Here is a 57,671-nt window from a genome sequence, read left to right as displayed (position 1 = left end):
GCCAGTGGCGCAATCGTCGTCATGCTCAGGAGCCTGAAGACGCACGGTATGGCGCAAGCTGTAGGCGAACTCACCGAACAGGGAGCGCCGGCATTTGAAGCCGCCATTCCCATCCTGTCGCAACTGCTGAAGGCCCAGACGGCAGAACGCGAGGTCAGGTCGACAGCCTATCAGCTCAAGATAGCTCGCTTTCCAGCCTATCGTGATCTCAACGGCTTTGACTTCGCCAGCAGCGAGGTAAACGAGGCACTGGTGCGGCAACTTCATCGTTGCGAGTTCGTCGACGAAGCCAACAACATCGTGCTCGTCGGCGGCCCTGGAACAGGCAAACCCATATTGCGACCGCTCTCGGCGTGCAGGCCATCGAGCATCATCACAAACGGGTTCGCTTCTTCTCGACTGTCGAGTTGGTCAATGCGCTGGAACAGGAGAAGGCACAGGGAAGGTCCGGCCAGATCGCCAATCGCCTCGTGCATTCTGATCTCGTCGTCCTGGACGAACTTGGCTATCTGCCGTTCAGTGCATCAGGTGGAGCATTGCTCTTCTGCTGAGCAAGCTATACGAACGCACAAGCGTCATTATCACCACCAACCTCAGCTTCAGCGAATGGGCCAGCGTCTTCGGGGATGCCAAGACGACAACCGCGCTACTCGACCGGCTGACCCATCATTGCCACATCCTGGAAACCGGAAACGATAGCTTCCGATTCAAAAACAGCTCCGCACACAAGCCCAAAAAAGCGAAGGAGAAAGCCAGAACCTTGACCGTAAACCCCGAACCGAAACATACATGACAGGCGGGTCACTTCTCGGTGGAAATGCCGGGTCACTTCTCAGTGGCAATCAACAACCGGTCAGAGCGGCGTGAAGTGACTGTATTTTGTTATGAGGAGTCGGGCTGCTGGTAAGGTTGATCATGTCGCCCGCCGTCTCGACCAGACGCCGGCGCGACCACGGGCTAGCGGCTTCGCACCAAGTCTTGCTCACAGTGACCTCCTGTAAATTGCTCGGTTGCCGGACCTCTCCTTATTTGGCGCCAACCAGCAGATCGAACAGCGGCGCCAACGTGGGGCGCTTCTCAAGGTCGCTTATGAACTCGCCGATCAACCCGAGCTGCTTCTCGGGGAACGACAACATCGACATTTCGGCGCAAGCCTTAAGTTTCAGCATGCCGTCCGTCAGCGAAGCCGGGTTTTCGGGATGGCCGAATGGCTTGTCAATGCGTATGGAATATTGTGCTCCAGACTTAAGTTGAACTTTCACCGCAGTGGGCGAATTCCCGTATCTGCCATGAGTGACATTGATTTCTGGATCAACTTCGACCTTGGTTGCCGCCAGCACTCGGCGCACGGCGGGATCGTCCAGCGCATCGGCTCGGAAATCGCTGATAGCAACGCCGCCACGCACCGCCGCTACAGCTACGACGTACGGGAGGCTGAACCGCGCCAGAACCGGGTCATTTGGATTCCACTTTTGATCGCGCGGCTGGGCCACGACGCTTTCACAGCGCTGATTCAACCCGAGCTGAATCGAAACAATATCGTCGGCGGTGAAGTTATGCTTCTCACGTAGTTGGAGCAGACCATCAATTCCATGATGCGTTGCCCTGCAAGACGGCCATGGCTTGTAGCTAATAGAGGCGTTTACGAAGTCGTCGCCGAGCTTTTCCATAAGCAAATCAAGATCGTAGGCCTGTTCGAAAGCTTTGTAGAAGCCATATCTCCCAAAGAATGGCTCTCGCGGGCCGTTAAAGCCCACCATGGCAGAAAGTGCTGACTCAAGGCCTGAGCGAGCCCTCAATCCCTGCTGCAAAGCTACGGTGTGTGCAGTCTCGTCGTACATTTGGAATTCGCCCGCAGCATGGGCGTAAGCGATTCCGAACGCATTACGCGTCTTTTGTTCGTCAAGCCGAAGCAGCCTGGTACTCACCGCTGTGGCGCCCCAGACAGCGACCATATTGTCACGGCCTGTGTCTCCCGCACTGCTAGTAATGCTTCGCGCCAGACGGATATGCAGGTCGATAGCCGTCGCAAGGGCCGACAGCAAATCGCCTCCAGTTATAGAAGGATCGCGTTCAGCCAGTGCCAATGCCGGCGGGACGTTATATGCGCTAGCGTGGCAGCCATTTATGCCAATTTCATAGGTATCGTCGAAATCGAGGGCTCTGGCTGTCGTTGCGTTGACGAGTGCCGCTAAACTCGAAGGGAGCTTTTGTCCCGAAACCCAGATTGTGCATTCTGGCTTGCCACCCGACAATGCACCCAATTGGCGCGCGCTGTGCGCGATCGGATCGTTGGATCCACCGATTGCGCACGCAATCGTATCCAGGATGGAGAGCTTTGCACGTTCGATCGCATTCTCAGGTACCGTTTCCGAGCTGGAATTGAGCAAGTGCCTAATGATTCGCGTTGTTACATCCATGGCTAAACCTCTGAGCAAAGTGGATAGAGAGCCCCTCGCGCGAGAAGGACAATCAGCTTGTCTCAACGCTGCCCGTCGAGATGACCTACCGTCACCCTTCGCTCGCTGTTGCCGAAGCTGTTGGAGCTGTTCAATATAGGGTTTATCGGGCGCGCTTCGCCCAAATGATCCCTATTCAACGCAGGAAAGTTGCGTTTTTCTGCTGTTGGCTACGGCCAAGCGCTGGCATCGCCTCGCGAGGCTTGCACAGAGCTTGAGCATCCCTTGAAGCTTAGCCAATCCCCCCGCAGGAATTGACATATCGTGTCATGTGACACCTTTACACCATGTGCCTCAAGCTCAGCTTTCAACTGATGCAGGGTCAAATGCGGCGCATTGGCAATTCGCTCCTGAATGAAATCCCGATGAGGGTCCAGAACACGCCTTCGGCGGCCACTCATCTGCTCGACAGAACCGCTCATTCGATAGCGCTGGGTCCACTTAACGACGGAAGAAACTGCAATCCCAAAACGAGCCGCTACCGACCGGCAACTCTCGCCAGCCTCGATTGCAAATACGATGCGCTCGCGCAGCTTCTTGGAAAGGGGCGCTATCATTCGTTGGCCTCCTCAGGTCGATACCATCCCCTTACCTGCCGCCGGCCAAGAGCAGCAAACGCTCGACGCCTTCGAACGGCTTTCGCGTGACGACGAGGTTGCCGCGCTGATCGTCGAGCCGCTGATGCTCGGCGCCGGTGGCATGCTCACGTATGGTCGCGCTTAAACCGGTGGACGTTTCGGAAGTGGAGTTCCGCTGAGACGAGGTCGGTTGGGATAGAACAAGCGCGCTCCAGCACGTTAGGATCGCCGGGACGAAAGCCCCAGGCCCGAGTCGCGTCGATCAGGATCTTCTCGGCTTCTTGCAGGGTGTGGCCCCACGACATGCCGCCTTTGAGGAGGCTGCGGATTTCCTGCTTTAGGTCCTCCGCGATTTTTGCCTTGGTGGATGCGTCGAACGGGACCAGCTTGTCCCACCTCCGGCTTATGACGACACGCTTCTTACCCCTGTCCGATCGACTATGCCGTCCGACCTTCATGCCTTCGTCATAGCGTGCGGCATGGCGCTGCAGCGTCCGCAGGGAATAGCTGACCGCCGTGCCCTCCCAGTTCCGCGTTGGGTTGCCTGCTAGCTCGGCCAGGGCGTCGGTGCGGGCAGTCGATTTGACTGGATGCTGAAGCGCTGGCCTCAGGTAATCGAGCCACCATGTGTCCTCTGCCGTCCTGCCGGTGATTGATTTCGAGTGCTTCTCAACGAGGGTTTGAGAGACCTTTAAACGGTGCTGGTATTCGAGCGGCAGGGACGTGGAATTCACCTGATATTGCTCTCCGGCGTTCCCGCCGCGCCGAACATTGACCTTCCGTACCTCGAGCGGATTTTTTCGCCAGTGACGCCAACGAAGAGCGCGATAAGCGACTTGTCGCCTAATGCCGACCAGCTCAGCAAACTCAACTGTAGACAGCCACTCACCCATAGCTAGCGACCTGGCGTCGACGCGGGGCAATTCCTGAGAATTTTGTGGGGATATGCTACATCGCGAACGTGTAGGCTATTGAAGATCGGAGACCACCTCGCGGAGGCAATATCAATGTCAGCCCCCGGCGAGAAGATACTATTAAGCGCTGCAATAGCGCTGGGTCGTGAGATCGATGACGCCTCCGCTAGGGACTGGGCCAGTTGGATCGCTGATAACCGCCTTCGGATATTCCAGGAAGTCGTAAAGCTCGATGAGGCAGAGCGCTCGACGAAACGATCAACGACCAATATCTGGCGAGCCGTCTTGTCGGGTTGGTCGCGCACTGCGGACGGGAATCTGCTGACCGCAGCTGAACCGAATACGCCGAAAGGTGCGAGCGCCACTCGCTCGATGAGGGTTACCAAACCTGTGCTGGGGGTTACCAATGCGCGTGTGGGGTGGCCTCAGGTTCCCATTCTTGGCCGTAATAAGCTCAATCAAAACATCTCCTTAAGGCCAGTCGGGAATTGATTGTCGTTGGGGCACATTGGTAACCTGTTGTCAGAAGGGCATTGGCAACCTCTTCGGGCGAAAGCAGCGGGATATCATCCACTTAGCAGTCCGGCCAACGACAGATAATTCTGGACTCTAGCCCCAACCGACGACAGATAATTCCGGACGCCATAACATAATGCCCTTATGCGACTTTTTTAGCACAGATCGTGAACATTCGGGGCGAACTCGGCCAAGAATGAGGTTGCGAGGCGAGTCTTTGTGCGCAGAACACGGAACCCTCAACCGCAACAATACAGTATTGGGCGACCATATTAGTGAAAGCTTAAGCGCTTATCTAATATCGGTACTTGCCCAGATTGGCCCACTTTGCTAATGAGTCCGTGCAAACGGGGGTTTGGATAATGTCAAAGCGTAGTTTTCTGTCACCGGTGGCTTTGTCGGCCACGATGATTCTCAGCGGCCATGCGCAGGCTACAGTGCTTGTCGAATCGGCAAATCAGCCACAGACCAAGCTGGCTGAAGCTGGCATTGTTCCTGGGGACCTCGGCTACGGTGAGGTGCTCGATCGCTCAAGCGGTACGGACGTCATTTTGGCCTATCACAGCAGCCATGCGAGCCACGGGTCTCATTGCTCTGGTTACAGCTATTGCTGATGGCAGACGCTCCTCGCGATAGCGAGCTGGTTCGGACTGCGCACGCCAAGTTTGATCTGTCTGTCTTCGCCCTCGACTGTGTGAAGCGCGCAGCGTACCGGGTAACCGGGAACGCTGCGGTTGAGATCATTATCGAAGACGGCTTCGCAGTCTGCACGATCAACTTCAGCTAGGCGGTCGGGGGAGCTTCGGCCGACGCAACGATAGAGAGGCTGCGGCTCGAGGTCTTGGATCAAGATCTGCGGAGCACGATCGCTGCCGAGACAGCTTCAGTTAGGAACGCGATATTGGCTTTGGCCTTCTCCCGATCGGGCCTGCAGTCGGATGACTAGGTTTGCTCCGGCGAGCGATTTTCGCCGACCAGTGGATGACGCGTACCAGCTGGCTTACTTCCGCTTTTCGCCGCTGGATTACGAACGTTATGTCCTGACGAATCAAGCCGGTGAGTATCTGGTGCTGCCGCGCGCTGTGCTGGCTTCCTTCGTCAAGCACGAACTCCCAAGCATCCACCCAGCATACTCTCGTCTCCGCAGCCGACAGTTTCTGTTCGATGACTCGTCAAATTTGGTGTCGCGCTGCGCTTAATTGTGAGATTGCGCCGGCTTCTTGCAATCGCTGCACCTAATGATGAGATTCAATGCCCCTGAGTCTCAATTCAACTGCAGTGGGGACCTTCTCTCAACCGACATGCCAGCGCCGATTGAGGCGAACCGCGTATAGTGGGCGCCAAGCGTTTGGTGCTGGAGTTCTGAAACCAGTTTGGGACCTTCCTGGTGGATGATTGAGATGCCCGCTAGGAGAGCTATGCGGAGTCCGACAGGCAAAATGGGTCTTGCAATCGTCGGTCTTGGGAATCCCTGCTGGGCCACGAACTCATCGAAACCTTGGACGACGGCGCCAAGGATCGTTGCGTGGACTATCGATATCTCATGGTTGAAGGGCTTCGGGCACCGCCGCACGAGCAGCAGTCGGACGATGTCGATCGGCGATGCCCAACCGGCAGCTGATCCCCTCAGTCCATGATCGATGAGCCGTTCACCGTGGATGGCATCTTTCCAAAGACCCTCGAACGGCGACAGCGGGCTTACAAGCGCAGATGTTGCGTCTCCTATGTCTTGTTGCCGTAGTCCGCAGACGGGACAGGTTATCCGCCAACCCTGGGTCCAGCTTCGCTGCACCGCAGTTGTTGCGCCCTGCCCTCTGTTTTGCTCGGCACAAGCGAAGCAACATTGAATAGCGCTTGGCGCGGCGAGCCGTGCTGCTGAACCTGGGAAACCTGATGTGGTCATTGCCAAAATTGCAGACGATTGGGTTCGAAACAGCCTCGCAATGTGGCCGGCGTCGGTTGGCCCCAGCTTTGTATCGATCAGCCGCAAAGATTTTGCTTCCGGAACCGCATGGCGGAGCATAGTGAGCGGGGAGACCCCATAGAACCCCGCATGGCGCGCAATCCATGACGACAGGAGCTCATCCGGCACAGGTTCGAGAATGACAGGAAGCGGCTTCGGACCGCCGAGTTCTCGGTTCATGCGTATGCTGTTTCGGCACTGACTGGCGGCGACCAGCTTTCCACCGCTTCATCGGTGATGTGCTCGATGCCGCTCTCGATTGAATCGGCCGCTAAGCTAGTAATCGCCTGGAAAATGTTCGCAGTGATGCCGCCGCTGATCTGCAGAATTCGGCGCAGAGATTTCGGCGTCAGCACTGTCGGTCGGCGGAGCGGCATATTCCGCAATATGGACGAAACCAGCGCTTCGAACTGTTCGTTGGCCGCCCATCTGTTCAAGGTCAGCTCGCTGAACCGGCGGGCAAGCTGAACGTCGCCGCTTATCGCCTCGCGGGCTTCGGTAACGCCGAAGCACATCAGTGAGATCTGAAGCCGATTGCTAACAAAGCGCAGCGTGTTCAGCACGACCCGCTGTTCGCGGTACGAACCCGCGAGAATGTTGTGTATTTCGTCGATCACCAGAACCTGGACGCCGACCGTTTTCAGAAGGCGCAACGCCGCCTGCTCCATCTGTACGATGTCGGCGCGGGGTGCCTGTGGCGCGCCAAGAGCAGCCAGAATTTCGGCGTATAAACGCCGCTCGCCTGGCTTGCCGCTCATTTCGATAGCCAGTATCGGCATATTCTGTACGCCGGTCGTCGAATCAAAAGCTGCAGGATTATTGTCGCAGAATTTCTCCATGATCATCGTCTTGGCCATGCCGCTGTCGCCGTAGATCGCAATCGAGGGCATGCGGGTGCCGCGAGGATGATCGAGAAGCACATTGAGGCGATCGAGCGCCTGCTTGGCGCGCGGATAGAAAATCCAGCGGCGAGCCTTGATTGCGCGAACACGCAGAATGTCAGGCTCGCCGAGCAAGTCTTTCGCCGCTTGCGTCAGATGGATGTTATCCAGGGTCAACGAGCTCAATCCAGATCTTCGACGGAGGGAACAGGTTTGCTTGAATCCACGCCGCGAAGCGAGCCCAGTTCCTCGTCATCCACATTCGGTTTCGGAAGTCGCTGGCGCCTTTGTGTCTTGAGCTTCGCCTCCTGGATCAGTTCGCGCTGGGCAAGCGCTGTGCGAACAAGGACATGCATATCGATTTCGCGCTTGCCCTTAGCGGTGAGTTTGCGCCGTGCAGCCTGCGCCTCCCACAATGTAATCGGCGCAAGCGTGACATCGGCATAGCGCGCCTCCACAAAGTTGCCTGTGGGACGCCTGACAAAAACGCGCGACAGATCGCGGGGGTCGTATTTCACAATCAGGCGGGCTTTGGTCCGTCCAAGGTCGGCGGACAGAGCGGGCGACCAGTAGCGGATATGGAAGAGATGGATGCCGGTCGGTCGCAACGTTCTCTCTGCCTCCGGCAGGAACGAGATCCAGAATTGCATACGGTCTTTCGGCAGACGCAACACCAACTCATTTTCGTGCTGTCGCCAGACCGCAATCGGCGGCCGACGCAGTGCGCCATGGATGGCATGATGGTACTGCCCGACGATCTCGAGTGTGATGTAGCGCTCAAGCTCACGCAGTGTCAGTGCGGCATGGCGTTTGGCATCATACTCGCGCCTTTCCTCGATGCTGCTGGAGGTCGATCCCGGCAGCAGGTGAACCGCGCCCATCTGAGTACCGATCAACCGTTCGATGTGGCCGCCGAAATGGGGAGTTCCCGGCGGCCGCCAATCGACCTTTATGCCATTGTCCCTACAAGCGCGTTCGAACGCACGACTTCGAAAGTCAGAGCCGTTGTCGACATGGATCGTGCCTGGTAGCCCGGCCACTGGCCACGATTCATGGATTTCCCTTTCCTGCAACCACGTGGTCTTGTCGAATACAGAGTGCAATATGCATAAGCTTGTCGACAATCGCGAGGGCGCCTCCATCGTCAGATAGAAGCCCACAACCATCCGAGAAAAGATGTCCAATGCCAGTGTCAGCCACGGACGTCCGAGCGGCTGACGCGTGTCTTCACCGACCACGAATACGTCGACTTTGGTGTGGTCGATTTGAACAAGCTCAAGCGGCCGCGACGCCGAGAGACTTCCGGGCGTAGCGGTTGTTGCTTTGACGATCTCGCTCTCGCCGCGCTTACGCCCCCTCACCTGCAGATCGATCTCTTCCACGCGGGATTTGATGGTGCGCCAATTTGGGGGAGCAAGACCGGCCGTCGTGCAGTCGATCTGGACCTCCCGAACCAACCGGGCGAAGGAAGGGCGTGTCGGTTTGAGATAAAAGCCTTCAATCGTTCTACGCACAACGGCTTCTCGATCTTTGTCGAGGGCACGATGTCCTTGGCGGCGCCCGCGCTTTCGGTCCATCAGTGAACTTACGGTGCCACCTGCTCGAAACAGCTTAATCATCCTGTAGAGAGTGGCCCGGCTGAGATTCAATTCCCAAGCCAGATCCGCTACGGCCTGACCGTTCAGGCTTTTTGGATAGCGCTCCAAAAGCCCGCGGATAGCCTCTTCGCGCCGACATGCCTCATTCCAGCGCGCCAGTTCCTCGTAATTCTCGGTATCGTCGCTCATGCAGCCTGCAAAGAACTCACGCCAAACGTATGGCGGTCAGAATCTCACATTAAGTGCAGTGAGCCAAGCGCGAATCTCAAATTAAATGCAAATTCTCAATTTAATTACACGACTAAGTTATTGAAAATGCTTACAGCGGAGTCTTATCAATGAATACAGTGCGACAGCGCCCCGTAATAGCCGCTCTCGCTGTCGACGGCTCGCAAATCCGGGCCCGGCCAGACGAAGCGGTTACTTTCGGTCAGCCCAATCCAGGAGCGCTCGTCGTCGAGCCGTAGGCGGTCTTGACCTCAGGCCGGAATCTCGATCGCGTCGGCCGGATCATCCGGCGGTATGCGTAATCGGCAATCCCGGTAATCCCCCAAGAGGCTTAGCCGTGGCCGTTCTCCGCGTTCGCCCCAATAACCATTCTTGGCTCGAGCCAGCCTCGGGTTCGCCCTCAGGAAAGGCCTCTCTCGTCGAGCAGAAGCTCAAAAATTCATGCTGATCGTCGCTGCGGACCGTTCCACAACCCGACGGCCCTTCCTCTGCGACGACGATAATGGTGCACATTCCCCGCTTTCAACGCGGCGGACTAGAGGCTGCCGCGATCCGATAGAAAATCACCCGCGCCGACGGCACAAGCTGGCTGAGATAATCGAAATCCCGAACATTGCCGGTCAGGACCGTCGCTCCCAAAAGACCGGCCTGGTGAAAGATCAGCGCATCGTTGAGGAAGCGGCGTTCGTGCCCTTCCCCTTTCGGCAGATGGCTCAGTCGGAACAACAGGCCGGCCAGCATGCCGGCGCGTCCCCAGGCGGTGGCGTCAGGTGCATGCAGCCGGTGCGCGGGGATATCTTCGATCGTGTCCGCAACCACTTTCAGGACCGGCTTCGTCGTCGGGTGCGCCGGGTCGAGCCGGCCGAACACGTGGCTGAGCTCGCCAAGGCAGACGGCGGAGTGGTGGCAAAGCCGATAGGTGAGAAGATCATCGACCACTTCGGGCGTGCGTCCCTGCAGGACATCCAGATAGACGCTGGTGTCGAGAAGCAGGGTACCACCGACAGGCGGCTGGTCCCCTGCCCAGGACAGCGCGGAATCTGGCCGCCGTTCCAGCCCTCCGGTACGCCGCTGTGGCTTGAGGGAACGCAGCGCGCCCCCTAGATCAAACGCCAAGTTCAATGTCCGCGGGGATGCTGCCCTTGCGGCCGACGAGCCGGGCGCCAAAATCGTCTTCGATGGCCAGCCGCGACAAGGCCAGCTCAAGCAGCTCGGTGTCGGAAGTCACGTGGGCGCGCTTCTTAGCCGCCTCGATCAGTTCCGACGACACCCTGCCGGAAAGGCGTGTGTTCTTGGCCGCGCCAAGCAGGCCGACCGCCCTCGCCTGCTCAAGCACCAGACGGTTGCGGGTGTGGGCGATCTGCTCCTCGCTTGCGGCTGTCGCTGCGCCACGTATGGTCATCTGGGGATCTCCGTCTGTTGAACGGAATATAAAAGATGTTGAACATGAAAGCAAGGAGAGGCCACCCCGGAGAGCCATCACTGGATCGGACAGGCCCGTTGCGCTCCTGGCGAAGCGATAACCGGACCTCACCGGACGCAATTCTTCCAGCTATTCCGTCAGGCCACTCGCGGTGGACAATTCGGCGCTTTGGCTGCACCTTGGCTCCCAAGAATCGCAGTGCTGCGACATTAAAATGGACGAGACTTAATGGGCAATGCCCGCAACTTGATGGTGTCCACGGACGCTATCGACGCCGATGACCTGCCGGACATTGTCGACGTCGTCTTGGAGATGGGGCGGCCGGAGGGAGCTCCCTCCCCTCCCCCTCCGCAAGTACCAGCGACGGCGTGACCGCTTCCGGGTCAATCTCACTGAGGCGTCCGGGCTCTGAAAAGCCTTCTGGCTGGGTCGATCAAGCCGAGCAATTGAGGGTCTCGAGGGAAATATCGATGTCGTGCCTTTCGCGATGACCGATCCGGATCATCATCGCCGTTCCGCGGCCAAATGATTACTCAAAGTCGTAGCCGCCGGCGTTCTCGCGAAGCTGTCGATCAGGTCGATAGTAATGCGAAAAAGCCGCCGCCATTCGGACGGCCGTCGGCTATCAAGTCCAGCCATTACGCAGCGAGCGAATAGCTCTCGCCGGACCACGCAGAGAACTTGGCGGCAAACGCCTTCAGGTCCTCAACCGCGATGCGCGGTTGCGAATGCGACTTGCTGGGCGAGAGGGACCTCGCCGAGAAAGGTGCTGACATGGCCAGGATGTTGCTTGGCCAGATCGATGTCAGCAAGGCAATGCGCCAGCGCCGCTTCGTCCAGTTGATCATTGTAGGGCGCGTTCACCGTCGTCAGGACTGAACCAAGATACCTGCTCATAATGCGTGCAAGACATAGTTGTTTCAGGCCTGTCGCACAAGTTGCGTCCTCTTCCGCACTATCGGCGATCCGGGACGTTAGCGTTGTTCTCGTGAGCCAAATCAGCCAGTATCGCAAGATCGCCGACGACGACCCACGGCGTCCCTTGACGAAAAAAGCGCGGCTTTCCCACTTGGCCGGAGCCCGAGAATGACCGAGCAAAAACTCGTCCGCCTGCCCGACCCGCTTCCGTCGAAACCGTGCTCGCGGCTTTAAAGCCGCCGTCGGCTGAAACGCTTAGCTTCTTCAAGGAAGACGAAAGATGACATGGCCGCTTTGCAATTTCGGGTCAGGGGCGGTCGAGTTTGATCTGGAGATGTTCGTCAGAAGGTCAATGTCGTGTCACTTGCCACGCCCCGGTGCGGGTCGTCTAAGAAATGAATTTGCGTGCGACGCTGGGTAGGCAGGATTTGTGCTTTGGATAAGTAGGATTTGTCCGCCGACAAAATCGCCGAATTGTGTAGCGTATTCAGCTGCATGAATCACATCATGCGATCCTATCCCGAGACCATTAAGCTTTTGTTAACTTTAAATTTCTTGCCCGGGCGAGCGAATCGGACATAATGACGGTTGCTTGGCGCTTTTACGTCAAAAATCGTTTTTAGAGAGTGTCGATCGAATGAACGTGAGTTCGCCCGTTCCTACGAAAGTCCCGCTGCTGTTCGAGAAAAGTATCCTCGATCAGGGCGACCAGATATCGAAGAAGTTGCACCTGCTTTCGATGCAGCGCTTCCCTCCCCACGCAAAGAAAAATCTTCGTTCGTTCTCGCTGGCGGAGGTTGCCACGTATCTGGGGGTTTCCCAGAGCCATCTGAAGAAACTGCATCTGGAGGGAAAGGGACCGATGCCTGAAACCTCGACGTCGGGCAGACGCTCGTACACTGCTGAACAGATGCTTGAGCTGCGCCGGTATCTCGACCAGTACGGTCGATCTGACGCCCGCATGTATGTTCCCCATCGGCGACCGAGCGAGAAGCTTCAGATTTTAGCTGTGGTGAATTTCAAGGGGGGCAGCGGGAAGACCACTACCGCCGCCCACCTAGCCCAATACCTTGCGCTTACCGGGCACCGTGTCCTAGCTGTCGATCTCGATCCGCAGGCGTCGCTTTCTTCGTTGCATGGATTCCAACCTGAACTCGACCAGACGAAATCGCTTTACGACGCGATTCGTTATGACGACCAAAGGGTGCCTCTCTCGGAAATCATCAAGCCGACGAATTTCCCGGGCTTGGATATCGTCCCAGCGAACCTAGAGCTGCAGGAATTCGAATACGACACGCCTCTGGCAATGACGGACAAGTCTTCGAATGTGGGTAGGGCGTTTTTCACGCGCATCTCGAAGGCTTTGATGGAGGTCGACGATCGCTACGATGTCATAGTTATTGATTGTCCGCCGCAGCTTGGCTACCTGACGATCACTGCACTGACCGCGGCGACCTCAGTGTTGATCACGATCCATCCACAGATGCTCGATGTTATGAGCATGGGCCAGTTTCTGCTGATGCTCGGGAACATCCTGGAGCCGATCAGGGCGGCCGGTGCGGAGGTGAACCTGGAGTGGTATCGCTATCTTGTTACTCGGTTCGAACCCACAGATCAGCCACAGGCGCAAATGGTGGCGTTCCTGCATACGCTGTTCGGCGAATTCATTCTGAAGAACCAGATACTGAAGTCAACGGCGATTTCCGATGCGGGGATTACCAAGCAGACCCTCTACGAAGTCGAAAAGAATGCGATGACCCGTTCCACATACGAGCGGGCAATGGAAGCCTTGGACGTGGTAAACGGCGAAATCGCAGCTTTGATTCATGAAGCATGGGGGCGTTGACTTTGTCTGCTGACAAAATTGGATGTTTGCCAAATGTATTCAATGGACTACGCGCTATCTGGAGGTAAAATATGGCACGTAAGAATCTTCTTGCAGGCCTCGTAGAAGCGGAGACCGACGACCGGGCGTCATCAGCCTCCACTGCGGCATATCCGATCCGCGGCGCGTCAAAATCCCTGATCCGTTCAGTCAACGAGTTGGCGAAGCAAGCGGATGCGTATCTTGAGGGCGAGCATGTCGTCGAACTCGACCCAAGCGCAGTGGACGGCTCGTTCGTTTCCGACCGCATGGGCGACGACGAGGAACAATATCAAGAGCTGCTGGAAGCGATTCGGGAGAGAGGGCAGGATTCTCCCATACTTGTCCGACCGCATCCGAGCTCAGACGGGCGCTACATGATCGTCTTCGGCCATCGCAGAGTCCGAGTCGCCCGCGAACTGGGACGGCAGGTGAGGGCGGTCGTCAAGGAGATCGACGACAAGACCCATGTGATTGCCCAGGGTCAGGAGAATTCCGCTCGAGCAAATCTCAGTTTCATCGAGAAGGCGATGTTCGCAAAGCGCCTTGAAGATTTGGGGTACGACCGAGATGTGATCTCGTCAGCATTGGCCTCGAACGCCGCTGCGGTCTCGAAGATGGTATCAGTCGTCACAAGAATTCCGGCATCTGTGATCGGCAAGATTGGATCAGCTACGTCTGTTGGCCGCGAGCGGTGGGTTGAGCTGTCTCTGCTTGCCGGCAAGAAATCCGAAGTGGTCAATGCAATCTTATCCGAACCAGAATTCGGCGAGCTGGAGAGCAACGAACGCTTCGAGAGGTTGCTGGCAGCCCTGAATTTGAAGGGGAAGCCAGTTCGCAAGGTAGCTGTGAAGTCCCAAGCACAATCCTGGGTCCCCGAGGACAAATCAGTTAGCGTTAGCGTCAAGAAGGCAGGCAAGGCCATCACGATCGCCGTGAAGGAGGTGGATGGCAGCCGCTTTGGGACGTGGATTTCCGACAATCTGGGCAGTCTTTATGAGGCGTTCAGAAAGTCGGAGAAGGCATTAACAGGAGACTAAAACCGCAAAAGAAAAAGGCCCCCGAACGTCACCGTCGCGGAAGCCCTTCTCGTCTGTCGCAAGCTGAGAATCGCATTTCCCCGAATCACTGTCAAGAGTCGTGGCGCCGTTTTGGCGAGCAGATTTCTTTTGCCTAATCGAAGGTGAAAGAAGATGGAGACGGGTATTGCAACGACGCCTTTTGGGCGGCGGCCGATGTCGCTTGCGATGTTGGCAGCGCAAAACGAGTCACGTGAGATCCCAAAGGGCAGGGTCGTCGACAAGTGGCAGATCTATCGCAATCTCTGCGAAGGCAAGAGCATCGTCGGCATCGGCGATCGTGCCCTGGCGGTCCTGAATGCGTTGCTGTCTTTCTATCCTGACAGTGAGTTGAGCGAGGAAAACGACCTCATCGTTTTTCCCTCGAACGCTCACCTGTCCCTCAGGGCGCACGGGATGCCCGATGCCACGCTCAGGCGGCACCTGGCAGCTCTTGTGGACTGCGGGCTGATCATCCGTCGGGACAGCCCGAACGGCAAGCGTTACGCCCGCAAGGGCAGAGGAGGGGAGATAGAGGAAGCATTTGGCTTCTCCCTGGCGCCGCTGCTGGCCCGGGCCTACGAATTCGAAGCGGCAGCCGAACGCATTCGCGCCGACACCAGGGCGCTCAGGCTTGTGCGGGAGCGGATCACCTTGCACCGCCGTGACATCCACAAGCTGATCGAGGCGGCCCTTGAGGAAGATGTCCCGGGCGACTGGGGAGGCCTGTGGAAGCGTTTCCGCGGCGTTGTGGGGGCGATTCCGCGCCGGGCCTGCATTGCCGAGCTCGAACCAATCGTAGCCGATCTGGCCGCACTACACGACGAAGTGGACAAGCTGCTGGAAATTCATATGAAATCCATGAATCCGGGCGGCAATGACTCTCAAAGCGAGCGGCAGCAATCTGATTCAAATACCGACTCTACTTTTGAATTTGAACCTGCTTTAGAGAAAAGCGGGGTGCCGGCCGAGCCAAAGACGAAGACCACAGAGCCCCCGAAAGCCTACCCACTGGGGCTTGTGCTGAAAGCCTGCCCGGAAATTGCGGACTATGCCGTCGACGGGATCAGCAACTGGCGCGATCTCATGATTACCGCCGCCCAGGTGCGGGGATATTTGGGCGTTTCACCCTCAGCGTATGAGGAAGCCTGCCACGCGATGGGCCAGGAAGCGGCCGCGATCGTGATTGCCTGTATCCTGCAACGTGCTCAGCACATCAATTCCGCCGGCGGCTATCTGCGCGTGCTGACTGATAAGGCGAGGGCAGGGCGGTTTTCGGTCGGGCCGATGCTGATTGCTGCTTTGAAAGCTAATGGGTCACCGACCAGGATGACCGGATAACTGGCGAGCGTGGCGATCGGAACAGTGGCGGCGCTCTGCGTCTGTTATCGGGCCGTTTGCTAGGCTTGCTTGTCTGCTCTCCCGCCGCCGTGACCAGGGGGTTGTGTGCGTTAAGTTCTGCAAAAAGGGGCGGCCATGGTGCTGGTCATGCGGCTTGACGTAGAGCGAGCTTCTTGTGCTCGCGCAGGTCGTCCATGTTGATATAGCTTGCCTCCATCCAGTTCTCGTTGGTCTCGACGGCCAATGCCCTGACGAGGCGCAGGCAGCTCAGTGCGTTTGGGAAGATGCGCAGGACATAGGTGCGGCGGCGGATTTCCTCGTTGAGCCGTTCGAGCATGTTGGTGCTCTTGAGATGCTGTGGTGCTGGCGTGGCAGACGAAAGAAGGTCAGCGTGCACTCGATGGTCTCCTCCACCATGCCGTCAGCCGCGGATAGCGGCCGCCGGACGCGAAGGCGGCGATGAGAAGGGCGCTGGCGCGCACGCCAGTGTCGCTTTCTACTTCCCGATTGGAATTGAAGCGCTAAGGCAAACAACTGAAATTCTAAGCTGAATATCCTCCCTCTCCTACCGCCACGTATGGCGGCCTGAAACGGGGGAGGGGAGGACCTTCTTTACAGCCCCGACGCCTTGGTGAGATTGGTACGGAAGCGGTCGCGTCGTCGCTGATATTTGCGTGTCATTTCGGCCGAGGCGTGGCCGAGCTGCTTTTGAACGTAACGCTCCTCGATGTCGGCCGAGGAGGCAAGGCCGGCGCGCAGCGAGTGCCCTGAGAACAGCCCCGCCCGTTCCCCTTCCGGCAGATCGGAACGGACGCCGGCGGCGAGAGCCGTCTGCTTGACCAGGCGGGCGACATGCTTGTCGGAGAGCCGCTCGACGTCGACGGTCTTGTTGTCCTTAAAGATGCGCCGAAACAGAGGGCCTCTTGCGATCCGGCCCAACCGGATCCAGCTCTCGAGGGCAACGACCGGGCAGGTCTGGTCGGAAGCGCCGCAGCCGACCTCGACCTCGCGCCAGCCGGTTTTGCCACGCAGCGTCACCAGCACGCCCTGGCCGGGAAAGAACTCGATCCAGCCGTGGCCGTCACTGTGGTCGTCACGAACAACGTCAAGGCCGACGATCTCGGAGCGGCGCAGGCCGCCAGCGAAGCCCAAGAGCAGGATGGCCCGGTCGCGCATACCTCGCAGATCATGGCCGAGCGTGTTGAACATCGCCTTGACGTCGTCGCCAAGCACGGCCTCCTTCTGCCGCGGCGGCTTTGCGTGCTTGCGGCGAATGCCGGCGAGCACCGTCGCAATGTGCCGATCGGCGCGATCCATCGGCACGCCGCGCTGGGTGAAGTTCCACGCCAGCCCGGAGAGGCGCCGCTCGATTGTCGCGACGGAGAGCGCGGCGAGGCCGCGTTTCGGATCGCCGGCTGCGCAGGCGCCGATATAGAGGCCGATGACCTGGCTTGACGGCGGCATGGGCTCGAAGCCTTCGCGACGGCACCAGGCGGCGAAATGCCGCCAGTCCTTGGCGTAGGCATCTCGCGTGTTCTCGGAACTGGCGGCCTTGGCGTAGGCCGTCGCTGTCTCGACGAGGGTTTCCAGCCGCGCCGGCGACGGCGAGGCGCCCATTTCCATGACCAGATCGACGATATTCGGGAGGTCGTCGTGGGCCGACCCTTTGCCTGTAGTCGTGTTTTCCGGGGAATTTTCCATGGCTTGGCAGGCTAGCGGCATACGTCCGATAAGGCAAGCTTATCGGACATAAAACGGTATCGACAAGCTGTGCGGAAAACAGCAAAGCAACTGGCCTAAACCGCACATCACGTTTATGCTGCTCGAGATGAATCGGCAGCTCCCACCCGCCTCCTACGTCACCATCCCGGTTCCCCGCGTGTCGGCGTGGGCGACGCCGCGCGCCCGTATCGAGGACCCGGTCGAAGGCGCCTTCATGGCCGGCAGCGCCTTGCATGCGCTCGACAATCTCGTGCAGGCCGAATCCGAATGGAGCGGCGCGTGGCGGCATCGCCTGGCGCTGAGAGCCGCGGCCGCCTGCATGAAGCTGATCGGCCGCTCCGAGGATGAAGCGGCGTTGCGAGATGCGTGGTTGGTGCGTCAGTCCGGCGACGAGCCGGGGCCTGCCGGGAACGTGCTTGCCGCGTGGCGTCGGCTGGCCGGCCGCACGCTGCCGCCTGCCACCGACGATCTGGAGGCGGTCGCCGCCCTGCTCGGCGTCGGCCGGTCGGAGAGTTTCGGCGACCTGATCGACGTCACGCGCGATGAGGTGCGCAGCGGCGCGCCCGCCCCCGTGATTGCGGCGCGCATCGCAGCGGCCGCCATGCGGGAAGACCCGAAGGCCGAAATCCTGGCCTGGTGGCTGGCCGATTGTGCGCTGTCCTGGCGCATGGGCTGGCGCGACGCCGTGCCGATCCTCGGGGTCCAGATCCACGCGCCGTTGCTCCGTTCTGGACCGGAAGGCCGGCGCGCGCGACCGGGCAGCGATGCATTCCAGCAGGCCGTCTTCATCGCCGCGGCCCTTGGTGCGGCAGAAGCCTGCCGTTTGGCGGCGGACATGGCGGCGCAGGCGGAACGGCTTCGGACTGCCGTGCCGAAGCTGCGATCCAAGGCGGCCGGCGACGTTGTCGAGCGGCTGGTTGCCGATGATGCGGTGTCGGGCACGTTGACGACCAGGAACCTGTCACGCTGGGCCAGCCGTCGCCTGTTCGATCGGCTGGTCGAACTCGGCGCCGTCCGCGAACTTACCGGCCGCTCGACCTTCCGCATCTACGGGCTGTGACCACATGGCCGAGAGTGTTTCGGGGGGACGGAAAAAGGTGCAGGGAGGCGAAGGCCTCTTCGATCGCGAGCTGGATCACCTGCCGCCGGAGGCGCGCTGGCGGGAATGGATGAACCGCGTCGAGGCAACGATCTTCGCGGCCAGCGAACCGGTCGACCGCGAGACGTTAGCGCGGATCGTCGGCAAGACCTGCAGCATCGATCTCCTCATCGACGACATCCGCGAGGAGTTGCGCGGTCGCCCCTACGATCTGATCGCCGTCGCCGGCGGCTGGAAGCACCTGACCCGACCAGCCTATGCCGACGCCATCCGCACGGCCGTCGGCGCAAGCGAACGATCGGTCGACCTCACGCAGTCCGAATTGCTGGTGCTGATGTGCATCGCCTACTTCCAGCCGATTACCCGTGCAGAACTGTCGAGCTTCTTCGGCAAGGAGATCAGCCGCGACCTGATCGGCAATCTGCGTTCCTTCGGGTTTATCACATCCGGCCCGCGCGCGCCGCAGCCGGGCGCGCCATACACCTACGTCACCACTCAGGCATTCCTGCTGGAGTTCGGGCTCAGCACTCTGCGCGATCTGCCTGACTTCGATGCGCTTGAAGACGCGGGCCTGCTCAGCAAGGAAAAGCTGCTGGCTGGCGCCATCATGCCAGGGTTCGCCGATGGGGGCGACTCTGGCGCTGGCGCCGTCATGGATGAATAGTACCCGCGGCAGGACCGCCACCGATCATAGGGGTATGGAACTCCAAGATCGCGGTGACGCTTTGACGTGGTCCGATCGCCGGCCACGCGCAGATAGGCCGTCAGCACGTCGGCAAGCGCGCACAGGGCAGTGTTGGGCGCATGGATCTCGGCCGCGTCTGGTGCTTGTCGAGGAAGTCGGCGAAGCGGGCGATCAGTTTATCATGGCCGCCCGCCGCGAGGATCATCCGACGCGAATGCGAGGTCGCGGCGTCTTTGTCGGTCACAAGCCAGTCGAGAGATTTTGCGGCGAGCAACTCGAAAGCGCGAATGCGTGCGGCCGTCGAGAGGTTCTTAAGGGTGCCCGTGAAGCCGATATCGACGACGGCCGGTGCGCGCAGCACGCGCGAGACAACATCGCTGGTTGCCGCCGAACCCGTTCCCGATTCCACCCGGCATATCTCCGCGATCGCACGTTCCAGTCGGCGCGCGGACGCCTTGACCGCGGTCTTGAGAGCAGCGCGCAGGTCGAACCCGCATCGCGCACAGAAGTGCTGCGCGACAACCTCGCCCTGGTCGAAGGTCGCGATGGGGGCTCGGCAGGCGGGGCAGCGATCGCGAAGGCCACAGCCATGCGCGAAACACGACACACGCGACGCCAGCCGCCACTGCCGGCGAAAATACGGCGCCTCGTCCGCTGCAAGGCACCGCGGGCAATACTGCATCCAGGTCGAAGGCTTCCGGTGCGCGTTGTCCGCAACGGTAGCAGGAGCGCGGCCATCGCAAAGCCGCTCATCGTCATCGCCGAGAACTCCTCGGTCGCCCGGCCGGTCTGATGACAGAGCAACGTGGCGACGTGGCGCGGCAGTCGAAGGTCGAGACGCGGCGACCACATCCTCTCACTGAGGCCCAGGACGCCGGTGAACGACCGCGGCGCGATGCCGTTCGCGAGCGCGAGACGGTGGAGCCAGCTCGACAACAGCTCGTCCGGAAGCGGGTCGGCGGAAACCGGCCACCGATTCCCGGCGACGTCGCCATATCGCTCGCGGATCTCGGTCGCGAAGGCCGCCCGTGCTGCATTCGCTGTCACAGCAGATCCTCGCGCACCGGCGCCCGACGCCGCTTCGAGACCGGGACGTAGCGCAGCGCCTCGATGCCCGATTTCGTAATCCGCTCCTCGCCGGACCTCACTGCGGCTGAGGCCGCTGCGGAGACGATCGCTACGGTCTCGCCGATCAGTCCCTCGGAGAGCTGGAATATCCTTCGCGCCAAGGGCTCATCCGAGAGATCCGACGCGCAGACGAGCGGCACGGTGCTCTCCAGGCAGTCGAGCAGCGCAAGAAAGTCCTCGCCATATTGCGATCACCCATCATCTCACCAATCCTCCACCGGCAGGCGGCGCTTCGGGCGAGAGGGATGATCAGCGGCGCCGGCGTCGCCGGTCGCATCGCGTCGTAGGGCTTGGGCGCGTCAGCGGCGTGGGATTTGCGCACGGCATTGCGCAACTCGGCCTTTGGACGGCTTCGATCCGCCGGTAATCTCCGCGATCCGCCGGCGCAGCGCTACCTTCTCAACATCCGTGCGCGCGTTCGTCGCTGCAGGCGGTCGGCCTCGTGCTCCCACAACGTCATCGGAGCAAGCATGCCGTCGCGCCGCTCTACAGATCACTGCGAGCACGACGCACCGCTCGAGATCGGCGAAGCTGAGACGCGCCCGCCGCTCTGCGGGATATTGGTCGCGGTTCGCCACGGATCGGCCCGTTGAGCCGGGCTGCGTTGCAAGGACCGCGTTGAGCTTCCCAAGCAGCCTTTCGACGACGCCGCCGTGATGGACCCGGCCGCGATCCCGGTAGCGGATGCGGATGCCGTAGTCCTCGCACCCGCGCTGGAAGGCATTGCCCTTAAACTCCTTGGCGGAGTCGGTGACTAGCGATCGCGGTCGACCGAACATCGGCCACCCATGTTCGATACCGCGCGCGGCCAGCCATTCCTCCTTCGGACACATCGCCTGCGCCAGGCACAATGCGACCGACAGCGCCGACGGCTTTTCGAGCGTGAGGCAGAAGCCGAGAATACATCGCGTCGCCACGTCAGTGACGATCGTGAGATAGGCGCGGCACACGAAGGTTCCGCCGCCCTCGACAATCTCGACGAAGTTGATGTCGGTCGGTGTGTGATCGATCTGGCAGACATCCAGCGGGTGCGCGCCGCGTGGATGTATCCGGGCCGGGCCCTGAGCCGATGGAGATGTTTTGGGTTCGCGGATCGCTTCTTCGCGATTTCCTCAGGGCCAAACAGTGCGGGTATTCGGCGGGCGACAGTGAGATAGGACGGGGGAGCCAGCCCGGCCTCCTCGCAGCGGGCGCGGATCTCGGCCACGAGGGGAGCGAGGGGTGGAGCCTCCAACACGAGCCACTGCTCTCGCAGTGTCGTCGCGATGATTCCATCGATGTCCGGCTGAAGGCGCTTTTTCCGCGTCCTTTCTCCGCCGGGCAAGAGCGACGTCACGGTCCGATCGGCACGGTAGCGTGCCAGAAGATTGTAGACCTGTCGCGTCGAGAGGCGCAGCTCGGCGGCAGCGCGTGCGATTGCCGCCCGCCGGGGGCCCGAACCATCCAGAATCCTGTCGAGCTCGCTCGCAACGCGGCGTGCGGTCGACCATGCTTCATCGGAATGTGACGCAGCAGGCGCCGGTTTCAGGCTGTGCAATCGGTTCGACGAAACGAGCAGTCAGTGAAATCGTTAGCGAAAAATCACGGCCTTCGTCGTGCCCAAACCTAAACAGCGCATGACTATTCCGCGATTGAATTCGGGAAGTGAAAGCGACAACCGAGCTGTTGGCGCGGCTCGACGAGCGCCTGGCCCGCTCGAGCGTTCGTGACGGCTGGATCGAACGCCAGAATTTTGCCGACGCCGCAGGCGCGCTCTGGCTGGAGGGCGAGCTCGTTCATGTCGAAGATCTCGTCCTGCATGATGCCCACATGGATATCCGCGCGCCGACCCACGAGCTCACACGCGCGCATGCCGTGCTTCGCGCCCGTCGTCAAATCATTGCCCGCACCCCGGACTGGGCGCTCGGCCGCGATGGCCTTCGTCACCTCGCCGGCCGTGGCATGTCACCAGGGGCGGGTCGGACATTTTGTTCGCCGCAGTGACAAATGCGGCCGGTGCCGCCGCCTTTGCCGCGATGCCGAAAGTCCTCATCACTCCTTCGATTTCGGCCTTACGGAGCCGCAAGCCCTGCGCCAGTGGCATGCCCTGCCGAATACCGAAGTGCGGGTGTCAGGGGCGCAGCGGCTCCTGCAAGGGTCGCCCTTACCGGCGCGGGCATTCCACCCCAAGCCTACGCCTTTAGATGTTTAGTCCCGGCATTTGCTGGAGCGGATTTAGCCTGAAGCGTTCGGGTTGAGTGGCCCACGCCTTGCGGATGTACTCGTAGGGTGTGAGGCCCTTGAGGGTCTTGAGCCTGCGGGCGAAGTTATACGCCGCGACGAAATCGGAGAGATGGCTGCGAAGCTGGTCGTGGCTCTCGTAGTAAAAGCGCTTGACGGTGGCGTCCTTGATGGTGCGGTTCATCCTTTCGACCTGACCGTTGGTCCACGGGTGCCTGGCCTTGGTGGTCCGGTGTTCGATGTCGTTTGTGGCGCAGGCATATTCGAAAGCATGCGCCCGGAAGCGCTCGCCATTTGCGATGGCCTCCTTGATGAGGGGAACGGCCGACCCTCCTGCACCAGGCGTGGTGAACTGGATGCCATTGTCGGTGAGCACGATATGGATCTTGTAGGGGACGGCCGCGATCAGGCGCAGCAGGAAGTCTCGGGAGACGGCGGTGGTGGCCTTCTCGTGCAGCTCGACGAAGGCGAACTTCGAGGTGCGGTCGATAGCGACGAACATATGCAGCTTGCCCTGTTCGGTTCGCACCTCGGCAATGTGGAAGTAGCCGATCGGGTAGCTCCTGAACTTCCTCTTCGCCGGCCTGTCGCCCTCGACATCGGGCAGACGGCCAATGCCATGGCGTTGCAGGCAGCGGTGCAATGAAGATCGCGTCAGGTGCGGAATCGTCGGCTGCAGCGCATAGAGGCAATCGTCGAGCGGCAGTAGCGTGTAGCGCCGGAAGGCGACGATGACCGCCTCCTCCTCGACGGAAAGAACCGTCGACCGCGGCTCTTTTGGCCCCGTCGGCAGGTCGGCTGTTGAGGTTCGCTCCCGCCACTTCGCGACCGTCTTCTGGTTGATCCCGTAGCGCTTGGCCAGGGCTCTCAGGCTCTCTTGACTATGTTGTATCGCTCGACGGACCGCCTCTGTCGTCGTGGCGCTGCCATGGAGAACCTGGCCCATAGTGCCTCCTTCGATTCGGAGGACAAGGATGCCCCATCAAAGCCTGGGATCAAACATCTAGTACCAATGCGCACCAACCGCAACACCCTTGTCGGGTCGGCCAATCTCACGGCGCGCGGCTTCAGCGTGAATACGGAAGCCGCGTGGGCGCAGCGCGATATTCCGCGCGGGCAGATCGACGCGGCCTTCACGAGTGCCGGCCTCGAAACCGTGCCCCTGACCGAGGCTCTTCTCACCGCTTACGAAGGCTTGCGCGCCGCGCAGCCGCCGCCGCCTGAAATCCGGCAGGAGGCCGAACCGGTCGCCCCACCTGCGCCGCCGGTTGCTGCGGCGACGCAGCTCTTCCGACTGGCTATTGCCAACGGCGCGATCAATCCGGCGAACTTCAATGCGATGTGGGTGCAAGGGGAAGCGCTTCAGGGCGGCTCCCGCAATCAGCTGGAGCTCCTGCGCGGCGGGCACCGGTTCTTCGGCTTTGTCTTCAACCAGTATGACTACCCAGATAACATGACGCGCAGCGGTGCCCGAGTATGGACCGACCGGCGTCTCACGTGGCACGGCAATAACGGCATGGAACGCATGAACCTGCCGACGATGACGCAGGGCGGCTTCAATTATGCCGACACCGCTGTCATGTTCCGCCAACTGGCGGACGGTTCGTTTGAATTGATCGTCACGCCGTGGGATCCCGACCTTTGCGCGTTCCTGGCGCCAGGCGTCGGCGCAGCGTGATACGCTTTTCCGTCTCGGTACCATCGCTACAAACAGACTTGTCGGTCTGTTGTAATGGATTCCAGAACAATCCACGGCCATGATCGAGAGTCACGGCCTATGAAATCGCGTTCTGCTTACCCTTGATAGCAGAGGCCCAGTCAGCCAGGGCCTTGATGTCCGCCATAACCTCGTCCGGCGGCGGCACCGCGCCATCCCGTCCGCGGGAGGGGTCGTGCGCCTCCACGAGGTCGCTGCATTTCTTAAAATTGTTGTGATACGTGTCGACGTCGGCGGCTTCAATGGCAGTAATTTTCTTCAGGTACTTCGTATCTATATAATCCCGGTGGTGCAAGATGACACCGGCGAAGACCACGCCTTCAAGCCCGCGTTCCCACGAGGCGCGCAGGCGGCTGTAGATGCCGACGGCGGCTTCCCGGTAGGCTTCTTCGTCGTTGGCGTCATAGAGCGCCAGTGCCGCACAGCCATCCTTTTCGAGCCGGTCGATGCGGTCCTTCAGCGAGGCGTGTTGCCATGGCAGCTCTGAGACGATGGCGGTGCCCGCGGGCCCGCGTGAGAGGCTCACGAGCTTCACCTTCGCGCCTTGCCGCACGGCCTTGTCGTGCAGGTCGTTCACGAAAACCATGTCGTGCGTCGAGACGATGATCTGGCGGTTGGCGCACTCTTCGACCAGCCTTTGCGGGACCTTGTTGCGCCAGCAGGTGATCGAGCGAAGCCACGGGGTCATCGAACACCAGCTCCGTGGCGAGCTCGGTCAGGAAGGCGGCGAGGGCCACACAGGTCTGCTCGCCCTCGCTCAACACCAGATCCACTTTCGCCTTCCGGCTGGCGAACACGCGCACCTAGTTGGGGGAGCCGTATTTTCCGCCGGAGCGGACGATCTCGACACGGACCTTGTCGGCGGCCAGCCGCACGATCTCCGACTGAAACTGATCGCGCTGCGTATCGTTGCCGAGCCGCGTTATGGCCGTGGTCGCGGTGTCGGCGAGGCAAAGTTTCACAATGCGGAGCGCATCGAGGCGCGCCACTTCCTTGCGGGCCACATCGAGAATTGCGCCCGCGGGACCGGTGGCGCCTGTAGCACCCACGCTGCCGGTAGGGCCTGTCGGGCCAATTGATCCGGTCGGCCCTTCGGCCCGGATCATAGCGAGTACGTTGGGCGAAAGGCTGTCCGGTGTGACGATCTCGTTGTTTAGAGCGGGATGAGATTTATAAGAGTCGTGGGATTCCCAAATCAGCGATGATCTGATTCAACGTTGATGCTGGGCAGGAGGCCAGCATGGATGGTTGGATACTCGATGGACCTGCGCGAACGGGTTGTTGCGGCGGTCAAGGTTGAAGGGCTTTCGCGGCGCGCGGCGGCTGCTCGATTTGGCGTCAGCTACAGCGCGGCGATCGACTGGCTGAAGCGGGTGGAACAGACGGGCAGCGTGGAGCCCCGCCAAGTGGGGTTCTGTATCAGGACCGGATCGATCCTGCCCGCCTGGTGTTCATCGACGAGACCTGGACCAAGACCAACATGGCTCCGCTCATGGGGTGGGCGCCGGTCGGACAGCGGATCAAGGCCAAAGTGCCGCATGGCCACTGGAAGACCATGACCTTCCTGGCTGCGCTGCGCCATGATCGCGTCGAAGCGCCTTGGCTCATCGACGGGCCGATCAACGGCGAGAGGTTCCTTCTCTATGTCGAGAAGGTTCTCGTGCCCACCCTCCAGCCGGGCGACATCGTTGTGATGGACAATCTCGGCTCTCACAAAAGCAAGGCTGTTCGGCGCGCCATTCGCAAAGCCGGTGCGAAGCTCTTCTTCCTGCCCAAATACTCGCCAGATCTCAATCCAATCGAACAGCTCTTCGCCAAGCTCAAGCACTGGCTGCGAAAAGCGGCAAAGCGAACCGTCGAAGCCGTTTGCGATGCAATTGGCCAAACCCTCAATCGTGTCACTCCACACGAATGCTCAAACTATTTTGCAAACTCAGGCTATGACCGGAGATCATCACGCTCTAGCGCGCCGTCGGCGCTCCGGACGTCGGCGCTCCGGACGTCGGCGAGCGCGTCGGTCGTGTCGCCGATGCCCTTGGCAAGGTTCGCCAGGTCATCGTCCAGAGCGGTGCCGCCCTGCTGCCAATTCTGCAGAACCTTGTAGCTGAACTCGATCTGCGGTTTTTCGGGATTCGGCATCTTGCATCACTTGCAACTGCACTTCCCCGACCGCGCCGGCGTGGCGCACGCTCAATAAGGTCGAAAGGGGGAAGTGGTTGAAACATGCCCCGGGGGCCGGGGCGGTGATGCAGCTGCCCGAGTTCCTGCAATTGTTCCGGCTGTGAATTATCGATGATCTGACCTTGACCTGTCAACAAAGCAATGCAGGCTGCACGCTTCATGGTGGAAGGACATTCGGTCGGAGTGGACGCTACTTTCGTACAGATTGGCGTGATTGCGGCGGCCTATCTTGTGGCAGTCGCAGCCACGCCGATCGCCTCCTGGATTGTTGGTCAAGGTCGCTCAGCTGGACGCGACGAAGGTCTCGACGGAATGCGAGGCGCGGCCGCTGTAGCGGTAGTAGGATGTCACCTAAATCAGTACATGTGCGCATTCCTCGGCTACACCAATCCTTTTATAGGGGATCACCTTGGCATCTTAGCTGTTCAACTGTTTTTCGCTCTCACAGGCTATCTTTTCACTGACAGGGCGATAATTGGACGGATCGATCCCTTTGCATTCTACGTCAACAGGATGCGCCGCATTTTACCGCTCTACGTTTTTGTTGTTTTTACCGCTCTCGCTATTGCTCTCAGTTATTCATGGAAGACGGTAGCACCGCTAGACCATTCGCTTCGGGAAGCTCTGAGCGTGCTGGCGTTCGGCCTGTGGAAACCTGATGAGCTGTGGTTTCGCGGAATTAACATGCTGTCCTTGGTTGGAATAGCATGGACGCTTAGTTACGAGTGGGCCTTCTATATGATCCTGATCCCGGCGCTCTTATTGTGGCGCAGTGGCACTCTGGCGCGGGTCTGTATGGCACTGGTCGTGTTAGCCTTTCTCTTTCGGGATTTCTACTTCAACAGCGAGCAAGTCATCTGGCCGTTCTTTCTGCCTGGCATCGTCGCCGCCATGCTGAAGCACCGGCGGCCCTGGTGGCTTGGGGGAGTTTGCGTCGCCCTCGTGTTACCCTCGGTATTGCTCATCATCTGGGTCCCAGGATTTTGGACGCCGGTGAAGCTCGCTTTGGCCACGCTTGTGTTCTTTGCTGTGCTATTCGGCAGGCCTAGATGCCTAAGTTGGGCACCACTTCAGACGCTCGGCATGATTAGCTACAGCATCTATTTAGTTCAGTATTTGGTGCTGTATCCCAGCGTCCGGCTGATCTACACCTCGCCTGCCCTGGCTTCCGTGGAAGCGCGGTTGGGAATGGGCATCGTGATTGCCTTGGCGACGATCATCCTATCCGCCATAACCTACAGATTTGTCGAACGTCCATGGTTGACAGGTTTGAGGTCAACTGTCGCACCTGTAAACTCTGCTAGCGTTGAACTGCCCGGCATACGCGAAGAAGCCCTTTGACTTGTCAGTTGGTCAAAGGCCCGTTATTGTTCTCCGGGGGTTGGAGATGTTCTGGGTTATACTGGGGTTCCTTGCTGTGGCTAGCATAGGGATCGTTCTCATGGCGGGGTTAAGCGAGGTCGGAGACGAACCCGGCGCTCATCGATTCGGTAAACTGCCGTCCGAAGATGAACGTCAGCGGTGACCACGTTCATATCGTTCAAGTGGTCGAATGCCGCACAGGTTCTGTTGGCCAGAGCGCACGGATCGTAGCGTCTAACTGAAATCGATCCTTTACCCGCTTCGCAAATAAGTAGACCTGGAGGACGTTACATATGGCCGCGGCGGAGGCGAGCCAGAAAGGCCCTCCGACCAGAATTCCGAGGAAACACAGAGCAACTGTTGCTACGCCAGTGAGGAGCGTGAGCCGGAAAGCGGACTTTTCGTCACCAAGAACCATCAGCAAAATCCCCGAAGCACCTCCTAGAACATGTCCAAGCTGGCCCGCCCCCAGAATTAGGGCGATCCAGAGAGAGTTTTCGTAGTGCGGGTTCCAAAGATGGACCAATGTGTAACCGAGAGTCGCTAGGCCGGCATACATGAGAAAGGTCAGCAGGGTTGCCACTGAAACGAGGAGCCGAAGGGCCTTCTGGAGGCCTGTTCGATCGTCAAGCGTCCAGAGGTGGACCGCTGAAGGCGCAAACGCCGAATTGGCTATGCTTAGCGGCATTATCAACACTGTCGAAATCCGCAGGGCGATGCCGTATTGCGCGATCTCCTGCAAACTGCTGAACAGCGTCAACAGGATCATGTCCACCTGAGAAAGCCCGAACAAAACTAGGGTGGTCGCCAGATTGGGCAGGGTCCTTTGGACGATCGCAACTGCGCCAATTGGCTCGTTAGCCGGCTGACTCCAATGCCGGCACGAGGAGGAAATGCAGAAGGCTCCTACGCCAGCAGAAATCGCATATCCAGCGAGACTGCAAAGAAGCACCTGATCCAGGTTTGGCTGGAACCGAGTGGTCAGCGCGAACGCTACAAAGATGGCAACTACGGTGCTTGGAAAGGCCATAAGAAAGGCCGAGCTCCTGATCGCGTGAACTGCCCTAAGCAGTTCCACTTGGACCGCCCCGAGTCCGGCGCAAGGAATCTGCAACGCAACAATAGCCAAGACTCCGCGCCAAGCTGCTGCGTTTTCTCCCAAAGGAACCCACCGATCTGCCAACCAGAATGCGCATGCGATTGTGAGACCACAAACGCCCACGATCGCTTGGATCCTCATAATGACGTCACGCGCGCGGCCGAAATCGCCTTGGGCTGCAGCAGCTGATACGAGCGCCGGCGCCGTGAACGTGAGACCCATCATCGCCAGAATTGCGAATCCAGACGTGAGAATCTGGGCAATGAAGTAGAGACCAACCTTGTCGGGCGGTAAGGCGAGCGGGAGAAGAAGCGAGCTACCTAAACCGGCGGCAAGTATCGCAATTCGGCCGGCGGCGGCCGCCCCGCTTGCTCGCAGCATGGAAGGCAGCTTTGCTCTTCTGAGCACGCCGGAAAATTCAGTCATCGTCTGCTGCTCACAAGGCCGCCGAAGGGCTTTCAACAGCTCTGCCCGAAAGGCCGCAGCGAAGAGCAACGCCGCGCAGGTCACGCTCGATTGCAGATCCGGCAGCGATCGGGCGAGCGATCATCCGACGAAATGCCTTGCCCACTTTGTCTGAGCAAAATGGTCCTTCAGCTGGCCATAATTTTCGATGATTTCAGATTGAGTCCCGGACCGCTGCCTCCTGAAGGGGCTATGGAGCGATACTTTGCGCAAATTGAGGAACTCCAAAGAGCGAGTCAGCCCTGAACCGTCTACCAACTCCTCGTAGGTAACATGTAGACAGGGCAGAGTCTCTACCATCCGGGCAAGTTCCGAATCCCATCTAGTCCATTTCAGGAATGCTTCCTCCACATCAGCCGGTTCGGCCGTGAACCGATTGACCGTAATTGAACCGCGATCCGACCTCCAAGCGCTGTTGATCGCCGCTAGCTTGAAAGAGATGTACTGATCCAAGAGATTGTCACGTGAAAGCCGGATAACCCGATATCCTAAAGCCTCAAATGCGTCCCTCGCGTCCGGATGCTCGACGAGCGAAAGATATGGCATCTTGAACCCGACTGCACTGCCGCCCTTCTTATGCAGCCCGCTCTGCAGATAGCTGGCGGCGTCCTTCTTGCGGGAGTTCCTGAACGAAATCGTGCGGCGCCTGAGCACGTCCGCCAACAATCGCGCCGTCGGAGAGAACAGCTCACCCTCGCAGGTTGCGTCCGGGTGAGAGTTAATCAAACCTTGGAGGTAGCTCGACCCCTGTCTGCCGACGAAAACTATCGCGAAAAACGTTCGGTCGCTCATTGTCCTGGGTAAAATTTGCGGTGGCCGACGGCCCAGTTGAAGGTGTAGCAGTAATTCGTCCTAGCTTTATGCGACTCGAAACCAATCAAAAAAGGGCGTCCCGGCGCTTAACCCGGGCCTCCTAAACTTTAGGAAACCGCAAGTACCGGACTACTTCGAAAAACGATGCAGGCCTAGCTATTTTAGCCTGTTGTTCACAGCTGGGCACGCACATTGAGCCGATAGGCATTGGTTGCGGCTCAGAAAATTTGAAGGAATAATCAAGCTTTGGAAGCGCAGACCTTGAAAGGGACAGACGCAGCAAGAGCCTTAGCCATAGGGAAAGTCGTGGAGCAGGAGTCGGCGCTCGTTTTCGAGCGCTTTGATGAAACGACTGCATTCGAGATTGGATGCACTATCCGCGACCGCGCCCTTGCAAGCGGGCAGGGGCTCGTGGTCGATGTTCGGCTTTGGGACCGCCAATTGTTCTATGCCGCTCTTGCCGGTTCGTCGGCCATCACCGCGGAATGGGCTAGACGCAAATTCAATAGCGTCCGGATGTTCCATAGGAGTAGTTACCGCCTGGCCCTCGAGCAGCAGCGGGAGGATAGAGCGTTTCCGCCGGGATACGGGCTCAATCCGACAGATTACGCCTTGGCCGGGGGAGCATTTCCGATTCGCGTCCAAGCAGTAGGCGTGATCGGCGCTTTTGTTGTCTCGGGGCTCAGCGAGCGAGCCGACCACGAAACCGCCGTAGCAGCCCTTTGCGCATACCTAGGGAAAGACGAGAGGTTGCTGGCGCTGGATCAGACGTAATCGGCATTCACCTCGGGCCAGTGGAGAACGCCCTTCGCGCTATCAGAAGGGTGTGCTTCAACGCCTTCAAAGATGCCAGCGTCGGCGGGTGTAGGGCAGCTGCGGTGAGTCGGCGCAGAGCAGTCCTTGTTCGACCCGACCTGCCATGAATCGCTGCGGAAAGCAGGTTTGCGTTTGCCCTGGTTTCGCGCTCCCAACGGCGAATATCATCAGGCAAGTCGTTCCGTTGAAAGAACTCGTCCACCATGAGCTGTGGCTCTTCCCCTCTCTCGAATGGAACAGCTCGATAGGTCGTCGAACCACCGTGCATTCGAAATTCGGCGAGCACCTCCGGCAGATGGTAGAAGTTCCCCTGCAAACCCATTCGAAGGAAGAAATCGAGATCGGGAATTTGGCGAAGATGCGAACGCCAGCTTCCGGCCTTGGCATAGGCGGTGCGCCGGAAGAGGGCTCCAGGGCCGGGCAAGCAATGAAGCTGCGCGTATAGAGCGCGACGTGAATAGTCTGGCGGACGGAGCGTTGATCGCAGAATGGATCTTTCGTCTATGATATCAAAATCGGGGTAAACTAGAACGACGTCGGGGCGGGCAATCAGTTCCTCGACACATCTCCGGACCGCGGCAGGGCGGAGGCGATCGTCTGCGCTGACATAACCCAGCACTTCTCCTGAGCTCATTGCCCATCCTTTAGTCATGGCTGCGCTCTGCCCGGCGTTGGCCTGACGGTGCAACTTCACTTTGGCGCCGAAGCTGCTCACCACAGCACTGGTGTCGTCTGTAGATCCGTCGTCGATCACGGTGATTTCCAGGTCTGGGTAGTCCTGAGCCAACAGGCTTTCGATGGTTTCACCGATATAATCGGTCCCGTTGTAAGCCGGAACAACCAAGGACACACGCGGCGCCCCGCCTGGATTTTCAAGGTGACTCATTTTGAGCGATTGCTTTTGGTGCTTTGTTGTTTGTCGCGAACGATTGCCATTTCGGGCAGGAATTAAGCCGGTCGATTCCTAATCATCTTGTCAATCTCTGAGACTAGGCCATCGACGATCGAGGGCCATGTAAACTTTCCGCGAACGTAGGATTGAAGAGCTTGGCCCTTGGAACGTAGCGAACCACGCTCGGCGAGCATTGCATGAAGACCATCGCGCAGCCCAACAACAGTCGCCGGCACCACGAGTCCGCCACCGACGCTCTCTACCTCGTCAAACCCACATTGGTCCGTCAACAAAACCGGAGCCCCTGCAACTCCGGCCTCGAGGGCTACAAGGGACATCGCTTCGGCGCGTGACGGGACGGCAAGCAGCAGAGCTCGCCGATAAGCGTCAGTTCGATCCCGTTCTGCTAGATGACCGGCAAACACGACACGATTCCCAAGTTGCCTTTCCGTCGCCAATGCTTCCAGCCGAGAACGCATACCAAAGTCGGGTCCGGCCACGATCAATCGGACGTCAGGGTATTCCGGCGCCACATCAGCGAAAGCCTGGACGAGCAGGTCTGGGCCTTTCACCTCAGCGAGGCGCCCGACGAACAGGACGTATGGCGCATCCGGTTGAGAAAGTTGATCCGAGACGGCAACATACTCCTCGACGCCGTTGGGCACGACAATGACGCGATCTTCTGGAAGCTTAAACCGTTCAAGGATTTGCCTTCGCTCCAGCGCCGTGACTGCTACCAATAAGTTGGCGTTGCGGATCATCCGCTTACCGAACAGGAGGTGGAAAAGGCGAGCGATCGGCCGTGGGCGCTCGAGACCCACGAACTCGCCCGCAGCGGAAAATGCGTATGGTTTGCCCAGCCGCGATGCCAGAAATGCCGTCACTACCGAGAGTAGGTTCCAGTAACCAAGAATGTGCAGCGCATCCGCTCTGCGAACGCTTTGCGCAAGCCGGAAAGGGTTGATGAAAGGGACCGTGAACCGCAGGCGCACCGATCCGGTCGCGTAAACCGGGATGCCACATTGGCGAAGCATTTGCGCCAGATCGCCATCCTGCATTGTCGCGACCTCGCACCGATGTCCCTTCGCCGCCAGATGGATCGAGAGACGCCGCGTTCGTTCTGCAGTACCTCCGCCTTTGCGAGAGTCGAGCGATATCGTGGTGAGAAGGATGTTCATGCGGCGTAGCTGCCGAGCTCGTCGGCTAAATGCTCGGCATACGCTTCGAGTCGCTTCGCGAACGTCTCGGAAGGCAATCCGAGTTCAGAAGCTTTTGTGTTCGAAAAACGCCGATCGATGCTTCCATGCGGAATTCCTCGCAAACGCAGAAGGAGCCTCAGTACCGATCTCGGCGCTGTCAAACCGACAGGCAGGCTTCGGCCAAAGGCGGCAGCAAGACGATCCTGGACAAATGCAAAATTATTGTTTGGGTCATGATCATCGGTGACAAGCACCACCTGAGAGCCAAGGCGCGTCCGCTCAAGTGACAGCTGGACGAGTGTCCGGGCGACAGTTTCAACACTGACAAGGTGCATTCGTCTGGCGCCGTAAAGCGAGCGGCGAAGCGCGATTTTCCATTGCTGTGCCCGACTCATCTCCTGAGCAAGGCTGACCAGATTGCGGCCGCCGCGGCCGAAGACGGCGCCCAGCCGCAACACAATGGCTTCGGGGAACGAGTCTCTCATCACCGACTCCACCGCGATATGTTCGGTCTCATAAGGCGAGATTGGCTGCGGCGGCGTATCTTCGTCAACGACCGGGTGTTTGACGCCGGCATAAACGTCAATGCTGCTCGCGTGGATGCAGCGGGGGATGCCGGACTGCCGAAAAATCGGTTTGAGACGCTCCATCGCATCGCGATGCCACCCAGTGCCATCAGGGCGCAGGAGGCTAACCAAAACGTCATGACCGCGAAGAGCATTTAGCGCCTGAGCCGTATCGTTCAGGTCGATATCGGTCAGTTCCGTACCGCTGGAGCCGAGCCATTCTGGCCGGGACCTGTGCAATAGATATCGACTAGGACGAGTCGCCGAATTAACCCAGAAGCCGGCAAAAGCTTCACCGACGAAACCGGTCCCCCCGAGCACTACTACGCGTGGCTCGTGTTCGAAAAGTTCGTCATTCATGCAGGGGCTTCTTCGGGATTTCATGCGAGCCGCGGCGCGCCCGGTCCAGGCGAACCAAGCCAATTCGCGTTCGGTCAATAGCACAAGGCCGACGCTGTGCGCAACGAATGCCGTGACAACCCGGACCACCTAATTGGGGAAATAGAAAGTCTCTCTTGGGGCGCAGGGTGATTTCGGCTTATAGACATATCATGACTGACTCCCCACCAAAATCCCAGTCCTTCTCGATCGTAAGTTTCGCGCTGGCGGCAGGAGCGGTTGTAGCCCTTGCTTTGCACCCACTGCTTCTTATGAGCAATCCCGGTTCCTCGATGTTCATCATCATATGGTTCTATGTTTCCGGCTGCGCGGCCTTGGTCGTTTCTCTCGTATTCCCGTCTTCATTCTTTGCTTTCGTACTGTCTTCATTTCTCTTCGTGGGTTTCGTAGCGAAGGCAATCGCAAGTTTCGTTTTTGGAGTGCGGCTGATTGAGCCCGTTAGCACTTTCGCGTCGCAATGGGATCAAGCCCTGATTTTTGCCGCCAGCGGCTTGTCTGGCGTCTGCTTGGCGAATCTCCTTGCGGCGCTCTTTCCCTCTTTCTCAAACACGTCGACGGCTTCCGGGACCGCTCGTCTCGCCAATTACGTCATCGTTGCCTTTGCTGCGGTCCTCGCTGTCTCGGTCGCAGTGTATTGGGCCAATTACTCGTACCATATCCTCCGAATTGGCTTCCCACTCGGCATAGATATCGATCCCCGCATCTATGCGGTTGCCGCCTTCGTCATCACGTGGGGCGCCCTCTTGAGCGGGCTAACCGCAGTGCTGTGGCTCATCGAACTCCGAAGTTGGCCATATGCTGCTTTGGTGGTTACGGCCACTTTTCTTGGTCTGCTTGCGTCGGTGTCGATGGGCAGCCGAATACAGCTTCTTCTCTACGTCCTGGCCGCAGTCGCAGTCATCATGTTGCGACGTCAGCAAGTTCGGGACTGGATCGCGGTTGCCCTAGCGATGTGTTTGGCCGCGTTAGTTTTTGGAGGGTCGTTAGCCGTTGTTAGTTTCGAGCGCACGTTCGACTTTGCGCAGACCGCCCCCACGGCTCCGACGCCCTTAGCCAAACCAGCACCCTCAACCCCAGACTCTCAGACCGGGTCCAGCGTGACAAAGCCGGCAGTACCTGCATCGCAAACGAGATCGTTGACCGAAAAGGTGGAGGCTGTCACGAGCGATCGCTTTGCCCTCCAGGGCCTGTTCCACCAACTCCGCAATCTTGCAGTTATGCGGTGGGTAGGCCTCGAGGGTGTTATGACGGCAGCCGCCAATTCTGATCGACTCGGCAGGGACTTGTTTGTAAAAGTCATCTCGGAGGATCCCGCCGCAGGTTCTCAAGCAATCTATCAGAAGATGTCGGGCGATCGGTACGGGAACGTCGACTACTACACGTTCCTCACCCTCCCTGGCCCCATCGGTGTAGCGAGCATGTCGGGATCGCCGCTGATTGTGGCTGCTTTTATGTTTGGCCTAGCGCTGGTGGGTCATTCCATCGAATGGGTGGCTGCTCGCTTGACCCAAAACCTAGCCACTGCGGCGGTGACAGGTGTGTCGTTGGCGTACCTAACTGTGCAGATGGGGTTTCCATGGACGTTACTGATCTATGCCATAGAACTTGTCCTCTCAGTCACTTTCGTCGGCGTCGTTTGGCGTGTAATAAAACGGCTGACATCAGCTAACTCGGGTTGAGAACAGGCCGGGGGCGCTGCATCACTTCGATCGACGTAGAAAGACCGAGTTCCTTGTTATTGCGTCCTCCACACTCGTCTATTCACAAAGTCCGTATAGCTTAGGACAATCCGCATCACCTTCTCAGACACGTTATCCGGTTGGTAATCGCTCGGCAGACGCAGTAGCCGGTCAGCACCAGGCGGTTGGGTTTCGAGAATCTGAAGTCCGTCGAAAACACGCTCGATATCGAGCCCGACCATCATAACTGACGCTTCTTCGAAACCTTCCGGACGTTCATGGACTTCTCGCAAATTCAGGGCCCGGAAGTTGAGGATTGCGCTCTCTTCCGTAATGGTCCCGCTATCTGACAGCACAGCACGTGCGGAGCTTTGGAGTTTCACGTAGTCCAGGAAGCCAAAAGGCTTTTCGAATTTGACCTTCGGACTACGCTCTCCTCCGAGCGCATCAAGGCGCTTCCGTGTTCGGGGGTGTGTCGACACGATCACGGGTTCGTCGTATCGAGTTGCAATGCCGTTTATAATCTTGAGCAGCCTTTCCAGCCGTTCGGGATCGTCAACGTTCTCTTCGCGATGTGCGCTGACCACGAAAAATTTCCCCGAGGTGTGTCCAAGTCGGCCGAGCACATTTGAGCTGTCGATCGCCGCACGATAGTACTCCAGGACCTCACGCATAGGGCTTCCGGTGACGATGATCTGGTCGGGCGGGAGCCCTTCCCGCAACAGGTAGTTCCGAGCTATCTGGCTATAAGGCAAATTGATATCGGAGATGTGATCAACGATCCGGCGATTGATCTCCTCTGGCACCCGAAAATCAAAGCACCGGTTCCCCGCTTCCATATGAAATACAGGAACTTTGCGCCTCTTCGCGGCGATCGCCGCAAGACAGCTATTCGTGTCACCAAGGATGAGCAACGCATCTGGATTGTGATTGACCAGCGCTTGGTCAGCGGCAATGATCACCTGACCTATCGTTTCAGCGGCTGATTTGCCGGCTGCATTGAGAAAGACATCTGGCGCCCGGATACCAAGCTCCGAGAAAAACACGTCATTAAGTTCGTAGTCGTAGTTTTGCCCCGTGTGCACCAACGTGTGCTCGAAAACGGCGTCGAACTTCGCGATAACTCGCGACAGCCTGATGATTTCCGGGCGCGTCCCGACGACTGTCATGACTTTAAGCACGGACGGCATCCTTTATCAGGTCAAGCCGGCTCAATAGATTTTTCACCTGCTCAACATTCAGCCGATCGGTGTTGTGGGAAGTGTAGTCTTCCAACCTTGACACCGCCTGCTCCCCCTCAACGAAATATTTGTCATAGTTCAAATCCCGGGAATCGGCCGGGATCCTGTAATAGTTTCCGAGATCCTCTGCCCGAACCATTTCTTCTCGGGACACTAGAGACTCAAATAGCTTTTCACCGTGGCGCGTGCCGATGACCTTGATTGGATTGTGGCGCCCAAGGAGTTCTCGCATCGCATTAGCCAAAATCCCGACGGTAGATGCCGGCGCCTTTTGAACGAAGATATCGCCTGAGCGGGCATGCTCGAAGGCATAAAGAACCAAGTCCACGGACTCGCTGAGAGACATCAGGAACCGAGTCATATTGGGATCGGTCACTGTGAGTGGTTGCCCACGTAGAAGTTGATCCAGGAACAGGGGGATTACCGACCCGCGAGACGCCATGACGTTCCCGTACCGGGTAGCACAGACGACCGTCCTGACGGACTCGCTCAGTCGTGACTTGGCGATCATGACTTTTTCCATCATAGCCTTGGACATGCCCATGGCGTTGACCGGATAGACCGCCTTATCGGTGCTTAGAACGACACACCTCTGCACACCATGGCTGACCGCTGCGCGCAACACATTCTCGGCCCCGAGGACATTCGTCTTAATCGCTTCCATCGGGTAGAACTCGCAGGAAGGCACTTGCTTCAGCGCTGCGGCATGAAAGATGTAATCGGCGCCGCGCACTGCATCGTCGACAGCGTGGTAATCGCGGACATCCCCAATGTAGAACTTGAGGCGATCATCTCTGAGCGCTAGGCGCATATCCTCCTGCTTTTTCTCATCTCGGCTGAATATGCGGATTTCTGAGAAATCACTGGCTAGAAATCTGGAAAGAACCGCGTTGCCGAATGAACCAGTGCCTCCGGTTATAAGCAGCGTCTTGTTGGAAAACATTCATTTGGTCTCGATTTTGGATTAGTTGAAATCACGCATCGCGCGAATGAGTGCAGGCCATGCTGGGGAATCGTAGCCAGTGGCCTGGCGGAATCGGGAAGAGTTAAGCGATCGATCAATAGACAAACTGTCATCGCGCTCGATCCGAATGCGCTTGCCGTAGGTTTCTGCCACTAGCTTAAGGAGATCGTGCTTGCTGATCGCTTCCGCGGATACATGGTACAGACCTCTGAGCTCAGGATGTGGGAGAACGAAATCACGGATGACCCGAGATAGCTCAAGTGTCGGCAGGCCGGAGAAGATCGCTCGCGTAAAGCCCCTGACACTCCCCTCTTGGGTCAGAAACCAGTCGATCAAGCTATGCGCGCTATTTAACTCGCGGCCGATGATCGAGGTCCGCAGCGTGACCGCATTGTCGTAATCTACCTCCCCGAGCAGCTTGCTTCTTCCGTAGAGATCGTATGCGTTAGGGCGCGAACTCTCGGTGTAATTTCCATCTGCGCCGTCGAAGACGCAGTCCGTGCTTATGTGAACCAGGCGAGCTCCTGCGATTTTGCAGAGACGCGCCACCCGATGGGGAAACATCGAATTGATGGGGATCGCCGCCAAAGGGTCATTCGCCGAGGCAAGCTGCTTAACTAGGCCAATGCAGTTTACAACGACGTCAGGGCGTACCTCAGAGAACAGTGCAGTGAGCGCATCATGGTTTTCGGCGTCGGCCAAGTTAACTAGATTTCCCCTGGTTTCATCTGGAAAGAGGCGGTGATGCGAGCTCGTGCGCGTCGAGCCAAATACCACGTAATCAGGACTGCCTGAGAAGAACCGGAAGACTGCATTGCCCAGCATACCTGACGCGCCGAGCACCAGCAATCTTTGAGGATTTCGGTTGTCCATCGTCAATTCCTAGGTAGTCCTCGAGGCGTTTTGCGCATGCTAACCGCACACCGAAAATGCTCGATAAGTTCGCGTGCGAGAGGCGCCGGAGCGAGGTGTGTGTTGAAATATTGGCGGCCGGCCGTCCCCATAGATTCCCTCGCTTGCTCCGGCATGTTTTTTAGCCGCTGCATCGCCTCCGCAAGTCCGAGAGAATCTTCTGCGGGAACCGCTATGCCAGCGTGAGCGTCCTGGATCAGTTCTGCGGGCTCGCCGTCTAAGCAGGCAAGGATTGGACGCCCTGCTGCAAGGTAAGTCGGAATCTTGCTGGGTATCGTTAGGCTTAGGGCCGCCGATCGATTGAGAGTAACAAGGAGAGCAGATGCCTGCGCGAAAATGCCCGGCATCGCCTCAGCGGGAAATCGGCCGGCCAAAACCACGTTAGTCAACCCACGCATCTCGATCTGCTTGCCGAGCCAGTCGGACCGGCTGCCACTCCCGACCAGAACTACGCGTATATCTGGGTCTTGAATGCGACTAGCTGCGTCCAGCACGGTCTCCAAAGCCTGCGCGGTGCCTAAGTTGCCCGCGAAAACGATGTTAAAACCCGCCGGCAGCCTCAACGCAGGATCCCCGTGCAGAACATCCCGGTTAATCACCTCATCGCCCGGATTTGGATGATAAACGACCACGGGGTCGTCTCCCGCAACAGCCCTAATTTTCCCGACAAAGCCACGAGACTGCGCCAAGAGAAGGTCGGCGCGCCGATATATAAATTTCGTGAGCCGTTCAACCGCTGCTAGCGCAAGCCTGTTTTTGACGAAGCCGGTTTCTTCAAGGCTCTCGGGCCACAAATCCTGCACCCAAATAACGTGCGCTGCGCCTTTGATCTGCCGAAACACAGCGCCCACCAACCCTTGCAGGATAGGCGAGATTGCGTAAACGAATACAACATCGTACTTCCTACCTCGCGTCAGGTATGGGCCTAGCATCCCTCCAAAGACTACGAACGAGAGATAGTTCCAAACGCGCCAAAATCCTCCCCCGCCGCGTCGGGGCGCTAGAGGAACTCGATGGATAACATAGCCCGACGGGTGCAGTTCAGTTCTCAATCCAAAGGCACTGTATCCCCTGAATACCTTGCCATGCGGGTAGTTTGGCTGCCCGGATAGAACTTCAACATGGCAGCCTTCGGATCGCAGCGAATCCACGACCTCGTTGATCCTGAAATTTTCGGGCCAGAAATGCTGGCTGACCACCAGCACGCGCAGGTCCTTGACGGCCAAGCCGCCTTCCGTCCGACAATCTTCTGATACCGGGTAGGCGTGCTTCATTGCCGTAACGAGCGCGCGCTGCTCATAGTCATATGGACTTTAGATCCCGGCGTGAACTCTGGTACGGTCGATTGGAGAAGACGCAGCGCGCCCTCCACGTTCAGGTCGTCTATCATGCGATGCATCTCATCGAAGATGCGCTCGATCATCGCCCGCTCAATCGATCGCGCAGAGGCGGCCAGGATTCCTGGCGATCCCGTTTCGCTTAGCTTCTCATTGCAATCGAACAATTCCTCGTAGAGTTTCTCCCCGGGGCGGAGTCCGGTGTAAGCAATCTGGATATCGACGTCTGGGCGCCGCCCAGACAGACGGATGAGATTTCTTGCCAAGTCGACAATCTTCACCGGCGATCCCATGTCCAGAACAAAGATCCTGCCACGCTCGTGAACTCTGTCTGGCTCATGAGCTGCAGCTTGCAGCACCAGCATGCACGCTTCCGGGATCGTCATAAAGAAGCGTACGATATCTGGGTGCGTGACGGTTACTGGTCCACCGGCTCTTATCTGCTGTTCAAACAGCGGGACTACCGACCCCGCCGATCCCAAGACATTGCCGAACCGGACCGTCATGAACCGGGTGGGCAGGGTCTTCGACTCGAGATCCATCGCCTGGCAATACATTTCGGCCATGCGTTTCGTGGCCCCCATGACGTTAGCCGGATTAACCGCCTTATCGGTTGAGACCATCACCATTTTGGCGACTTTCCATCGCAGTGCAGCATCAGCCACATTTCGCGTACCGATGGCGTTGGTAAAAATCCCCTCGATTGGTTGTGCCTCGACCATCGGAACGTGCTTCAGGGCAGCCGCGTGGAAGATCAGGTCCGGCGCATGGCTTTCGACGACGCTGCTTATCGCATCTCTCTCGCGGACGTTGCACAGTACGGCATGGATCGGCGAGGAAGGGTGTTTCTGACTCAGCTCGGAATTGATGCAGTAGAGGGCATACTCATTGGAGTCGACGAGCACCAAGCTCAGCGGGCCGAGTTCGGCTACCTGTCGCGCCAACTCGGACCCGATCGACCCTCCGGCTCCTGTGATCATAACGTTTTTGCCGCGGATCATAGCGGCTATCTTCTGCGGCTCCAATTTAACGGGTTCACGTTGCAGGAGGTCCTCTAACTTTATCGGGGTGAGTTCGATCTCTGCATCGATACTTTTCATATCGAGCAGATTTGGCAGCGTCAGCAAGTCAACCTTCTGCCGCGCCGCGACGTCTACCAACTCCTCGAGCTTGGCGTGTCGCTGATATTCCTGGCGCGATCTAGTGAGAATTATAGCCTCAACCCGACGGCCACGTGCCTCGAAGCGGTCCAATATCTGGGGCAACTTCTCTAGTGGACCCATCACTGGAATGCCCCGGATCGCCCGCCCGGTCCTTCGGCCGCGCTCGTCAATAATCGCTAGAACATCAACCGAGGCGCTTTGCCTCTCCTTGATTGTTCTGATGAACGCTTCGGCGTTATCGGTCGCGCCGATGAGGAGAACGTTCTTGGCAGTTCCCTTCGCAACCTTGCCTTTCCGCACATCATGCTGATTTCGATAAACCCGATACGCGGCCCGCGGGCCGGCAAGAAGCACGATCGTGAAGGCCCATGCGATGACAATCGACGAACGCGGAATCGAATTCAGCCGATTTATCAGGAATTCGAAGACCGTGAAGATGGCAAGAGCTGCTGTGGCTACACCCGCAATCGCCAGAAAATCTGAAAGCGATGCGTAACGCCATATGCCGCGATTAAGCCCGAGGACGAATCCCGTAATACCGACTACAATCCCGAAGAGCGCGGCGGCGGCGAGGAAGCTCCAAAAATTCCCCAGAAAAGCCACGTCCAGCCTCAGCGCAAATGATAGCAGGAGCGCTGCGGCTCCCATCACGCCATCATGCACGAAGGCTAGACCCCGCAAGGTCAAAAGGCGTGAGATGACGTGAAGGGGCTTGGATCTCATATTTGAAGCGACATCTTCAACCTCGTCGAGACCAGGGGGAGGCACTAGACCGGTTCCTGCGGGCTCGAACTCCGAACTTTGGGCATTGATCTGGTCGATCGCTCACGCTGGATCGGATCCAGTAGCGATGCCTTAGGCGCTTGCCGCGGCTTCAGAAACGAAAGCGTTAGGCGGGGCGATTCCATTTTAAGCAAATTATCCTAGTATTTGTCTTCTTACCCGCACGTAAGGTCGATGCCAGCAAAGCAGCTGATTTGATTCTGTATCTCACATGACCTAATCGTCCAATACTTATTTGCGGAAGCCCACATAATGACGACAAGAGCGCGAGCGACGCAGTGAAATTGCAGCTGCGACCATGCTCCGTTGACGAGGATCCAGCACGGAAAGGCCGAGGCAACCCTTTCCACTGACTGGCGTAACAATCGCCTGAAACTGCGCCCCCACGGCCGCTCTTTTGAGCGCGCTGCGATCTCGCCTCACTCGCCAGATTCGATCGACCAGCGCGGCTGCTTGTGGCCGCGTGGCTCGGCGAGACGCGGCTGATCGACAATCTCGAGGTGGCGTTGCCGCGTCCTGAGGTGTTGCGGCAAGCCGCTGCTTGAATTCGAGAGGATGGTGCTGGAGCGCGGCAAGATGACGAGGGTTGGTCATCATGGCGCTCCAAAAGCGCGCCGCGGGCGGAACAGCTCTCGCCTGCCTTAGAGCTGAAGACAGGAGCAAGTTCTAATATATAGAACGGAACGTAAACCGATCCTGAGAACAGCCAAACTGGCTCGTTCGAAATTCGAGCTTGCTAATCTAATCTTTACCCACGGAATGCGACCTTGATGCCCGGACAGGTTCTGCGTACCGACAGAGAAGCCCACTTGGCCCCGCCGAGTGGGCTTTGCTTCATTTGCTTTCGTGCGCCCCAGGCGCCCAGCTCTCCCAACGGCTTACCTTTGCGCGACCATTGCACTCGTGCCGGCGCCTAGCCCGACGCCGACTCTTCACTTCCGGCCGACGAAGAAACAGCGCGGGAGATCCCGGAGCTGCCTTGATCCGAAATCGCTCTCTTCAGCGGCGTCAGGGAGTTGAGCTTAGAATCATATCGGCAAGGGCGGCATGTCTCCATCGGCCACCCTCCACAACCATGCATCTACGTCGGGGTGCGATCTAATCAACTGCTCGAGCGCGTCCATGTAGGACGTTTCGGAAATCGCCGGAACGATGTAGAGCGCGGTCGGTCGCGGCTGCCCATGCAACAAGGGGCCGCTGCTGGCCGATCTGCCGGCAAATTGTAGCGCAGCGCCTTTGCGCTACGCGTGTTCACGCTGGCCAGTGCATCAACCAGCTTCTTTTCGCAGGCGGAGTCATAAGGCACCCAGTTTTCCGCGACCGCCATCAGTGCGATTTCCTCGACGACGGCGAGCCCGGTCGGGGTGAGGGCAAATGTCGCGATCGCGATCAAATGGGACGCCTCATCAGCGTCCCAAAGCATTAGCTCGGTCTCGAAGCGAGCCTGAAGCCGGCGGTAAAGGCCATCGTCGAGCAGGAAGACGAACCCCGGCATGTGCTTGATGATCTGCTTGTGACCGCTACGCGCCGGCACGAGTTCCTTGACCTCGCCAACCAGGATCATCAGCCGTCTCGGACCGGAGGTGGGAGGTTGAGCCGGCGCGAGGCCAGAGCGCGTCGCTGCTCGATCCCGACCTTGTCGGCGGACGGGAACGGCTCCGGCACAAGAAGGTGTCGCTCAACACGCCCCCCTTGGCCGTCATCTGGCGGGCGGCCTCGATCGGGTGCCACCGAATGTTCCACCAGTGACACTTGCGGGCCGCATAGTTCGGCGCCACGTCCGATTTTAGTCCCCAATTGCCCCGGTACTCGCCTAGCGTGAGACGCTGAGATGGCGCTTCAGCAATTTGAACTTTTTCCAACTCGAGGCAGGTGATGTGGTCGGGGAACATCGATCGTCGGGTTGGTCGATCTGCTGGTCCTGACGGCAGCTATGGCTAGCGATCTCACATTGGATGAAAATTTGTCCCGAATCATGCTTAGATTGCCGTCCATTGACTTCTCACTGAACTGTACAAACCTGCCGCTGAAGTTTACTTTTTCCGAATTGTTTGGTGCTAAGGACCCGCACGCAGCTACTACTCTGGCGCGGGGAGTGAAAGAGTGATGCAGCGTGGGGCTGCCGCGAGCTTAGGTGACCTTCTGGCGGGAGATCTGCGGCTTTTTGGCGGACCTTCCACAGTTGAACCGCTCGCCGGCCGAATTAGGGCGGAGCAGGTTAGCATCGTTCTTAGCAACACGCCTCTGGGCATGGTTGCTAACATACTCAATGCAGCCATTCTGGTTATGGCGCTTTGGGGCTCGCCCGACCAAACTAATGCCATCCTATGGGCGAGTGGCATCATCGTGCCGGCGGCTGTTGTGGGCCTCAGAGCCAAAACATCGTTTCAGTCGGTCAAACCAAGGTCGGTGTCGCGCCGCACGACGCAAAATCTGGTCCGGAACGCCTTCTTGTTCGGAACTTGGTGGGGCTCGCTTCCCGTTCTGTTCTTCAGCGGCGCAACAAGCGCAGCCCAAGTCGTCATTACCTGTTTGAGCGCTGGGATGATCGCCGGCGGAGCCGCCTCCTTCTCCACGATCCCGATTGCGGCCGTCGCCTATACGCTTCCAATCTTCTTCGGTTCGGCGCTTGCAATTGCGCGGGTGGACGGCTCGATCAATCTGCCCGTCGCATTCCTGATCGTGACCTACGCCACCACGTTGTTGCGTGCAGTGTTTGCCCACGGGTTCGAATTTACCCAGCGGCTGATTTCGCAAGCCGAAAGCGAACGCGCCATTCGACGAGACGTGCTGACGAGACTACCAAACCGGTTCAGCTTCAATGAACGGCTTGAGAACGCAATCTCAAACGCAATGCAATTCGACGAAAAGTTTGCGTTGCTCTTGTTCACTTTCAACAACTTCAAAAATCTCAATGATCGTTTCGGCCGTGCGATGGCGGATGCCCTTCTTGTCGAAGCGGCCGCCAGACTTCGAAAATCTACACGCGAGAGCGACAGCATTGCGAGGCTTGAGGGCGCGGAATTTGCAATCATCGCTCCCGGCGACTGCAGGCCGGATCAAATCAGAACCCTGGCCAAACAGATCACGGATGCCATGCGTGCGCCGTTCCTGATCGAAGGACGAGAATTATATTGCAAGGTCTCCATCGGGGTCGCTTTCGCGCCCTGTGACGGCTCGGATGCCAATCAACTCCTACGCTGCGTCGACACCGCATTGCACAGGGCCACCACACCGGGAGCGGGTCCGATCCAGTTTTTCAGCGCCAGCGACGACGAGGCTGCCGCGAGACGCCATGCGCTCGAGCGCGATCTGGCATCCGCGCTCGCGGACGACCAGCTTTCGCTGGCATATCAACCGTTTCTCGAGCTCGGGAGCGATCGCATCCGAGGCTTTGAAGCGCTTCTGCGGTGGCACCATCCGATGTTGGGCGCCATCTCGCCGTCAGAATTCATACCGATCGCTGAAGACACCGGATTGATTCACGACATCGGACAATGGGCTGTCAGAACGGCTTGCCTGGCCGCGGCGCGATGGCCTTGCGGCTTGCGGATCGCCGTCAATTTTTCGGTGGTGCAGCTCAGGAACAAGGCATTACTTGATGGGATACGGACGGCCCTGTCGGAGGCCGGCTTGGAAGCAAGGCGCCTCGAGGTCGAAATTACGGAGTCCGTGCTAATTGCGAATTTTGAAGATGTGATCGCATTGTTGCGTTCGTTGAGTTTTCTGTCCGTTACAGTGGCTCTCGATGATTTTGGCACCGGCTATTCGTCACTCACTTATCTTCGCAAATTGCCACTTTCGCGGCTAAAGATCGACCGGTCCTTTGTTCAGGATATGCTCACCGACGCCGATTGCGCCGCAATTGTCAGATCATTGGTTGCACTGGCGCATGAGCTTCGCATCGACGTAACAGCTGAAGGGGTAGAAACTCCCGAACAGCTCGATTATCTGCGTCGCGTGGGGTGCGATGAAGCTCAAGGCTATCTAATCGGGAAACCAATCCCTGTAGATGATATTCCTGCATTGCTGCGGGACCGTCTGGTTTGGGAGCGAAGCACTTGAGTAGGAGCATCCCGCTTTGGCGGCAATGCTTCAGATGGCCCCAACCAAAGGTATTCCGACCAGGATTGCACGCAGGAGGTCGTCGCTTGGACGGCCGGATGAGCACCTCCCGCCAAGGGCTGGAGGATTACCTTGAAACGAAAGATCGCTATTGCCAGTTTTCCACGCACCGCGCTGGGGCTTCATTACATCCCTCTCTATGATGATGTGCAATCGTTCTGCTGTGGGGCCGATCATCCGCTCTTTCCACGCCGAATGAGCAAATTGACGATGAATGTCGGTCGGCAAATGATTGTGCGCTGCAAATTATCTCTTCGCAACTGCACAAGGCCGTGCGGTTGGCTTTGATCAAAGAATCTTAAGTCTAAGTGCTTGGTTGGAGCGAAGCCTTCAAAGCGTACCGAAATCGGTTGTGCTAGACCAATCCGGCATTTCTATTGTGGGTGTTCTGCTCGCGGCGACTCGCGCTGGAGGATGCAATCTGATGATGGGAGTTGCCAAGACGCGTGCTGGCGGATAAACGCCGGCGGCACGGAACTGCCCCCGGGACCCTTTGGCAATCATCTCGCAGGAACCAATATGAGGCGTCGAACCCGACCATTTATCGTGGAAGTCAAACGTAAGCGCGGCATTCCAAAACAGGCGCGGTCCATTTGGGGGGATTTGGACATATCGGCGGCCATCGCCGAGACAAAGAGCTTTGCGGAGGCGGCAGAGCAACCCAATTGTCAGACTATTGATTCCACCGTATCCTCGCTGGATCCTGAATATCTGATCAATCCACAAGCGGAGATTAATATGCCGGATACAAATAGCGCTGAACCTTTCGCATCTCCCTCTGAACTGCCTTCGAAAGTGGTAGCACCAAAGATCAAGAGAAAAGTTGCGCAATCGCGCAAGTCCAAGCCGGCGAAATCATTGCCTGCTCATACCAATGGTGCTGAGACGCAGGCTCGCACGTCAGATGCGGCGGCACCAATTCGAACCGGCCGCAAAATCTACTCTGCAAAGGAGCGAGCCGAGAAGCTCTCCGAGATGCAAAAGTCCATGGACCGCGGCGGCACTTTAAAACTGGCGGCAAAGCAGGCGGGCATATCGGAACAGACCTACTACCACTGGAAGCGAGCCTCCGCACCTGAAGCCCGTGGCGACGATCTCAAGGACCTGCTGGCGCTCGAGGATGAAAACAAGCGTCTAAAAGCGCTGCTCGCTCAGCGTCTTCGCAAGGAGAACGCGGAACTCAAAATGAAGCTTGGCCTGGCTTAGTATCCTCTGGTTCGCAGACAGCCGGGAGCGGCGACGGCAGGCGTCGAAACGTCCCCAATGGCTAGCCCCGATTGACCCACCGAGCAGTTGGTCTCTCGCCTGACTTTGAGGACTAAGTTGAGGCAAGGGCCGACGGGGCGATGGCCCCGTTAGCGGTATGGCGACCCACAGCAATGGGGCCGCAGCCGCGTAAGAAGCATTTACTTCGGCCACAGCGCCCTAAGCAAAAAATGCCTTGGCCACCGAACAAACGCTCAACGCAGCACTCCTCCATGGGTGTGCGCCGGGAGAGGAGATCGGCAGGCCGCTGGTTTTGGTCAGGTCAACCGTCCTTTGTTGTTTGTTCACGTCGGACATCGTAGCTGCCGAACGAGCGATCCTAAGCCGCGGCGGACTTGAACTGGCAACTAGCCCCGTGTGATCATAGGCCACCGATACACAGGTATTTCATCTCGAGGTAATCCTCGAGCCCGTGGCGCGACCCTTCGCGTCCGATGCCGGATTGCTTGATGCCGCCGAAGGGAGCCGCCTCCGAGGACATGCGGCCGGTGTTGATGCCGACCATTCCGTACTCAAGTGCCTCGGCTACCTGCCAGACCCGCTTGAGATTGGAGGCGTAAAAGTAGGCAGCAAGCCCATAGATCGTGTCGTTGGCTTCACGAACGACCTGATCCGGGTCCAGGAACGAGATGACCGGCGCCAATGGCCCGAATGTCTCTTCCTGCGCAACCGCCATTTCGCTCGTCACTTCGGTGAGTACCGTCGGTTGGAAGAAGGTGCCTTCCTTGCCGATGCGCGCGCCTCCACATCGGATCGTGCTGCCTTTCGCGACGGCATCAGCTATATGAGATTCGATCTTGGCAAGCGCTTGCCTGTCGATCAACGGGCCGATTGCCACGTCGGGCTCGAAGCCGTCGCCCACCGAAAGCTGACGGACCCTTTCGACGAATTTTGAGACAAACGCGTCGTGCACGCCTTCCTGGACGTAGAGGCGGTTGGCCGAAACGCAGGTCTGGCCTGCATTGCGGAACTTTGCCTGGATCGCGCCGTCAACCGCCGCGTCGACATCGGCATCGTCAAAGACGATGAACGGTGCGTTGCCGCCGAGCTCAAGGCTAACCTTCTTGATCTGGTCCGAGCACTGCCGCATGAGCAGCCGTCCGACCTCGGTTGACCCTGTGAAGCTGACCTTACGCACCTTGGGATTGGAGCAAAGTTCCTCGCCGATGGCCCCGCCTTCGGAGGCGTAGATCAAATTGACGACGCCGTCGGGAAAGCCGGCCTCGTGGGCGAGGGCGAACATGGCGCCTGCCACGAGCGGGGTTTGTTCGGCAGGCTTCAGCACGATCGTGCAGCCGGCGGCCAATGCCGGCGAGATTTTGCGGGCCACCATCGAAGCTGGAAAATTCCATGGGGTGATCGCGCCAACAACGCCGATCGGCTGTTTGATGACCAGCATGCGGCGGTCCGTCGAGGGCGCCGAGATCGTCTCGCCGTAGATGCGATTGGCCTCTTCGGCGTACCACTGCAGATAGGCGGCAGCATGCGCCACCTCCGATTTCGCCTCCGCGAGCGGCTTGCCCATTTCGGCAGTAAGGATGGCTGCAAGGTCGTCAGTGTGGTCGATGATCAGCTGATGCCAGCGCCAAAGCATATCGCTGCGCTCGCGCGCGGTCAGCGCCGCCCACCCATGCCGTGCCGCGTCGGCTTTGTCGATCGCAGCGCGCGTCTCCTCCACACCCATGGCCGGGAGCTCCGCCAGCAACTCACCGGTCGCTGGATTGGTAACCTCGAAGGTCGGCTTGCCGGCCGGCCTACCGAAAGCTGCGAGGCGGTCGATTGCTGCAAACAGTTTTGGTGATTTCAGGTGGCGAAACAGCGCCGGACGCAGGGACAAGAGAGGATCTCCTCGAGGCAGTGGGCTAGTCGGTCGGCGGCGGGATATCTACCCTCACGCTATGCTTTTGCAGGGGACTGCATACAATGACATAGGTCCAGGATGGAATTACCCGCCTGAAGGCGATAGACCAGGGTCAGGTCGTCGCCGATCGGGCGAGCGCGTCGAAGACAAATCGCTTCCCAGCGCCCACGCTCTCTTCCAACGAGCTACCGAGCGCAAGAGATGCGGCGATGGGGTAGTGTCTCAGTTTGAAATTTCGGCTGGTAGGCGAAAGGGGCTATCGCGTTTGCTCCCGTAGGCGGAAGCGCCTATATGCTTAGCGGAAAGCATTGAGGGGTGCTGCCGCCGTGATCATCGCACAGATGATAAACGACTTCATCACGATGCAGCATCCTGGTGCCGTATGCGACAGGTGTATCGCCGAAGCTCTGCATCTCAGTTCTCACGCGCACGCCGCGCAAACCACTGAGGCACTGGGGACCACTTCGGATTTCACCCGTCAGCGCGGTCGGTGCATAAGATGCGGTAGCGAAAGGACAGTGACAGTTGCCCACCGGACCTAAAGGCCAGAAGCGCCCCGCCGACGTGATCGGCAATGCCGTCCGCGTCATGCGCATCGCCACAGGCGAGGAAGCCGACGACACTCCGGATGACGGCAAGAACGCCGCCGCCAAAGAGCTTGGTTCGAAGGGCGGAAAGAAGCGCGCCGCCAACATGTCACCGGAGCGGCGCGCCGAGATCGCTAAGAAAGCCGCTGAAAAGAGGTGGCGGTCCAGCCGTTAACACTTGACCTTGTCGATTTTGTCGACCAACTTGTCGGTCAGAAAAATCGACAAGGAATCGTCATATGGCTTTGGTTGAAACGAAAATCTATCGCGATCAGTGGGATGTTGACTTGCGGCTGAGCCAAATGGGTCTGTCGCGGGCGAAGCTTCTTGCCGCTGTTGCCGTGGCAATGAATGAACGTGCCAACGCAACACCGTTCCACCCTGTCAACGCCGCCGGCACATTTGCATATCAGCATGGCGTATGGGCTATCCGGAACGAGTTTGTCGGCGGCATGTGGGTCGAGGATAAGACGGACGGCGTTGAAGGTATCCGCAACGATACCCTTAAGATCAAAGTGGCGTTTTCCAACGTCGATCTCGCCTGCCGTGACGACCATATTCCCAAGCCGCGTTCGACTAAGGGAGCCGGCGCCGAACGAGCAAGCAACGGCGCGATGCTTTTCGCCGATCTTCCGCACTATGCACCGAAGCCCGCAGAGGGATTGGCGCTGTACTATCTCATGGTCGATGAATCCGGCGCGGCGGAATTGACACGTGCCGTTGTGAAGGCAGGCAAGTTCAACGACCCCATCGAACGCATCTATCTCTCCAAGGGTGGAGATGAAGGCGACGTTCTTCTCACCGACAATGATGACGTGGCGAACGACTTCGACCCGCAGGTCGCACGCCGATAAGCGGTAGCAACATGTTTAATCCCAAACGCCTCAGCCTCGCCAGGAAACGGCGAAGGCTGACGGCAAAGGCGTTGGCCGAAAGGACTGGTTTGGCTCAGGACACGATCTCGCGTCTTGAGGCGGGAAGCCATCAACCCGACGAAGCGACTGTTACCAAACTTATTCGCGTGCTCGGCTACCCATCTGAGTTCTTCTATGATGCCGATCCGGAGGATATTGACACCGGCGCGGTTAGCTTCCGCAGCTTTTCCAAGATGAGCGCGCGTGAACGTGACGCCGCGATTGCGGCTGGCTCCCTCGGATTGCAATTGAGTGCATGGGTTGAAGATCGATTTAGCCTACCTGCGCCCAATTTGTTGGACCTGAGTTACGAGACGGACCCAGAGGCCGCCGCATTTTCGCTGAGACAGTTCTGGGGATTGGGCGAACGTCCAATTGGTAATTTGCTCGCACTTCTCGAAACACATGGCGTCAGGATTTTCTCGCTTTCGGAGAACACCGCATCCGTCAACGCCTTTTCGTTTTGGCGCGACAGTAAGCCATACGTTTTTCTGAACAACTTCAAGACGGCAGAGAGCAGCATTTTTGATGCCGCGCATGAACTTGGGCATCTTGTGATGCACAAGCATGGTGATCCGAAAGAGACGCGTTCCGCTGAGCGGGAGGCTGACCGCTTCGCGTCATCTTTTCTTATGCCTGCGCGCGACATGAAGGCGCGCGTGTCCCGCCTGGTTACTATCGATACCGTTTTGCGCGCAAAGTTCCGTTGGCGGGTTTCGGCGATGGCTTTGGCCTACCGTCTTAATGCACTGCGCCTGATTTCAGATTGGCAATACAAGTCCCTCTGCATCGAACTCGGTAAAAGAGGATATCGGCTGGGAGAGCCGAACGGCATTGAGAGAGAAACGTCACTGATCTGGCATAAAGTGCTGACGCAGCTTTGGTCTGAGAGGACAACCAAGAATGACATCGCAGCCAGTCTTCACCTTCCACTAGATGAGCTTGAGGGTTTGATTTGGAATCTTGCCGGTTCAGATCATCGGCCGGATCGACCTTCGACGGCCGGCATTCGTGCCGTCACATAGATGAACTTTCATGCTTGACACTAAGCATAAAAGTTCACATATTAGGGGCATGAACAAGCTGCCCCTTCAAACCCGCGTCCAAATCCTCTCAATGCTCTGCGAGGGTAGCTCGATGCGGTCGATCTCCCGCGTTGCCGATGTGTCGATCAACCCGGTTTCCAAGCTGTTGGTCGATGCCGGCAAGTTCTGCGCCGACCTGCACGACCGCGAAGTCCGCAACGTCCCCTCCAAGCGCATTCAGTGCGATGAAATCTGGTCGTTTGTCGGCGCGAAGGCCAAGAACGTTTCGACCATGAAGCAGCCGGTCGAAGGCGCGGGCGACGTGTGGACCTGGACCGCTCTGGATAGCGACAGCAAGCTTATCGTGTCATGGCTGGTCGGCGGTCGCGACGGCGAATATGCATTGGCCTTCATGGATGACGTGAAGGACCGTCTTGCCAACCGCGTCCAGCTTACGACCGACGGTCACCGCGCTTATCTGAACGCCGTCGAGGAAGCCTTTGGCGCCGATATCGATTACGGCATGCTTGTGAAGCAGTACGGCGAGCCGGAAAGCAACAAGTCGCCAGAGCGCCGCTACAGCCCGGCAATCTGCACTGGTGCCGTCAAGACGCGCGTTGAAGGCAATCCCGATCCGGAGCATGTCAGCACGTCGCATATCGAGCGCGCCAACCTCACCATGCGCATGGCGAACCGTCGCTTCACGCGCCTTACCAATGCCTTCTCAAAGAAGTTCGACAACCATGTCCACATGGTCGCGATTTACACCGTCTGGTACAACTTCATCAAAATGCACAAGACGTTGAAGATGACGCCGGCCATGGCGGCTGGCGTCTCGCAAACCCTCTGGTCGATGGAAGACCTTTGCGAAAAGATGGACGCCGTTGCGCCCAAGCCGGGCAAGCGCGGCCTGTATAAAAAGCGGGAGAAAGCTGCTATAGCTTAGGCGATGAGGGAAACCGTTCTGGCGATGCTGGAGCAGCATGTGCTCCTAGGTGAGCGCCATATTGCGCGCCAGCGGGAGATTGTCGCCGACTTCCACCATAGGGGTTTTAGGACGGACTTGGCCGAAGAGCTTTTGGCCTTGTTTGAGCAGATGCAACTTCTGCACGCCGCTCACCGGGATCGGCTTTTAAATTCAAACTGAGACACTACCGGCGATGGCGCTGGACAGCATGCACCCGGTTCCTCGCATCTCTTGCTGCAGGCGAGGGGCCTCGAACCGGACCGCAGGGTGGTTCGGCTGCACTAACATATCGATGGCCTGGACTCCCCGCGCATGTCCGCCCTTGACGAGCACAGAGTCCGAACGGTCGCCGACAATTCCTCTCCCTGTCGGCACACCGTGTCTTCGTCCGGCGCCGGTACGGACCCGGTCAGCGTTGCCAGTTCGACCAGATTGGGCGTGACGAGCCGGCAGACCGGCATCAGGGCGCGGCGCAGCGCCTCGATGGCATCCTCCTCCAGCAACACTCGTCCAGAGGTCGAGGCCAGTACCGGGTCGAGCACCGCCGGTACTTGCGGATTGCTCGCCAGGACGGAACCGATCGCTTCGATCACCGCTGCCGTGCCCAGCATGCCGATCTTGACCGCAGCGACCGTGTTCGCGGCAAAGGCAGCGCGCATCTGGGCGGCGATAAGCTCGGGCGGCATCTGCTCGATCCGCTCGACGGCAGAGTGCGTCTGCACAGTAACGGCCGTGACAGCGAGGCAACTGCGCAGTCCAAAGGCGGATACGGTCTCGATGTCGCGGGCTATCCCAGCGCCGCCGCTCGAATCGGAGCCGGCGACGATGAGCACGTGCGGCGTCATCGCCATTGGGCTGTCGCCGCCAGCCATTCAGCCGCCCGCGCCTCGGGATGCGTGTTGCAGGTGATGTCGGTCACGACCGCGGCGCTGTCAGCGCCTTGCGCGAAGACGCCGGCAATGCGCTCGACGGTCAGCCCGCCGATGGCCACGAGCGGAAGCTTGCCAACGCGCTGCCTCCAGATGGCGATGCGGCCCAGTCCCTGCGGCGCCCATTTCATTGCCTTGAGGATGGTCGGGTAGATTGGGCCAAGCGCGACATAGTCCGGCTCGGCTTGCAGCGCGGTCTCCAGTTCGGCGTCGTCGTGTGTGCTGAGGCCCAGCCTCACGCCCGCCTTGCGGATCGCCTTCACATCGGCCTGCGCCAGATCCTCTTGGCCGAGATGGACGAAATCGCAATCCTCCTCGATCGCGATACGCCAGTAGTCGTTGACGATGAGCTGACAGCCGTGGAGGTCGCATACCGCCTTCGAAGCGCGGATCTCGCGGCGCAGCGAAGCTTCGTCCAGGTCCTTGATGCGCAGTTGCACCAGCTTCACGCCAAGCGGCACGAGACGTTGGACCCACGCGGCGGAATCGACGATCAGGTAGAACGGATCGAGCTTCATGAAAATGCTGCCATGCCGATGACTGGGGGTGAGGGGACGGCCATGTCGCGCGGCTCGAGCAGGCCGGCGCAATAGGCCCCGCGGCCAGCTTCGATCGCCTTGCCAAAGGCCGCGGCCATGGCCACGGGATCGCCGGCCTTGGCTATCGCCGTGTTAAGAAGCACTGCGTCGTAGCCAAGCTCCATCACGGCTGCGGCATGCGACGGACGGCCGATGCCGGCATCGACGATCAGGGGAATATCGGGGAAATGGCCGCGCAGGCTTCGCAGCGCCTCGGGATTTTGCGGCCCGCGCGCGGAGCCGATCGGCGCGCACCAGGGCATTAGCAGCTTGCAGCCGGCATCAAGCAAGCGCTCGGCAACGATCAGGTCGTCGGTCGTATAGGGGAAAACCTCGAAGCCTTCCGAGGCGAGGATTCTTGCAGCTTCTACCAGCCCGAAGACATCAGGCTGCAGCGTGTCGCTATTGCCGATCACTTCCAGCTTGATCCAATCCGTGCCGAACACCTCGCGCGCCATCTGCGCCGTCGTGACCGCTTCGCTCACCGAATGACAACCGGCTGTATTGGGGAGAACGCGAACGTCCAAGGACTGGACCAGTGACCAGAATTGCCCGCCGGATTTTCCGCCGGAGGTCTCGCGGCGGAGCGACACGGTGACAATCTCAGTGCCGGAGGCTTTGACCGCCTCGGCCATAACAGCCGGTGAGGGGTACAGCGCGGTGCCAAGCAGAAGCCGGGACGAGAGCTTTTCTCCGTAGAGGTCTAGCACGGAATCAGCCTCCCTTCATCGGTGACAGGATTTCGATACGATCGCCGTCAGTCAGACGGCAACTGTCGCGCTCCTGGGTCGGCACAACGTCGCCGTTCAGTGCGGTGGCGAGCCAACCGCCCTGGAAGTCGAGTTCGACAAGCAGCGCGGCGAGCGTCCCTGCCGCGACTTCATGGCTCTGGCCATTAACAGTGAGCTTCAAGGGTCAACTCCTTTGCGGCGGGATTTCCCAGAATGATGTCAGCCGCCTGCCGCGCCATGGCCGGTGCGAGCAGGAAGCCGTGGCGGTAGAGGCCGTTGATACGAAAGTTCCTGCCGTCGCGCTCGACGCGAGGCAGGTTGTCGGCAAACGTGGGGCGAACGCCGACGCCTGTTTCGACCAACTCGGCTTCGCCGAAGGCTGGATGCAGCGTGTAGGCGGCGCCGAGTAGTTCCATGGTCGAGCGCGCGGTGATCGGACCTTCGGCATCGCATTCGACCATCGTCGCGCCGACCATGAACAGGTTTTCCGCGCGGGGCACGACATAGACCGGGATGCGCGGATGAAGCAGGCGCACTGGCCGAGCGAGCGAAATCTCGCTGGTTCGCAGCATAAGCATCTCGCCGCGCACGCCACGCAATTCCGGCCGGCTGTCGGCGATGCCGGTGCAGTCCACCTCGACATCCGCGATTGCGGACACCGAGCCGCTGCTGAACTCGAGACGAGCGCCGAAGACGATCAGCTTGTCGCGAAGCGCAAGCAAGACCTTGCGCGGGTCGAGATGCGCCTCCTCGCCGAAGAACAGGCCGCGTCCGAACCGGCCGGCGAGGGCCGGTTCTAGTTCCGCGATCTCATCGGCGTCGGGCTGCCTGAAGCCAGACGTGCGGCGGCCGAACCGGTCCAACTCGGCGGCATCGCGGGCAGGGGCTAGCACCAGCGTGCCGCTGCGTGAGACATGGCCGGGCAATGCTGCGTCCCACCAGTCAGCCGCGCCGCGTCCGAGCGTCAGCACCGCCTCTTCGGCGCTCTCGCGCTCGCACCAGGGCGCGAGCATGCCGCCGGCCCGCCAGGAGGCATTGCAGGCGATCTCCTCGCGCTTTTCGACCACGGTCACATCGGCGCCGCGCGTTGCCAGCTCGTGCGCGAGCGTCAATCCGGCGACGCCAGCGCCGCGAACGAGCACCTTCATGGCGTGTCCGTGCGCTCGGAGGTGCTGTCGACCGGCATGTAGAGATCGCCGCCGTCGCGGTACTTCGCAGCCATGGCCGCGAGCCCTTCCTTCTGCGCTTCCGCGCGGATGTCGTGCGAGATCCGCATCGAGCAGAATTTAGGACCGCACATGGAGCAGAAATGCGCCACCTTGTGCGCCTCCTTGGGCAGGGTTTCGTCGTGGAAGGCGCGCGCCGTCTCGGGATCGAGCGAGAGGTTGAACTGGTCCTCCCACCGGAACTCGAAGCGCGCCCGCGACAGCGCGTCGTCCCTGACCTGGGCGGCCGGATGGCCCTTGGCGAGGTCGGCGGCATGCGCGGCGATCTTGTAGGTGATGACGCCGGTCTTGACGTCATCGCGGTCGGGCAGGCCGAGATGCTCCTTCGGCGTGACGTAGCAGAGCATCGCCGTTCCGAACCAGCCGATCATCGCCGCGCCGATGCCCGATGTGATGTGGTCATAGCCCGGCGCGATGTCTGTGGTGAGCGGCCCGAGCGTGTAGAACGGCGCTTCGCCACAGACCGCGAGCTGCTTGTCCATGTTTTGCTTGATCTTGTGCATCGGCACGTGGCCGGGCCCCTCGATCATCACCTGGCAGTCCTTGGACCAGGCGATCTTGGTGAGCTCTCCGAGCGTTTCCAGCTCGGCGAACTGGGCCGCGTCATTGGCATCGGCGATCGAGCCGGGGCGAAGGCCGTCGCCGAGCGAGAACGCCACGTCATAGGCCCGGGCGATGTCGCAGATCTCCTCGAAATGCTCGTAGAGAAAACTCTCCTTGTGGTGATGCAAGCACCACTTGGCCATGATCGAGCCGCCGCGCGACACGATGCCGGTGACGCGGTCGACGGTGAGCGGGATATAGGGCAGGCGCACGCCGGCATGGATCGTGAAATAGTCCACGCCCTGCTCGGCCTGCTCGATGAGGGTGTCGCGGAACACCTCCCAGGTCAGTTCCTCGGCGACGCCGCCGACCTTCTCCAGCGCCTGGTAGATCGGCACCGTGCCGATCGGCACCGGCGAATTGCGCACGATCCATTCGCGGATGTTGTGGATGTTGCGCCCGGTCGAGAGGTCCATTACCGTATCGGCGCCCCAGCGGATCGCCCACACCATCTTCTCGACCTCTTCGGCCATCGACGAGGTGACGGCGGAGTTGCCGATATTGGCGTTGATCTTGACCAGAAAATTGCGGCCGATGATCATCGGCTCGCTTTCCGGGTGGTTGATGTTGGACGGGATGATGGCGCGGCCGCGCGCCACCTCGTCGCGCACGAATTCCGGGGTGACGAAATCGGGGATCGCGGCGCCGAAGCTCTCGCCATCGCGCTGGAGTTTCG

General features: G+C 59.0%; 48 protein-coding genes and 10 pseudogenes (1 of these 58 running past the window's edge). 21 read left to right on the top strand and 37 right to left on the bottom strand.

Translation table 11 applies throughout. The features are described from left to right. Positions 1-793, top strand: a pseudogene (gene istB / locus CK222_RS26980) (IS21-like element helper ATPase IstB); it begins 15 nt to the left of the window's first position. A 232-nt stretch (positions 794-1,025) separates the two neighbouring features. On the opposite strand, the gene CK222_RS26975 reads toward istB, so the two are convergent. Further along, on the bottom strand, positions 1,026-2,420 hold the full coding sequence (locus CK222_RS26975; RefSeq protein ID WP_095802475.1) for an MmgE/PrpD family protein: 1,395 nt from the start codon (positions 2,418-2,420) through the stop codon (positions 1,026-1,028). Positions 2,421-2,683: 263 nt separating this feature from the next. Continuing rightward, a pseudogene (locus CK222_RS26970) lies at positions 2,684-3,016 on the bottom strand (helix-turn-helix domain-containing protein); the annotation flags it as partial. Between the two features lie 13 nt (positions 3,017-3,029). Between CK222_RS26970 and CK222_RS26965 the strand changes: the two are divergent. After that, positions 3,030-3,170 (top strand): annotated as a pseudogene (locus CK222_RS26965) (adenosylmethionine--8-amino-7-oxononanoate aminotransferase BioA); the annotation flags it as partial. Here CK222_RS26965 and CK222_RS26960 read toward each other — a convergent pair. Continuing rightward, positions 3,163-3,930 carry a hypothetical protein gene (locus tag CK222_RS26960; RefSeq protein ID WP_095802473.1) on the bottom strand — a complete coding sequence of 256 codons (768 nt, stop codon included), beginning with the start codon at positions 3,928-3,930 and terminating at the stop codon, positions 3,163-3,165. The pseudogene CK222_RS26965 and the gene CK222_RS26960 overlap by 8 nt on opposite strands. Before the next feature lie 899 nt (positions 3,931-4,829). Between CK222_RS26960 and CK222_RS31950 the strand changes: the two genes are divergently transcribed. After that, the gene (locus tag CK222_RS31950) at positions 4,830-5,081 is read left to right on the top strand and encodes a hypothetical protein (protein ID WP_141247134.1); all 252 of its coding nucleotides are present in this window, start codon (positions 4,830-4,832) and stop codon (positions 5,079-5,081) included. Between the two features lie 650 nt (positions 5,082-5,731). On the opposite strand, the gene CK222_RS26945 is transcribed toward CK222_RS31950, so the two are convergent. The 7 genes and pseudogenes from CK222_RS26945 to CK222_RS26910 form a co-directional block, all read right to left on the bottom strand. Then, the gene (locus tag CK222_RS26945) at positions 5,732-6,610 is read right to left on the bottom strand and encodes a TniQ family protein (RefSeq protein WP_095802470.1); all 879 of its coding nucleotides are present in this window, start codon (positions 6,608-6,610) and stop codon (positions 5,732-5,734) included. Continuing rightward, complete coding sequence (locus CK222_RS26940) at positions 6,607-7,488, bottom strand: TniB family NTP-binding protein (protein WP_095802494.1); 882 nt, start codon at positions 7,486-7,488, stop codon at positions 6,607-6,609. Before CK222_RS26940 ends, CK222_RS26945 begins: the two co-directional genes overlap by 4 nt. Positions 7,489-7,493: 5 nt before the next feature. Further along, a complete protein-coding gene (locus CK222_RS26935; protein WP_095802469.1) occupies positions 7,494-9,098 on the bottom strand; it encodes a Mu transposase C-terminal domain-containing protein in 1,605 nt (534 codons plus the stop codon). A gap of 164 nt (positions 9,099-9,262) precedes the next feature. Continuing rightward, positions 9,263-9,446 (bottom strand): annotated as a pseudogene (locus tag CK222_RS33115) (plasmid maintenance toxin (PemK-like)); the annotation flags it as partial. A 213-nt stretch (positions 9,447-9,659) separates the two neighbouring features. Then, positions 9,660-10,253, bottom strand: coding sequence for a hypothetical protein (locus CK222_RS26925; protein WP_095802468.1), 594 nt, complete (start codon positions 10,251-10,253; stop codon positions 9,660-9,662). Further along, entirely contained in the window at positions 10,243-10,539 is a 297-nt protein-coding gene (locus CK222_RS26920; protein ID WP_095802467.1) for a hypothetical protein, read from the bottom strand. The genes CK222_RS26925 and CK222_RS26920 overlap by 11 nt, the downstream gene beginning before the upstream one ends. 726 nt (positions 10,540-11,265) lie before the next feature. Then, a complete protein-coding gene (locus CK222_RS26910; RefSeq protein ID WP_245433296.1) occupies positions 11,266-11,457 on the bottom strand; it encodes a hypothetical protein in 192 nt (63 codons plus the stop codon). Between the two features lie 658 nt (positions 11,458-12,115). On the opposite strand from CK222_RS26910, the gene repA reads away from it, so the two are divergent. The 3 genes from repA to repC all read left to right on the top strand — a co-directional run bounded on the left by repA (position 12,116) and on the right by repC (position 15,741). After that, positions 12,116-13,324: a plasmid partitioning protein RepA gene (gene repA / locus CK222_RS26905; protein ID WP_095802466.1), complete on the top strand. Its 1,209-nt coding sequence runs from the start codon at positions 12,116-12,118 to the stop codon at positions 13,322-13,324. Positions 13,325-13,395: 71 nt separating this feature from the next. Next, the gene (repB, locus tag CK222_RS26900) at positions 13,396-14,382 is read left to right on the top strand and encodes a plasmid partitioning protein RepB (RefSeq protein WP_095802465.1); all 987 of its coding nucleotides are present in this window, start codon (positions 13,396-13,398) and stop codon (positions 14,380-14,382) included. A 153-nt stretch (positions 14,383-14,535) separates the two neighbouring features. Continuing rightward, positions 14,536-15,741 (top strand): plasmid replication protein RepC, encoded by a 1,206-nt coding sequence (gene repC / locus CK222_RS26895; protein ID WP_095802464.1) that lies wholly within the window; start codon positions 14,536-14,538, stop codon positions 15,739-15,741. A gap of 145 nt (positions 15,742-15,886) precedes the next feature. Here the strand turns inward: repC and CK222_RS26890 are convergent. Continuing rightward, positions 15,887-16,178 (bottom strand): annotated as a pseudogene (locus CK222_RS26890) (transposase); the annotation flags it as partial. Positions 16,179-16,353: 175 nt separating this feature from the next. Beyond that, entirely contained in the window at positions 16,354-17,442 is a 1,089-nt protein-coding gene (locus CK222_RS26885) for a tyrosine-type recombinase/integrase (protein ID WP_095802463.1), read from the bottom strand. Between the two features lie 127 nt (positions 17,443-17,569). Here CK222_RS26885 and CK222_RS26880 point away from each other — a divergent pair, with 127 nt between their 5' ends. Beyond that, positions 17,570-18,523 carry a DUF1403 family protein gene (locus CK222_RS26880; RefSeq protein WP_095802493.1) on the top strand — a complete coding sequence of 318 codons (954 nt, stop codon included), beginning with the start codon at positions 17,570-17,572 and terminating at the stop codon, positions 18,521-18,523. 4 nt (positions 18,524-18,527) lie between these two features. Continuing rightward, positions 18,528-19,226 (top strand): SMC-Scp complex subunit ScpB, encoded by a 699-nt coding sequence (locus CK222_RS26875; protein ID WP_095802462.1) that lies wholly within the window; start codon positions 18,528-18,530, stop codon positions 19,224-19,226. Positions 19,227-19,326: 100 nt separating this feature from the next. Here CK222_RS26875 and CK222_RS26870 read toward each other — a convergent pair. The 3 genes and pseudogenes from CK222_RS26870 to CK222_RS26860 all read right to left on the bottom strand — a co-directional run bounded on the left by CK222_RS26870 (position 19,327) and on the right by CK222_RS26860 (position 21,903). Beyond that, positions 19,327-20,294: pseudogene (locus tag CK222_RS26870) on the bottom strand (TniQ family protein). Further along, on the bottom strand, positions 20,291-20,476 hold the full coding sequence (locus CK222_RS26865) for a hypothetical protein (RefSeq protein WP_176477751.1): 186 nt from the start codon (positions 20,474-20,476) through the stop codon (positions 20,291-20,293). The pseudogene CK222_RS26870 and the gene CK222_RS26865 overlap by 4 nt, the downstream one beginning before the upstream one ends. Before the next feature lie 102 nt (positions 20,477-20,578). Then, positions 20,579-21,903: pseudogene (locus tag CK222_RS26860) on the bottom strand (transposase family protein). A 107-nt stretch (positions 21,904-22,010) separates the two neighbouring features. On the opposite strand from CK222_RS26860, the pseudogene CK222_RS33465 reads away from it, so the two are divergent. Further along, positions 22,011-22,316, top strand: a pseudogene (locus tag CK222_RS33465) (hypothetical protein); the annotation flags it as partial. A gap of 238 nt (positions 22,317-22,554) precedes the next feature. On the opposite strand, the gene CK222_RS26850 reads toward CK222_RS33465, so the two are convergent. Further along, entirely contained in the window at positions 22,555-23,541 is a 987-nt protein-coding gene (locus CK222_RS26850) for an IS481 family transposase (protein ID WP_095802461.1), read from the bottom strand. Between CK222_RS26850 and CK222_RS26845 the strand changes: the two genes are divergently transcribed. Next, positions 23,524-24,273: a hypothetical protein gene (locus tag CK222_RS26845; protein WP_210201947.1), complete on the top strand. Its 750-nt coding sequence runs from the start codon at positions 23,524-23,526 to the stop codon at positions 24,271-24,273. The two genes, CK222_RS26850 and CK222_RS26845, sit on opposite strands and share 18 nt — an antisense overlap. Positions 24,274-24,370: 97 nt before the next feature. Here the strand turns inward: CK222_RS26845 and CK222_RS26840 are convergent, their stop codons facing one another. Both CK222_RS26840 and CK222_RS32735 read right to left on the bottom strand, forming a co-directional pair. Beyond that, a complete protein-coding gene (locus tag CK222_RS26840; protein WP_176477749.1) occupies positions 24,371-25,000 on the bottom strand; it encodes a hypothetical protein in 630 nt (209 codons plus the stop codon). A 115-nt stretch (positions 25,001-25,115) separates the two neighbouring features. Further along, positions 25,116-25,361 (bottom strand): hypothetical protein, encoded by a 246-nt coding sequence (locus CK222_RS32735; protein ID WP_210201946.1) that lies wholly within the window; start codon positions 25,359-25,361, stop codon positions 25,116-25,118. Between the two features lie 195 nt (positions 25,362-25,556). Between CK222_RS32735 and CK222_RS26835 the strand changes: the two are divergent. Then, positions 25,557-26,257: pseudogene (locus CK222_RS26835) on the top strand (IS630 family transposase); the annotation flags it as partial. On the opposite strand, the gene CK222_RS32525 reads toward CK222_RS26835, so the two are convergent. Then, a complete protein-coding gene (locus CK222_RS32525) occupies positions 26,251-26,451 on the bottom strand; it encodes a hypothetical protein (RefSeq protein ID WP_176477745.1) in 201 nt (66 codons plus the stop codon). The pseudogene CK222_RS26835 and the gene CK222_RS32525 overlap by 7 nt on opposite strands. A 183-nt stretch (positions 26,452-26,634) precedes the next feature. Between CK222_RS32525 and CK222_RS26830 the strand changes: the two genes are divergently transcribed. Next, on the top strand, positions 26,635-27,834 hold the full coding sequence (locus tag CK222_RS26830) for an acyltransferase (RefSeq protein ID WP_095802460.1): 1,200 nt from the start codon (positions 26,635-26,637) through the stop codon (positions 27,832-27,834). Positions 27,835-28,033: 199 nt separating this feature from the next. On the opposite strand, the gene CK222_RS26825 is transcribed toward CK222_RS26830, so the two are convergent. Further along, entirely contained in the window at positions 28,034-29,380 is a 1,347-nt protein-coding gene (locus CK222_RS26825) for a hypothetical protein (protein ID WP_141247133.1), read from the bottom strand. A 120-nt stretch (positions 29,381-29,500) separates the two neighbouring features. Then, on the bottom strand, positions 29,501-30,082 hold the full coding sequence (locus CK222_RS26820; protein WP_141247132.1) for a hypothetical protein: 582 nt from the start codon (positions 30,080-30,082) through the stop codon (positions 29,501-29,503). 396 nt (positions 30,083-30,478) lie between these two features. Between CK222_RS26820 and CK222_RS26815 the strand changes: the two genes are divergently transcribed. Further along, a complete protein-coding gene (locus CK222_RS26815; protein WP_245433294.1) occupies positions 30,479-31,006 on the top strand; it encodes a heme-degrading domain-containing protein in 528 nt (175 codons plus the stop codon). A 7-nt stretch (positions 31,007-31,013) separates the two neighbouring features. Here the strand turns inward: CK222_RS26815 and CK222_RS26810 are convergent, their stop codons facing one another. The 3 genes from CK222_RS26810 to CK222_RS26800 all read right to left on the bottom strand — a co-directional run bounded on the left by CK222_RS26810 (position 31,014) and on the right by CK222_RS26800 (position 34,065). Continuing rightward, a complete protein-coding gene (locus CK222_RS26810) occupies positions 31,014-31,934 on the bottom strand; it encodes a glycosyltransferase (protein WP_095802457.1) in 921 nt (306 codons plus the stop codon). Between the two features lie 62 nt (positions 31,935-31,996). Beyond that, positions 31,997-33,118 (bottom strand): glycosyltransferase family 4 protein, encoded by a 1,122-nt coding sequence (locus CK222_RS26805; RefSeq protein ID WP_095802456.1) that lies wholly within the window; start codon positions 33,116-33,118, stop codon positions 31,997-31,999. Beyond that, on the bottom strand, positions 33,115-34,065 hold the full coding sequence (locus CK222_RS26800; protein WP_176477748.1) for an NAD-dependent epimerase/dehydratase family protein: 951 nt from the start codon (positions 34,063-34,065) through the stop codon (positions 33,115-33,117). The genes CK222_RS26805 and CK222_RS26800 overlap by 4 nt, the downstream gene beginning before the upstream one ends. A gap of 191 nt (positions 34,066-34,256) precedes the next feature. On the opposite strand from CK222_RS26800, the gene CK222_RS26795 reads away from it, so the two are divergent. Then, positions 34,257-35,783, top strand: coding sequence for a hypothetical protein (locus tag CK222_RS26795; RefSeq protein WP_141247130.1), 1,527 nt, complete (start codon positions 34,257-34,259; stop codon positions 35,781-35,783). A 56-nt stretch (positions 35,784-35,839) separates the two neighbouring features. Here CK222_RS26795 and wecB read toward each other — a convergent pair whose 3' ends face one another. From wecB to CK222_RS33110, 6 genes are all read right to left on the bottom strand, one after another. Then, complete coding sequence (gene wecB / locus CK222_RS26790) at positions 35,840-36,964, bottom strand: UDP-N-acetylglucosamine 2-epimerase (non-hydrolyzing) (RefSeq protein WP_280951794.1); 1,125 nt, start codon at positions 36,962-36,964, stop codon at positions 35,840-35,842. Next, positions 36,957-37,967, bottom strand: coding sequence for a polysaccharide biosynthesis protein (locus CK222_RS26785; RefSeq protein ID WP_095802452.1), 1,011 nt, complete (start codon positions 37,965-37,967; stop codon positions 36,957-36,959). Before CK222_RS26785 ends, wecB begins: the two co-directional genes overlap by 8 nt. 21 nt (positions 37,968-37,988) lie before the next feature. After that, the gene (locus tag CK222_RS26780) at positions 37,989-38,861 is read right to left on the bottom strand and encodes an SDR family oxidoreductase (protein ID WP_095802451.1); all 873 of its coding nucleotides are present in this window, start codon (positions 38,859-38,861) and stop codon (positions 37,989-37,991) included. A gap of 2 nt (positions 38,862-38,863) precedes the next feature. After that, positions 38,864-40,126, bottom strand: coding sequence for a glycosyltransferase family 4 protein (locus CK222_RS26775; RefSeq protein WP_176477747.1), 1,263 nt, complete (start codon positions 40,124-40,126; stop codon positions 38,864-38,866). Positions 40,127-40,170: 44 nt separating this feature from the next. Further along, positions 40,171-42,048 carry a nucleoside-diphosphate sugar epimerase/dehydratase gene (locus CK222_RS26770; RefSeq protein ID WP_176477746.1) on the bottom strand — a complete coding sequence of 626 codons (1,878 nt, stop codon included), beginning with the start codon at positions 42,046-42,048 and terminating at the stop codon, positions 40,171-40,173. A 1,237-nt stretch (positions 42,049-43,285) separates the two neighbouring features. Continuing rightward, a complete protein-coding gene (locus CK222_RS33110) occupies positions 43,286-43,747 on the bottom strand; it encodes a DUF1173 family protein (RefSeq protein WP_245433292.1) in 462 nt (153 codons plus the stop codon). 339 nt (positions 43,748-44,086) lie between these two features. Here CK222_RS33110 and CK222_RS31945 point away from each other — a divergent pair, with 339 nt between their 5' ends. From CK222_RS31945 to CK222_RS33105, 3 genes are all read left to right on the top strand, one after another. Further along, entirely contained in the window at positions 44,087-44,290 is a 204-nt protein-coding gene (locus CK222_RS31945; protein WP_141247129.1) for a hypothetical protein, read from the top strand. Then, the gene (locus tag CK222_RS26760) at positions 44,290-46,248 is read left to right on the top strand and encodes a GGDEF domain-containing phosphodiesterase (RefSeq protein WP_095802448.1); all 1,959 of its coding nucleotides are present in this window, start codon (positions 44,290-44,292) and stop codon (positions 46,246-46,248) included. Before CK222_RS31945 ends, CK222_RS26760 begins: the two co-directional genes overlap by 1 nt. A 606-nt stretch (positions 46,249-46,854) precedes the next feature. Then, a complete protein-coding gene (locus tag CK222_RS33105; protein WP_245433288.1) occupies positions 46,855-47,514 on the top strand; it encodes a transposase in 660 nt (219 codons plus the stop codon). 421 nt (positions 47,515-47,935) lie between these two features. Here the strand turns inward: CK222_RS33105 and CK222_RS26750 are convergent, their stop codons facing one another. Continuing rightward, positions 47,936-49,411, bottom strand: coding sequence for an NAD-dependent succinate-semialdehyde dehydrogenase (locus tag CK222_RS26750; protein WP_095802447.1), 1,476 nt, complete (start codon positions 49,409-49,411; stop codon positions 47,936-47,938). Between the two features lie 549 nt (positions 49,412-49,960). Between CK222_RS26750 and CK222_RS26745 the strand changes: the two genes are divergently transcribed. The 4 genes from CK222_RS26745 (at position 49,961) to CK222_RS26730 (ending at position 52,907) form a co-directional block, all read left to right on the top strand. Beyond that, complete coding sequence (locus CK222_RS26745) at positions 49,961-50,197, top strand: RNA-binding protein (RefSeq protein ID WP_095802446.1); 237 nt, start codon at positions 49,961-49,963, stop codon at positions 50,195-50,197. A gap of 64 nt (positions 50,198-50,261) precedes the next feature. Beyond that, positions 50,262-50,876 carry a hypothetical protein gene (locus CK222_RS26740; RefSeq protein ID WP_095802445.1) on the top strand — a complete coding sequence of 205 codons (615 nt, stop codon included), beginning with the start codon at positions 50,262-50,264 and terminating at the stop codon, positions 50,874-50,876. Between the two features lie 11 nt (positions 50,877-50,887). Then, a complete protein-coding gene (locus CK222_RS26735; protein ID WP_095802444.1) occupies positions 50,888-51,961 on the top strand; it encodes an ImmA/IrrE family metallo-endopeptidase in 1,074 nt (357 codons plus the stop codon). 49 nt (positions 51,962-52,010) lie between these two features. Next, positions 52,011-52,907, top strand: coding sequence for a DDE-type integrase/transposase/recombinase (locus CK222_RS26730; RefSeq protein ID WP_210201945.1), 897 nt, complete (start codon positions 52,011-52,013; stop codon positions 52,905-52,907). Positions 52,908-53,099: 192 nt separating this feature from the next. Here CK222_RS26730 and CK222_RS26720 read toward each other — a convergent pair. From CK222_RS26720 to thiC, 6 genes and pseudogenes are all read right to left on the bottom strand, one after another. Next, a pseudogene (locus CK222_RS26720) lies at positions 53,100-53,773 on the bottom strand (hydroxymethylpyrimidine/phosphomethylpyrimidine kinase). After that, positions 53,770-54,375 (bottom strand): thiamine phosphate synthase, encoded by a 606-nt coding sequence (locus CK222_RS26715; protein WP_095802441.1) that lies wholly within the window; start codon positions 54,373-54,375, stop codon positions 53,770-53,772. Before CK222_RS26715 ends, CK222_RS26720 begins: the two are co-directional and overlap by 4 nt. Beyond that, positions 54,372-55,145, bottom strand: coding sequence for a thiazole synthase (locus CK222_RS26710; protein WP_095802440.1), 774 nt, complete (start codon positions 55,143-55,145; stop codon positions 54,372-54,374). The genes CK222_RS26715 and CK222_RS26710 overlap by 4 nt, the downstream gene beginning before the upstream one ends. 4 nt (positions 55,146-55,149) lie before the next feature. Beyond that, on the bottom strand, positions 55,150-55,347 hold the full coding sequence (gene thiS, locus CK222_RS26705) for a sulfur carrier protein ThiS (RefSeq protein ID WP_095802439.1): 198 nt from the start codon (positions 55,345-55,347) through the stop codon (positions 55,150-55,152). After that, on the bottom strand, positions 55,331-56,314 hold the full coding sequence (thiO, locus tag CK222_RS26700; protein ID WP_095802438.1) for a glycine oxidase ThiO: 984 nt from the start codon (positions 56,312-56,314) through the stop codon (positions 55,331-55,333). Before thiO ends, thiS begins: the two co-directional genes overlap by 17 nt. Then, positions 56,311-57,671: phosphomethylpyrimidine synthase ThiC (gene thiC, locus CK222_RS26695; RefSeq protein WP_141247127.1), on the bottom strand; the 1,361-nt coding region annotated here is incomplete at its 5' end. The genes thiO and thiC, both read right to left, overlap by 4 nt.

Origin of the sequence: Mesorhizobium sp. WSM3866 (assembly GCF_002294795.1) — a bacterium.
GTDB lineage: Bacteria > Pseudomonadota > Alphaproteobacteria > Rhizobiales > Rhizobiaceae > Mesorhizobium.
The sequence above is the reverse complement of the archived record's forward strand: the minus strand, read 5'-3'. Positions and strand labels throughout refer to the sequence as shown.

What these genes read in the sequence shown, in the direction of transcription:
- CK222_RS26800 (WP_176477748.1), bottom strand. Translation starts at nt 34,065, where the DNA reads ATGAATGACGAACTTTTCGAACACGAGCCACGCGTAGTAGTGCTCGGG.
- CK222_RS26830 (WP_095802460.1), top strand. Translation starts at nt 26,635, where the DNA reads ATGCAGGCTGCACGCTTCATGGTGGAAGGACATTCGGTCGGAGTGGAC.
- CK222_RS26825 (WP_141247133.1), bottom strand. Translation starts at nt 29,380, where the DNA reads ATGACTGAATTTTCCGGCGTGCTCAGAAGAGCAAAGCTGCCTTCCATG.
- CK222_RS26840 (WP_176477749.1), bottom strand. Translation starts at nt 25,000, where the DNA reads ATGACCCCGTGGCTTCGCTCGATCACCTGCTGGCGCAACAAGGTCCCG.
- CK222_RS26735 (WP_095802444.1), top strand. Translation starts at nt 50,888, where the DNA reads ATGTTTAATCCCAAACGCCTCAGCCTCGCCAGGAAACGGCGAAGGCTG.
- CK222_RS26770 (WP_176477746.1), bottom strand. Translation starts at nt 42,048, where the DNA reads ATGGGAGCCGCAGCGCTCCTGCTATCATTTGCGCTGAGGCTGGACGTG.
- CK222_RS26760 (WP_095802448.1), top strand. Translation starts at nt 44,290, where the DNA reads ATGCAGCGTGGGGCTGCCGCGAGCTTAGGTGACCTTCTGGCGGGAGAT.
- CK222_RS26795 (WP_141247130.1), top strand. Translation starts at nt 34,257, where the DNA reads ATGACTGACTCCCCACCAAAATCCCAGTCCTTCTCGATCGTAAGTTTC.
- CK222_RS31950 (WP_141247134.1), top strand. Translation starts at nt 4,830, where the DNA reads ATGTCAAAGCGTAGTTTTCTGTCACCGGTGGCTTTGTCGGCCACGATG.
- CK222_RS26715 (WP_095802441.1), bottom strand. Translation starts at nt 54,375, where the DNA reads ATGAAGCTCGATCCGTTCTACCTGATCGTCGATTCCGCCGCGTGGGTC.
- CK222_RS26885 (WP_095802463.1), bottom strand. Translation starts at nt 17,442, where the DNA reads ATGGAAAATTCCCCGGAAAACACGACTACAGGCAAAGGGTCGGCCCAC.
- CK222_RS26810 (WP_095802457.1), bottom strand. Translation starts at nt 31,934, where the DNA reads ATGAGTCACCTTGAAAATCCAGGCGGGGCGCCGCGTGTGTCCTTGGTT.
- CK222_RS26975 (WP_095802475.1), bottom strand. Translation starts at nt 2,420, where the DNA reads ATGGATGTAACAACGCGAATCATTAGGCACTTGCTCAATTCCAGCTCG.
- CK222_RS26785 (WP_095802452.1), bottom strand. Translation starts at nt 37,967, where the DNA reads ATGTTTTCCAACAAGACGCTGCTTATAACCGGAGGCACTGGTTCATTC.
- CK222_RS26740 (WP_095802445.1), top strand. Translation starts at nt 50,262, where the DNA reads ATGGCTTTGGTTGAAACGAAAATCTATCGCGATCAGTGGGATGTTGAC.
- CK222_RS32525 (WP_176477745.1), bottom strand. Translation starts at nt 26,451, where the DNA reads ATGCCGAATCCCGAAAAACCGCAGATCGAGTTCAGCTACAAGGTTCTG.
- CK222_RS26920 (WP_095802467.1), bottom strand. Translation starts at nt 10,539, where the DNA reads ATGACCATACGTGGCGCAGCGACAGCCGCAAGCGAGGAGCAGATCGCC.
- thiO (WP_095802438.1), bottom strand. Translation starts at nt 56,314, where the DNA reads ATGAAGGTGCTCGTTCGCGGCGCTGGCGTCGCCGGATTGACGCTCGCG.
- CK222_RS33110 (WP_245433292.1), bottom strand. Translation starts at nt 43,747, where the DNA reads ATGATCCTGGTTGGCGAGGTCAAGGAACTCGTGCCGGCGCGTAGCGGT.
- CK222_RS26935 (WP_095802469.1), bottom strand. Translation starts at nt 9,098, where the DNA reads ATGAGCGACGATACCGAGAATTACGAGGAACTGGCGCGCTGGAATGAG.
- CK222_RS26850 (WP_095802461.1), bottom strand. Translation starts at nt 23,541, where the DNA reads ATGGGCCAGGTTCTCCATGGCAGCGCCACGACGACAGAGGCGGTCCGT.
- repA (WP_095802466.1), top strand. Translation starts at nt 12,116, where the DNA reads ATGAACGTGAGTTCGCCCGTTCCTACGAAAGTCCCGCTGCTGTTCGAG.
- repC (WP_095802464.1), top strand. Translation starts at nt 14,536, where the DNA reads ATGGAGACGGGTATTGCAACGACGCCTTTTGGGCGGCGGCCGATGTCG.
- CK222_RS26960 (WP_095802473.1), bottom strand. Translation starts at nt 3,930, where the DNA reads ATGGGTGAGTGGCTGTCTACAGTTGAGTTTGCTGAGCTGGTCGGCATT.
- CK222_RS26875 (WP_095802462.1), top strand. Translation starts at nt 18,528, where the DNA reads ATGGCCGAGAGTGTTTCGGGGGGACGGAAAAAGGTGCAGGGAGGCGAA.
- CK222_RS26845 (WP_210201947.1), top strand. Translation starts at nt 23,524, where the DNA reads ATGGAGAACCTGGCCCATAGTGCCTCCTTCGATTCGGAGGACAAGGAT.
- CK222_RS26910 (WP_245433296.1), bottom strand. Translation starts at nt 11,457, where the DNA reads ATGAGCAGGTATCTTGGTTCAGTCCTGACGACGGTGAACGCGCCCTAC.
- CK222_RS26780 (WP_095802451.1), bottom strand. Translation starts at nt 38,861, where the DNA reads ATGGACAACCGAAATCCTCAAAGATTGCTGGTGCTCGGCGCGTCAGGT.
- repB (WP_095802465.1), top strand. Translation starts at nt 13,396, where the DNA reads ATGGCACGTAAGAATCTTCTTGCAGGCCTCGTAGAAGCGGAGACCGAC.
- CK222_RS26880 (WP_095802493.1), top strand. Translation starts at nt 17,570, where the DNA reads ATGAATCGGCAGCTCCCACCCGCCTCCTACGTCACCATCCCGGTTCCC.
- CK222_RS26805 (WP_095802456.1), bottom strand. Translation starts at nt 33,118, where the DNA reads ATGAACATCCTTCTCACCACGATATCGCTCGACTCTCGCAAAGGCGGA.
- CK222_RS26945 (WP_095802470.1), bottom strand. Translation starts at nt 6,610, where the DNA reads ATGAACCGAGAACTCGGCGGTCCGAAGCCGCTTCCTGTCATTCTCGAA.
- CK222_RS26730 (WP_210201945.1), top strand. Translation starts at nt 52,011, where the DNA reads ATGAACAAGCTGCCCCTTCAAACCCGCGTCCAAATCCTCTCAATGCTC.